Genomic DNA, 54,940 nt, shown 5'->3' on the forward strand with positions numbered 1-54,940 from the left:
TCTTCGCGATCTTCACGAGCCAGGCGTGGAACATGACCTTCAGCTTCTACCAGTCGCTGCGCACGGTGCCGCGCGATCTGGACGAAGTCTCGCGCGGCTTTCACCTCACCAACTGGCAGCGTTTCTGGAAGCTCGAAGTGCCATTCTCGATGCCCGGCCTCATCTGGAACATGATGATGTCGATGTCGGGGGGCTGGTTCTTCGTCGTGGCGTCCGAGGCAATCACGGTCGGCAACCGCACGATCGTGCTGCCTGGCATCGGCGCATATCTGGCGACCGCCATCGGCGAGCGCAACCTCTCCGCGATCGGCTGGGTGATTCTCGCGATGATCGTCGTCATCCTCGCCTACGATCAGCTGATGTTCCGGCCGCTCGTCGCGTGGGCAGACAAGTTCCGCATGGAGTTCACGAGCTCGGGCAACGAGCCGTCGTCATGGCTGCTCGACCTGATCCGCCGCACGCGCCTGATTCACAGGCTGCTCGTGCCGGCGGGATGGCTTCTCGCGAAGGCGGCGCGCGTGCCGATCAGGCTGCCTTCGCTGCAGGGCGCGCTGGAGAACGTCGGGCTGCCGCTGCGGGCGAAGGTGCCGTCCACGCGCGCGGGCGATATCGCGTGGGGCACGGTCGTGCTGCTGATCACGGTGTTCGTCGTATGGAAGGTCGTGTCGTTCGTCGCGACGGGCGTCACCTGGGGCGAGGTCGGTCACGTGTTCCTGCTCGGCTTCCTCACGCTGTTGCGCGTGGTCGTGCTGATCGCGATCGCATCGGTGGTCTGGGTGCCCATCGGCGTGATGATCGGCCTGCGCCCGGCGCTCGCCGAAAAGATCCAGCCGCTCGCGCAGTTCCTCGCCGCGTTCCCGGCGAACCTGTTGTTTCCGGTGTTCGTCGTCGTCATCGTGCGCTGGAACCTGAACCCGGACATCTGGCTGTCGCCGCTCATCGTGCTCGGCACGCAGTGGTATATCCTCTTCAACGTGATCGCGGGGGCGTCCTCCTATCCGAACGACTATCGCGAGGCCGCAACCAATTTCCAGATCCGCGGCTGGCAGTGGTGGAAGAGCTGCATGCTGCCGGGCATCTTCCCGTACTACATCACCGGCGCGATCACCGCCTCGGGCGGCGCGTGGAACGCGAGCATCGTCGCGGAGGCGGTGTCGTGGGGGAAGACGGAGGTCGTCGCGCACGGCCTCGGCGCCTACATCGCCCAGACGACCGCCGCGGGCGATTATCCGAAAATCATTCTCGGCATCGCCGTGATGTCCCTGTTCGTCACGCTGTTCAACCGACTGTTGTGGCGCCCGCTATACGCCTACGCCGAAGCAAGACTTCGGCTGGATTGAGGACGAGTTCCGATGCAGAACCTGAAAACTACGCAGACGTCCGCTGCACAAGGCTTCCAGCGCCCGCAGGGCACGCCTCCGCGGCTCGGCGCGGAAATCCTGCGCGTGCAGAACGTGAGCCGCGGCTTCAACAAGACGCAGGGCGAGCTGCTCGTGCTCGACGATGCGAACCTGTCGCTGCGCGAAGGGGAGATCGTCGGTTTGCTCGGGCGGTCCGGCTCGGGTAAATCGACGCTCTTGCGCATCATCGCCGGGCTGATCGAGCCGACGGCGGGCGAGGTCACCTACCTGAACGAGCCGTTGCGCGGCCCCGCGAAGGGCGTCGCGATGGTGTTCCAGACCTTCGCGCTGTTTCCGTGGCTGACCGTGCTGCAGAACGTGGAAGCCGGTCTGGAAGCGCAGGGCGTGGGCGCGCGCGAGCGGCGCGAACGTGCGCTTGCCGCGATCGACCTGATCGGTCTCGACGGCTTCGAGAACGCCTATCCGCGCGAGCTGTCGGGCGGCATGCGCCAGCGTGTGGGCTTCGCGCGGGCGCTGGTCGTCGATCCGACGCTCTTGCTGATGGACGAGCCGTTCTCCGCGCTCGACGTGCTGACCGCCGAAAACCTTCGTACCGATCTGCTCGATCTGTGGACGCAAGGGCGCATGCCGATCAAGTCGGTGCTCATCGTCACGCACAACATCGAAGAGGCGGTCTTCATGTGCGACCGCATTCTCGTGCTGTCGTCGAATCCGGGCCGCGTGATGGCCGAGATCAAGGTGCCGTTCAAGCATCCGCGCAACCGTCTGGATCCGGCGTTCCGGCGCCTCGTCGACGACATCTACGCGAAGATGACCGCGCGCCAGATGGATGAAGCGAAGAAGAAGGGGCTCGAGCTCGGGAGCTGGCTGCCGTCGGTGTCGACCAACCTGATGGCGGGTCTCATCGAAACGCTCGCCGCCGAGCCATATCACGGCCGCGCGGACATGCCGGAAATCGCGCGCACGCTGCATCTCGAGGTGGACGAGCTGTTCCCGATCGCGGAAGTGCTGCAGCACCTCGGTTTCGCCGATGTGCGCGAGGGCGACATCTTCCTCACGCCGCAGGCCCGCGTGTTCGCCGAGTTCGGCACGCAGGAGCGCAAGATGATGTTCGCGGAGCACCTGCTGCGGCACGTGCCGCTGGCCGCGCGGATCAAGAAGGTGCTCAACGAGCGGCCGGGGCATCGTGCGCCGCGGGTGCGCTTCGAGCAGGAGCTGGAGGATTTCCTCTCCGACAAGGCCGCGCAGGAGACGCTCGACGCGGTCATCGACTGGGGGCGCTACGGCGAAATCTTCTCGTATAACGATCAGACGGAGATGCTGAGTCTGGAGGATGTGGAGGCTTGACGGTTTCGTCCGAGTCGAGCGCGCAGCGCGGTTTTCCGGAGACGGGAACCGCGCTTTTTCATTTGGGACTGGCCGTTTGGCCGACTGTCGTCGGAACGCGACGTGCCGTAACTTTCTCGTCTTGAAGATCATTGCTCCGTGTGTAAAACTCCACACGGAGCATTCGGAGACGAGATGGACTCATCGCGCTTGATACGAATGCTTTTGGATGACGGCTGGGTGCTCGTACGCATCAAGGGCAGTCATCATCATTTCAGACATCGCAGCAAGAACAGTCGTGTAACGGTCACTCATCCCAAGAAGGACGTGCCTATCGGCACGGTCCGGGCGATCCTGAAAAGAGCGCCGGATGCTCAACCGACTGTACTCGTCGTAACGGAGCATCGGACATGGAATTTGCCATTGCCATTCATAAAGATCCTGAGAGCGTCTACGGTGTGATCGTGCCGGACGTACCCGGAGTATTTTCTGCGGGGGATACGGTCGATCAGGCGATCCGGAACGCCAGGGAAGCGATCCTCTTCCACGTCTCATCGATCCTTGAAGACGGAGAGGAAGTGACCATCAATTCGTCATCGATCGAGGATCTCATTGGCAACCCCGACTACGAGGGTGCCATCTGGGCATTCGTCGAAGTCGACCTGTCGAAGCTCGACTCGCGGCCGGAGCGCATCAACATCAGCCTTCCGCGTTTCGTCCTGCACAAGATCGACAGTTATGTCGAAGCACGCCACGAGACTCGCAGCGGATTTCTCGCGCGCGTCGCGCTGGAAGCGATCGCGAACGGTTGAAGCGATAAAAAAGCGCCCTGTCCGCGAGGGACACGGCGCTTTCCACGTTCGAGCCACGGGAGCCTACTGCAAGCTTCCCCACCGCTCGACCGCGGGCTCCGCCGACGCCCACTTCCACCCGCTCGACTGCTGGCAGGCCGTCGCGACGAACCAGTCCGCATGCGCCTTCGGATCGTCGCCGTCGACGACGGAGAATGCGAACTCCTTGCAATTCGCGAGCGCGTTGCTGAACTCGCGCAGCACGCGCACCTCGCCATGGCCGTTCTCGACCGGCAGCGTGTGCTTCACCTTCCAGGGCCGCGTCTCGCCGACCGTCATCGTGCCTGCCGTCACCGCGATCATGATCTGCTGATCCTGATGCAGCGATTTCATCGTGCGCTTCACGGCCTCGTCGGTGGCGGCCTGCACCGCGATGCCCACGCCGAAGCCGATCGCCGGATTTGTCGTGACCGCACCCGTCGCCACGCCCGCCACCGCACCGGTCGCGGCGCCGATCGACGCGCAGCCGCTCATCGTCACGCATGCCGCGGCGCCCGCCGCGATGAAGCCGAGACGCAGCGCCAGGGGTACGCCAAAAGGCGCCGTCATTGCAACGAGCCCCAACGCGGCGTCGCCGGTTCGGCCGACGCCCATTTCCACTTGTTGCCGTCGCGGCAGACGGAGGCCACGTAGAAGGCGCTGTCGGCGGCTCGGTCCTGGGTCGCGTCGCGGTCGACGGAAAACACGATCTCCTTGCAGTCGAGTACGCCGCTGCTGATCGTGCGGCTCACGGTCACGCGGCCTTTTTCGTCGTCCTCGATCGGCACCGAGTGCACGACTTTCCACGGGGCGACCGCGCCGACCGCGAGCGGACCGGCGACGGAGGCGATCTGGTCCTGCGTATCGGTATGGATGACGCGCTGCGTGTACTGCACGCCCGCCTTGGCCGCCGCGACCGCGCCGAGGCCGATGCCCGTCGCGACTGCCGCATTGCTGGTGACGCTGTTGGCTACCGCCGCGCCCGCGATACCGGCGCCGGCCGTCGCGCCTTCGCCATAGAGGGAGTTGCATCCCGTGAGGCTTGCGCAAGCGACGACGCCCGCGATGATCGCGGCGAGCGCCGCGGCGCGCGGGCCACGCCCTTGGACCCAGATCTGCATGTTGCTCGTTTCCTTCGTCTACCGGTTCCCGACGCTTGCCATCGGGTTCTCGAATCTTTTCAGGTGCTCGAATCTGCTTGAAGTTTCGCCGCCAGAACGCCGCCCGGCAACGCGAAGAGGCGCGCAAAACCAGGTGGCATTCAACCGTTTCGCGGCTTCGCGCATTTTGAAGCAAGCCTCTAATTACGGGGCTGTGAAAATTGCAAGAAATTGCAAGCGAAGGGAACGCGTTGCGCCTGGCGCATCGATCGCGGCCAAGAAAAAAGCGAACGCGGCCATGGGCGTTCGCTTCGCTATCGTGCAGACGGGCGGGCAGGCAGGCGCGTCAGCCTTCGTTGTTCTGCGACGTATCGCGTGCGTCCGTGTCCTCGTTTTCGTAGGCGCCGAGGCGGTTGTACAGGGTCTTCAGGCTTACGCCGAGCGCCTTCGCCGCGCGCCGCTTGTCGCCGCCGCAGTGCTTGAGCGTGCCGAGGATGATCTGCTTCTGCGCATCGGCGAGCGGCGTGCCGACCCAGACGTTCATCGCGTCGCCCTGCGTGACCGGCTTCTTCACGCGTGACGCGAGATGCGGATGCGCGATCTCCACCGTCTTCTCCGCGAGAATGAACGCGCGATAGACCGTGTTCTTCAGCTCGCGCACGTTGCCGGGCCACGAATAGGTGCGCAGCACGTCGAGCGCGCGCTTGCTGAACGCCTTGCTCGTGCCTTCCTGCGCGTTCATTTCCGCGAGGAAATGCTGCGCGAGCAGCTCGCGGTCCGAATCGCGCTCGCGCAGAGGCGGCGCGCGCAGCGGGAACACAGCCAGGCGATACATCAGATCCTCGCGCAAGCCGTTTTCCTTGACCGCCGCCACCGGATCCCGGTTGGTCGCCGCGATCACGCGCACGTCCGAGCTGATGAGGTCGTTGCCGCCGACGCGAAAGAACGTGCCCGTCTCGAGCGCCCGCAGGAGCTTGACCTGCCGCACGGGCGACATTTCGGTCACTTCGTCGAGGAAGAGCGTGCCGCCGTTGGCGTGCTCGAAGTAGCCGACGCGCCCCTGCACCGCGCCCGTGAAGCTGCCTTTCTCGTGGCCGAAGAGCTCGGCTTCGATGAGATTGTCGGGAATCGCGCCGCAGTTCACCGCGATGAACGGCGCATCCCGGCGCGCGCTTTGGTCGTGGATGGTCCGGGCGATGAGCTCCTTGCCGGTGCCCGACTCGCCGATGATGAGCGCGGTCGCGTCGGTCGCGGCGACGCGTTCGATTTGCGCGTACAACTCCTGCATCACGGGCGACGAGCCGTAGAGCAGTCCGTAAGACTTCAAGCCCGGCACTTCTCCCGCGTTGCGCTTTTTCTGCGCCGGGGCATCGCCGACCGCAACGGGCGGCGGATCCAGATCGGTTGACGCCATGTGTCCTGATGTGTCCTGAGTGCTTGCGAATGTGGTGGTCGGGCGGCGGTCTTCGGCGCGCGTCGGCGGATCCGGGTTGCGGCAGGTCGGCGCCGCGAGCGGCGCAGTGGCGAGTGACCGCGCGCATGGCATGTGACGCGCCGTGGCGCGCTGCCCGCCGTGCTCACGATGCACGTGAGCCGCTCTCCCTGATCGTGCGTCGGTTCAGGATCGTCTGCCCGGCGCGGCCGGATCGTTGCAAACGAGCCTATCTCATAAACGCTATTTAACCATTCGCAACGACCTTGCGGCAATGCGCGGCCCGGAAGCGGCGCAATTTGTCCGATCGGCGTGGAGCGCTGCGCGCGCATCCGGAAAGGTTCGCCGCGCACGCAGAGAATTTACAAGGCGACGGCGTAATTGTTACCCGTTCGACAGGTCCGCGATGCGGCAGCGCGGTGTTTCGACTCGCGCGAACATTTCCTGCACACGAGTCATCGGTTGTGGCATGAAAGCTGCGTGATGGTTGGCAGAGCTTATTCGAAAGTGCCGCCGGCAAGCCTGCATCAACGGCGCAGGCACGAGGACGGGCGAGAGAGGCAAAGGCATCATGGAAGATTTCTTCAATTTCGACGTCGCCGCGCACGAGCGCGCCAGGACCGCGCGACGGACTTGCGCGCCGTACGTGCACGGATCGCGCGGCGATCGGCAGGAACTCGCGGCGGGCGAACCGATCGACATTTATCATTGGGCCGCGGTCGCGTTGGTGACTGCGCTCATGTGCGCGGTGCTAGGCTATGCCGCAGGTACGGCCGCGCTCGCGCGCGCCGCGAACGTGACGAGCCTCGTGTTCGGCACGATGGGCGGCGCGCTGGTGGCGAGCGGCGTCGTGCGCAGCCTGCGCGCGCGCGTCGCGGCGGGCGCGCGTCTCGCCGTACCCGTCGGCAAGACGCACTGACGGCACAGACGCGTGCGTGCCGGTTCGCATCGGCCTCGTACGCATGGACCCCACTTAGGCGAGGACTTCCCTACATGAGTCAGACGACTGTCCAGCTTGCGTTGGGCAAGCAAAAGATCATCGAAGACATCAAGGTGCTGCTGAACGATTCGGAAGAGTTGCTGCGACTCTCGGCGTCGCTGCCCGGCGAAGGTGTCGACGCGCTTCGCTCGCGGCTGCGCGAGCATCTCGATTCGGCCCGCGTCGCGCTGGAAGACGCGCAGGCGAATGCGCAGAGCCGCTACCGCACGGGCATCGACTGCACCGAGAAGTACGTCAAGGAAAATCCCTGGCAATCGCTCGGCATCGCGGCGGGCATCGGCTTTCTGGTGGGTCTGCTGGTGTCCCGATGATTTTTTCGCCGCTTTCCTGCCGGTTTCTTGCCGGTTTTTGCCTGCGGCACGGCAAATCGCGGTGACCGCCGTTTTGCGGCGCCATCGAATTTTCATGACCATGGGAGAGAACACAAATGGCACGGTCTTCGATCGGAATCTTCGGCGCGTTGTTCGCAGTCGGCAGCGTGCTTGCCTGGAAATGGGTGCAATCGCAGGACGCCGCAGGGCGGCGCACGGCGCGTGACCTGAGCCGCTGGGAAGACGAGGGCGGCAAGGTGCTGACGCCCGCCGGTGGCGAGAGCACACACGCCGTCAATGGCCATGGCGCGGTGGGCGGCACCGCCGACGCGTGGCATTTCCCGCGCAGTTGAAACCGCAGGCGCAAATAGCCTGAAAGGCGAGGTGAATGCCTCGACCAGTTGGCGTATTTGATGATGCGGCCAATGAAACGCACGCTTTGCCAGCGTGCGTTTTTATCTTGATAAACGCTTATAATCAGTGCGAATCTGCCATAAGTTGTGTAAATGGAAAAACTTACGGCGGTTTCAGGCCAAGCGTGCAGAACATCGGAAATTATTTTGATTTTTCGCGGATTTTACGGCCCGTCGGCGAATTGAAGCGGACGCCGCCGTGAATCCCATCGGCCCGTGCGGCAGCGACCGGACGGAGACGACCACGCCAGTGTCAGGCGTGTGATCCTGAAACGCTTTGGAAGAATTCGAGACGCAATGCCACACGTATTGATTGTCGATGACGATCCCAGTACCCGCGAGGCGCTAGCCGCGATCATCGGCGAAGACGGACTGACGACGGCCACGGCCAGCGATTTGCGCGAGGCGCGCATCCAGCTCGTGCGGCAGACGCCGGACGTCGTGTTCACCGATCTGAAGCTGCCCGACGGCACGGGCGTCGACCTGTTCGAGGATCTCGACCCGCGCTCGGGCGTCGAGGTGATCGTCATCACCGGTCACGCGACGGTGGAATCCGCCGTCAGCGCGCTCAAAATGGGCGCCGCCGACTATCTGGTCAAGCCGATCAACATGCAGCGCGTGAAGGCGATTCTTTCGCGCCTGCCGCGCGCCGGCGACCTGAAGGCCGAGATCGGCACCTTGCGCGGCGAGCTGCGCCGCATGGGCCGCTTCGGCCTGATGCTCGGCAATTCGCCCGCCATGCAGATCGTCTACGACCAGATCGGGCGCGTCGCGCCGACCGCCGCGTCCGTGCTGCTGATCGGCGAATCCGGCACCGGCAAGGAAGTCGCCGCCCAGACGCTGCACGAGCTCAGCCTGCGCCGCAAGCATTCGTTCATCGCGGTGAACTGCGGCGCGATTTCGCCGAACCTGATCGAATCCGAGATGTTCGGGCACGAGCGCGGCTCGTTTACGGGCGCGGATCGCCAGCACAAAGGCTATTTCGAGCGCGCGAACGGCGGCACGCTGTTCCTCGACGAAATCACCGAGATGCCGATCGAGCTTCAGGTGAAGCTCCTGCGCGTGCTCGAGACGGGCATGTTCATGCGCGTCGGCACGACCAAGGAAATCGAGACGGACGTGCGCCTGATCGCCGCGACCAACCGCGATCCCGAGCAGGCGGTGCTCGAAGGCAAGCTGCGCCTCGATCTCTATCACCGCCTGAACGTGTTCCCGATCAACTTGCCGCCGCTGCGGGAGCGGGGCAAGGACGTCGAGCTGCTCGGGCAGGCGTTCCTCGACGAGCTCAACAACCGCTACGGCACGAAGAAGGTGTTTCCGTCCGCCGTGCGCGAGATGCTGGCCTCGTACAACTGGCCCGGCAACGTGCGCGAGCTGAAGAACTACGTGCAGCGCGCGTACATCATGTCGGCGTCCGATTCGGACAGCACGGCGACGGTGCCGCTGCAGATCTCGCTCTCGAAGCCTTCGGCGGGCACGGCCGTGACGATTCCGTTCGGCACCTCGCTCGCGCAGGCCGACCGGCAGCTCATTCTCGCGACGCTCGACCAGTGCGGCGGCGTGAAGACGCGCGCCGCCGAAATCCTCGGCATCAGCCTGAAAACGCTCTACAACCGGCTCGTCGAGTACGGCGAGGACGCGCACAAGGCGGCGGTCGGGGAGAGCGGAGAGGTGAGCGAGTCCGACAGCGAAAATCCCTGAACTTCGCTTATCTTTAGACGAAAACGACGCCTGCAGCTCGCAAAAGCGCAGGCGTTTTTCATTGGCAGGCGCGTTTTCTACGCCGATAATGTGACAGGAAGAAAACGAACGGAAGGATCCGAGGGGCATGCCCCTTGCTGCCTGTGAGTGACATCCCGAGATGACATCCGCGCGTAGCGCGAAGGCGCCGGTGCCAAGGTGAGGGAAAGTACGATCACAAGACCGCAAGGAGCCCGTCATGTCCGATTGCCGTATTGAAGCACAGACGCCGCAGCCGCCGGACCCGCCGGTGACGCCGCCCGATGAGCCGCCGCCCACGCCGATTCCGCCCGACACGAATCCGGATCCGACGCGCGAGCCGCCGGAGCCGCCGTCGCAGCCAATCGGCGATCCGCCGCCCGGGCCGGGCGATACGCCGCACGTGTATTGAGGCAGGACGCAGTGAAAGACGCTGGACTGCAGACGTTGGACAATGCCCAGAATTCGTGCAAGGTTTGAAGAAGTTTCCATCCCGGAAGTAGGGATTACAACGGATAACGCAATAATGACCGGCGACACGTATTGTCGCCGGTCGTTTTTTCTGAAACTGCGCTCACCGAAGCGCAACGGGTCCGACGCCGCCGACGTCACTATCGCGACGGCCTTCTTCTCTGGAGGCATCATGAGGCATCCCGCACTTCGACGCTCCGCGCGTCACTCTTCCAAGCGCGAAGCGCGCGCCGAGGCCGCCAAGGCAGCCGACGCGCAGACGGCGTCCGCGCCGCCCGCCGATCACGATCCCGCCGGTCAGAACCGCCCTGCGCCTGGCGCTCCGCCCGACGGGGAGCATAACCAGGGCGGCGTGCGTCGCGAGGGAATCGACTACCAGCGCGACCTCGGATCCGAGCAGGACGCGTGATTTCAGCCGGTCCGCAATCCGGCCAAAAAGAACAAAAATTTCTACGCGACGTGCGGTTGTCGCGTGTTTTCGTTCGTCCGTAACATCCACATACATATTTTTATTTACGAATAGCAACAAAACGGCACAACTTTTGCATACCCTTGAGCGCCAATTCGAGCATGCAACGACAACTGATGAGGTGATGCTGTAATGAGCAGATTGATCGTGGTATCGAATCGCGTCGCGCCGATCCAGGAAGGCAAGCCCAGTGCGGGCGGTCTCGCGATCGGCGTTCTGGACGCGCTCAAGGAGACGGGGGGCGTGTGGTTCGGTTGGAGCGGCGAGATCGTCGGCGAGTCGGGCGCGCCCGTCGTGGAGAAGGGCGGCAAGGTGACCTACGCGACCGTGGGGCTCACGCGCCGCGATTACGACCAGTACTACCGGGGTTTCTCGAACGCCACGCTGTGGCCGACCTTTCACTATCGCAACGACCTCTCGCGCTTCGACCGCGAGGAGTACGCGGGCTACATGCGCGTCAACGGGAGCCTGGCCGCGAAGCTGAAGACGCTTCTCAAGCCCGACGACATCATCTGGGTGCACGACTATCACATGCTGCCGTTCGCGCAAGAGCTGAGAAAGCTCGGCGTGGCAAATCCGATCGGTTTTTTCCTGCACATTCCGTTTCCGGTGCCGGAGATAATGCGCACGGTGCCGCCGCACGAGGAACTGATCGCGGCGATGTGCCAGTACGACGTCGTCGGCTTCCAGACGGAAAGCGACAAGCAGTCGTTCATCGATTACGTGGAGCGCACGAGCCGCGGCCATTTCAGCGACGACGGCATGCTGCAGGCGTTCGGCCGCATGCTCAAGGTCGGCGCGTACCCGATCGGCATCTATCCGGAGGCCATCGCCAAGTCGGCCGAGCAGTTCTCCGACCGCAAGCAGGTGAAGAGCCTGCGCGACAGCATGCGCGGGCGCAAGCTCATCATGAGCGTCGACCGTCTCGATTACTCGAAGGGACTCGTCGAGCGCTTCCAGGCGTTCGAGCGGCTGCTCCTCAACGCGCCGGGCTGGCATGGCCGCGTGTCGCTCGTGCAGATCGCGCCGCCGACGCGCGCGGACGTGCAGACCTACCAGCGCATCCGCCAGAACCTGGAGGGTGAAGCGGGGCGCATCAACGGGCGCTTCGCGCAGCTCGACTGGACGCCGATCCAGTATCTCAACCGCAAGTACGAGCGCAATCTGCTGATGGCGCTGTTCCGCCTCTCGCAGGTCGGCTATGTGACGCCGCTGCGCGACGGCATGAATCTGGTCGCGAAGGAATACGTCGCGTCGCAGGATCCGGCCGATCCGGGCGCGCTGGTGCTCTCGCAGTTCGCGGGCGCGGCCGATCAGCTGCCGGGCGCGCTCGTCGTGAATCCGTTCGATCTCTCGCAGATGTCCGAGGCGCTGGAGCGCGCGCTGTCGATGCCGCTCGCCGAGCGGCAGGCGCGTCACGCCGACATGATGGCGCCGCTGCGCGAGAACAATCTCTCGGTCTGGCGCGATTCGTTCCTGTCGGACTTGCGCAGCGTCGCGACGGCGACATCGGTCACGGAAATGACCGTCAAGACGGTGAAGGGCGCGACGGAAGCGAAGCGCCCGGCGGCGAAGGCCTGAAGCCGCGCTGAAACTCGTCGCACACATCGACCCGCGTTTCGGGAGAAGCGCGGGTTTTTTGCGCTCATCGGCCCGCGTCCGCGGAACGAGACTTGCGAACTCGTCATGGACACGAACGAAGGAGGTCATGATGAGCGGAAGCACACTGAACCCGCCGGAAGACGACGGCGCGGAATACGGCAAGGGACACGGAACGGGCGCGCTCGGCCCGAGCGACTCGTCGGACAGCGGCTCGGACGTGCAGGGCGAAAAGCGCTATCCGGGCGAGATCGAGGACGAACTCGATGCGCACGCCCTCGGCCAGTCCGAAGGCGAGCTCAATAGCGACACGGACCGCTTCGGCACGGGCGAAGCGGCATCGGCGGACGGCGACAATCATCTCGAACCGGACGCCGACATCCTGCCCGACGAAATCGCGGACGAAACGCGCGGCCTGGCCGACGAGGACGCCGAACCGGACGCGGACCAGCCCTGATTCGCTCTCAACGACGCAGTTCCGACGCGGCGCGCTCCGGACGGAGTGCGCCGTTTTTACACGCGCCTCGCAGCGCGGGCTAACATCGGCGATTGGCACTCTTCGCCGCGCTCACGCACTCGCCGATGAATCAGGACGTCCGCGCTACTCAATCCGCACCGGTCGCCTCGGGCCGAACCTCGCGTTTCGGCTGGCTCTCGTGGATCGTCGACCCCGTCACGCAATGGACGCAGGACCACTGCCTGATGTTCTCGGCGTCGATCGCGTTCTTCGCGGCGTTCTCGCTCGCGCCGACGCTCGTCATCGTGATCTCGGTGGCGAGCGTGTTCTTCGGCGCCGATGCCGTGCAGGGGCGGCTCTTCGACGAGATCAGAGGCGTCGTGGGCGTGGACGCGGCGCACGCGCTGGAGGCGATCGTGGCGAACGCGTGGCATGCGGACATCGCGCGCAGCACGGCGATCCTGTCGCTCGCGGGCGTGCTGATCGGCGCGTCGGCGACCTTTTCGTCGCTGCATAGCGCCCTCAACGTCATCTGGCCGACGCCCGCCGTGAGCACGCGCGAGAGCATCGTCACGCTGCTGCGCGTGCGGCTGATGTCGTTCGGCCTGGTGGTCGGCGCGGGACTGCTCGTCGCCGTGCTGCTCGTGCTCGATGCGCTCGTCGAGATACTCGGCCACTGGGTGCTCGGCGACGGCAGTCCGTTCATCGTGCTCTCGGACCTCACGCGGCGCGCGATCTCGCTCGCCGTGCTGACGATCGCGTTCACAGTGCTGCTCAAGTTCCTGCCGACGACGCGCATGCTCTGGCGCGACGCCGTGCTCGGCGCCGCCGCCGCCGCGCTGCTCTTCGAAGGCGGCAAGCGGCTCTTCGCGTTCTATCTCGCGCACGCGGGCACGGCGAACACGTTCGGCGCGGCGGGGTCGCTCGCGATCATCCTCATGTGGCTCTACTACTCGGCCGCCGTGTTCCTGCTCGGCGCGGAGCTTTCGGCGACGGCGGCCCGAAAGCGCACGCATCGCGCATCGGGCTGGCGCTGAGCGTCCGAAAAAAAAGGCCGTCCGTGAACGGACGGCCTGTCGGCTACGCTCCCTGTCGCTCAGACGCCTCGCTTGACCGGGTCGTCGCCGAGCGCTCGAAAGCGTAAAAGCGGTGTGCGCGCGCGCCTCATCACGCCTGTCGGCGCAGCTCGGCGGGTGGCACCTTCATCAGATGGCGATACTTCGCCACCGTGCGGCGCGCGACGATCACACCCTGATCGGCGAGCATCTTCGCGAGGCTCACGTCGGACAGCGGATCGCGCGTGTTCTCCTTCGCGATCATCTCCTTCAGCAGCGCGCGCACCGCGGCGGCCGAGCACGTGCCGCCGCTTTCCGTGCTGAGCTCGCGCGGGAAGAAGTGCTTGAACTCGAAGATGCCGCGCGGCGTGGCCATGTACTTGTTGCCCGTGGCGCGGGAGATGGTCGATTCGTGCAGGCCGAGCTCATCGGCAACATCGCGCAGCACGAGCGGCTTGAGCGCGATCTCGCCATAGTCGAAGAAAGCCTTCTGATGCGAGACGATGCATTCGGCGACCCGCTGAATCGTCGTGAAGCGCTGCTGCGCGTTGCGGATCAGCCAGCGCGCTTCCTGCAATTGCTGGGCGAGCGGCGAGCGGCTCGCGCCCGCGGATTGCGCGAAGAGCTCCGCATACATGCGATGGATGCGCGCACGTGGCAGCACGGCCGGATTGATCGTGACGACCCATTGCTTCTTCACCTGACGCACGATGACGTCCGGCACCACGTAGTTGTCCTCGCTCTGGCCGTAGTTCTCGCCCGGCTTCGGATCCAGGCGGCGCACGAGCGCGCAGGCGATCCGCAGTTCATCCGCGCTGCAGCCGATCTTCTTCTGCAGCTCGGCCTGCTCGCGCCGCGCGAGACGCTCCAGATGATGTTCGACGATCTCGAGCGCGACCTCGCGGCCCGGGGTCTCTTCATCCATTGCCTCGAGTTGCAGCGTCAGGCATTCGGAGAGATTGCGCGCCCCGACGCCCGGCTTGTCGAGCGACTGCACGAGCTTGAGGGCGATGTTGAGTTCGTCCTCGGTGAGCGCGGGTTCGATCTCGACCACGCTCGCGAGCTCGCTCAGCTCCTGGCGCAGATAACCGTCGTCGTCGAGCGCCTCGATGATGAGGTGCGCAACGGCGCGATCGCGCTCGTTCAGCTGATAGAGGCGCAACGCGTCGTGCAGCGTCTCGTGCAGCGACGGCTCGATGCGCACCCAGTCGGCGGGATCGGAGCCTTCGCCGTCGCCGTTGCTGCGCGCGCCGCCGCGGCCGAACGGATCCGACGAGAACTCGCTCACCGGATCCTCATGCGTGCCGGCATCGGCGCCCTGTTCGCCTTCCGCGCTGGATTCGGATGCGAGGGGCGCTTCCTTGGCGCCGTCGGCCATGCTGGAGAGCGAGGCCTCGCTCATCGAGTTGCCGTTGTCGGCGCCGAGCGCATTGTCCTCGGTCTGAGACTCGTCGTATTCGAGAAAAGGATTGGTGTCGAGTGCGTTTCGCAGTTCCTGCTGGAATTCCAGCGACGAGAGTTGCAGAAGACGAACCGATTGCTGAAGACGCGGTGTGAGCGCGAGGCTTTGCTTCGCGCGGAGTTCGAGTGTAGGCGGCATTGCTTGCTAATCCTCGATTGTTCTAGACGTAGTGGGCAGGCTTGCGGACTAACAAAGCAACAGCCGTGCCATGGTCCGTCAAGCTCGCGCCGCTCCTACGTTTTTTGCCCTCGTATGCCTTCTCATCGAGCGTTTGCCAGGCTCGTTTCGCGCAGTTTTTACACGTGCTCGGACAAAAGCGCCGCGCGTTTCGCTGGCGGGCGCGGAGACCCTCGCGACTGCTCGCATACACGCCGAACATTTGTTCGGTCTCGCGCGAAAGCCTCGGTCCGACAAGCGTTGCGCGGCCTTCGCCGCCCGGGCCGATGCGGCACTGGAGTGCGCCGGCACGCAAGTTGCGGAAGAGACCTTGCGTTTCGCGTGCTACGGCGCGGTACGTAATCGAAGAGCCGCCTCTCGCAGGTCACAAGTGAAAAGCGACCGGGGCGCGCCAGACCAGAATCGAAAAAATTGGAGTATTGCCATGAAGATGACTCAAATCGTGAAGGCAGCCGGCGGTATCGCGTGTGTGGTGTTCGCGCTGAACGTGGGCGCGCAAACCAATTCGGCATCGTCGAGCAGCAGTTCCGGCACGAGCGTCGGCCAGAAGGTCGATGACAGCGCGATCACCACCAAGGTCAAGGCCGAGCTCCTCGGCGCGAAGAACGTCAAGTCCACGCATATCCACGTGAAGACCCGTGCGGGCGTGGTGTCGCTGACGGGCACGGTGCCTTCGGCGGAGGACAAGACCGCCGCGGAGGAAGTCGTCTCGAACGTCTCGGGTGTTGCTTCCGTGAAGAACCATCTTAAAATTGCGGCCAAGTAATGGCATAGTTCGTATGCCCGGCTCGCCACGGCGGGCCGCGGTCGAGTGCCAGCAGTACGGAACCCGCGCGGGGTTCGACGATTCGCCGCGAAGCGGCGATGAATCGGACGAAGCGCGGGTTCTCGCATGAGGGGCGCTCGAGTCGCAGCTTTACGCATGACGCTTCACGCAGTGCGCATGACCTCGCAGCACTTCGAATCCTAAAAACGAAGTACGACCGTTCAGGACGGTACTTATACAGGTGGCTCGCGAACCCGCCGTCGCGCGACGTTCAGAGGCCCCGACAAAAGGAGCTCTTCATGAAGACGAAAAAGATGGCATTGATCGGCGCGCTCGCGCTGGCGTTCTCCACGGCTGCGTTCGCGCAAGCGGCGTCGGATGCGGCAGGGGCGATGAGCGCGGCGTCGGGCGCGCACGCGAAAAAGCAGAAGGGCACGTATCTGCATCAGCAGAACAAGGCGCACAAGCTGAAGGGCGCGTCGGCCGCGGCTGCGGCTTCGTCGCTCGGCACCAACGACAAGGGTGCCCCGCAGTAAGTCATCCGTGCGCAGGCATCCGGCCTGCAACGAACAAACGGCCGCGTGAGCGGCCGTTTGTCTTTTCGCGCGGCATTTTCATGAAGCCGCGTGATTCAGCGCATCATGACTTCGCCGCCGCGTACTGATCGCGCAGATCGCGGATGCGGTCGTGATTCTCCAGCACACCTTGATACTGCCGCTCCACGACGGCGCGGATATCCGCGGGCAGATCCTTGTCGAGCGCCTGGCGATAGTTCTTCTTCGCGGCATCCTCGCCGCGCTCGCATTCCGCGAGAATCGCGTGATCGCTGTGTCCGCTGACGGCCGACTTCACGTCGACCCAGCCGCGATGCAGCGCGCCCGCCATCGAGCCGCCGGTTTCCGGTTTTCCGCCCAGGCGCTGAACGATGTCCTGCAGCTCTCGCGCACCTTGAGCGCAGGCCTCCGCACGGTTCTGGAACAGCAGCTTGAGGCTTGGGTCACGTGTGTCCTCGGCTGCCTTCAGAAAGCCCTTCTCTCCGTCCTTCGAGGTTTCGACGAGATCGTTGAGTACGGATACGACGTTCGTGCTCATGTAACACCTCCTTTTGGTTTCCACATTGCCACCTCGCTGCCTCCCTGCGGGATGCGGCTCGCTGATTCTTCCCGCATGCGGCGTGCCCGCGTGGTTGTGCTGCATCGGCCGATCGGGCCGGCGTCGGACGTGCGGGGCATGTGACTTGCTAAGGATTCGGCACTATAAGCGCGCGTCCGGTCGAGATCGCGCGAACACGGCAACAGGAGAAAGCAGTGAAATACTTCAACCGTCTCGCGCATCGCGAGTTTCTGGTACTCGTGGCGATCGTCGCTTCGGCGCTCACCATGCATGTCCGCCAGCACGTCGCCGGCAATGACGCGCAGCCCGCGCAATCGGCGCGCGCGAGCGACGGCCGGCTCTGCGAGCCGCCCACATCGGATGCGAGGAAGATGCGCGTCCTGCCCGCCGATTGCGGCATCCGGGCGACGAACGTGCAATCCGCCGGCGCTCATGCGCTCTGGGTCTGATGCACGAGCGCTGCCGGAAGCGAAAACGCCCGCGTACGCGGGCGTTTCCTCATTGAGGCGCCGGAGGACGGCTACGCGCGCGGATGCGCGAACTCGCTGACAGGATGCGGCGGCTGCAGCGGATCGAAGTCGCTCCAGCGGCCTTGCTTCCAGCGGCCCGATGCGCGTTCGATATCCATGCCGCCCGCCTCGCGCAGCGCAGTCGCCGCCTGCTCCTGCGTCTCGGGCGAAACGTGCACCGCGACTACCACGCCCGCGTGCCGCGCTGGCTCTTCCGCACGCGACGCCGTCTTCGGCTTGTTCGTATGCGACATCGCGCCGACCAGCGATCCGACATACGCGCCGACACCGGCCGCGATCACCGAGACGAGCAGCGGCGCGTGAAAGACGGCGAAGACCGCCGCGCCCACCACGGCGCCGACGACCGCGCCGATCGTCACGCCCTTGCCGGCGCCCTTGGGCGCGCCGCTCGCGCCGGGATCGGTGCCGACATCGCCGCCGACCGGAAATCGCGCGTGCTGGCCGCTCGGATTGACGAAGAAGAGCGTCACGTCTTCTTCGACGAAGCCGCGCGCGAACAGACGCTGCGCTGCCGATTCGGCGGCAGGGAAAGTCTGAAATCGGCCTGCAATGATCAGTGACATGTTCCCTCCTTGTTGACTGTGGGTTCGTGGTTCGTCGCGATGCGTGGCAAGCCCGCTTACTCGGGCTCCAGGCCCGCGACGCGGAACAGTCCGCTTCTCAGCACGACGGGCTGGCCGCCGTTCTCGTCGAGCGCTTCGGCGCAAACCGCGCGGATGCGCGCCGCGCCGTTCGCGAAGGCGTCGAGCGTGTCTTCTTCGCGCGGCGACTTCGCGCCGAAGTGATCTTCGAGCGCCTCGGCGGTGATCGAGCACACGACCGGCTCGCCGTCGACGAGCGCGGCGAAGTGGACCGCGAGATCGTCGCCGTCATAAACGGGGGATTCGTCTGCGAACGTGATGTGCATGGTCGAGTCCTCATAAGCGGGACGGGAAGCAGGACGGGAAGCGGCGGCGCGCTCGGCGACGTTCGCGATGCTCATGACGCCGCCTTCGAGCCGGCGAGTTGCCGGGCCATCTCGTAGTGATGGCTGATGACCGGCAAGGCCTTGCTCGCCGCTGCTTTCAGGGCGGTGTCGTTGCCGCTCTCGCTTTCCTTCCTGAAGAGCTCGACGGCCTTCCGATGGCCGCCGACCGCCACCTTCTCAATATAGGCCTTGTCGAACTCCGCGCCCTGGAGATTTTGCAGGCTGCCGATCACGGCCGTATCCGCGGCGGGCGGCGCCGTGATGCCGTGGCGCTTGGCGAGCACGTCGAGATTGCGCGCGAGCTTCGTGTGATCGACGATCATTCGCTGTGCGAATTCCTTCACCTGACGGTCGCTCGCATGCGTGAGCGCGAGCTTGCTCGCCGCGATCTCGGTGGCGCCCGCCTGGCCGGCGTCCTGCAGGAACTGCTGGTCGATCGTCGAGAGCTTCTGTGATTGCGCGGATTGCGTGGATTGCGCCGCGCCGGCGCTGGCGGCGTCTTCGGTTTGCGCCTGCGCGAAGGGCGCGCAGGCGGTGAGCAGCACCGCGATCGCGCACATGCGTGAGCGCGGCAGGTTCAAAGGGAATCTCGGCATCGGCCTGGCTCCGGTTTCGCGCGGCATCATCGACAGCACGCGGCTCAGGCCGCGCGCACCTTGCCCAGCGCCTCGATCAGCGCCCGATTGAACGCCGGCAGATCGTCGGGCTTGCGGCTCGTGATGAGATTGCCGTCGATCTGCACTTCCTGGTCGACCCACGTTCCGCCGGCATTGCGCACGTCGTCCTGCAAGCTCGGCCAGCTCGTCATCGTGCGGCCCGCCACGATACCCGCCGAGATCGGCAGCCAGCCGCCATGGCAGATCACGGCGATGGGCTTCTTCGCCTTGTCGGCTTCCTTGACGAAGCTCTGCGCCTTCGCATCGAGCCGGATCGCGTCGCCGTTCACGACGCCGCCCGGCAGCACGAGCGCGTCGTAATCGGCGGCGTTGGCCGCGTCGAGCGTGACGTCGACGTTCACCTTGTCGCCCTTGTCGACATGCTTGAAACCCTGAATCTGGCCGGGTTTCTGCGAGACGACATCCACTTGCGCGCCGGCTTCCTCGAGCGCGCGCTGCGGCTCGACGAGCTCCGCCTGCTCGAAGCCGTCGACCGCGAGGATCGCGACCTTGCAGCCGTTGAGGGAAATGGCCATGAACACACTCCTTGTTGCTGGTTTCGAAGCTTCCGCGTCCGCGGAATCCATGCCCGAAGTTTCAGCAAGGGGTGTGCCCAGCGCATCGGCGGGGCGGCCAGGAGAAGGGAGGGGACGGCGTCAGGCCGGCTCGACGCTGCGCTTGCCGGTCAGACGCAGCATGCTGACGACGGCCGCCGCCGCCGCGAACACCGCCGCGACCGCGAGCGCGATCGTCGCACCGCTTTTCGGGGCGACGCCGAAGATCAGCGCGACGAGCGCCGCGCCCAGCGTCTGTCCCGTGAGACGCGCGGTGCCGAGCATGCCGCTCGCGCCGCCGCTGCGATGCCGCGGCGCCGAGGAGAGCATCTGACGATTGTTCGGCGATTGAAACAGGCCGAAACCGAGCCCGCACACGGCCATGCGCCATGCGATGTCGAACGCGCCCGGATGCGCGCCGACGGTCGCGAGCAGAATGAGCCCGACGGTCAGGATCGCGAGCCCGATGCCGCCCAGAAGACCGGCGGAATAACGGTCCGCGAGCACGCCCGATACCGGCGCGACGAACACGATGACGAGCGGCCACGGCGTCATCAGGAAGCCGGTCTGGACCTGGCTCATGCCGAAGCCGTCCTGCAGCAGGAACGGCAGCGAAACGAACGCGAGCATCTGGGCGCAGAACGAGCACACCGAGGTGCCGACCGACAGCGCGAACACGGGAATGCGCATCAGGTCGATCGGCAGGAGCGGCGCGCTTTGCGTCAGTTGCCGCCGCACGAAGAAGTAGCCGATGACCACGGTCGCGACGATCTCGCCGAACAGCCAGGGCCGATGCTCGCCATGCCCGATGCCGTCCACCGCGACGATCGCGATGCCGAAGAAGAGCGCGTTCATGATCGCGCTGATGTAGTCATACGGCTGCCGATGCCCCGGCGTGCGCGGCATCGACGTCCAGCCGATCGCGAAGGCGGCGAGGCCAATCGGCACGTTGATCGCGAAGAGCCACGGCCACGGCGCGACGGCGAGCACGCCGGAGGCGATGGTCGGCCCGATCACGGAGGAGATGGCGACCACCGTCGCGTTGATGGCGACGCCGCGCCCGAGCTGGTCTTGCGGATAGATGATGCGCACGAGCGCCGTGTTGACGCTCATGATGCCCGCCGCGCCGAAGCCCTGCACGACGCGCGCGACGGTGAGCGCGACGAGCGAGCCGGACAGCGCGCACGCGAACGACGACACCGTGAAGAGCGCGAGCCCCGCCATGTAGACGCGCCGGTAGCCGATGCGGTCGCCGAGCGAGGCGAGCGGCAGGAGCGAAATGGTGATGGCCAGTTGATACGCGTTGACGACCCAGATGGAGTCGGCGGGCGAGGCGTTCAGATTGCGCGCGATGGTGGGCAGTGCGACGTTGGCGATGGCGCCGTCGAGCACCGCGAGCGTGATGCCGAGCGCGACGACTGCAATGGCCCAGTATCGCTGGGGAAGCGGCAGACCTTGTTCGGAATCCATCGATGGGCGGGAAGTGGCGGCGGCGCATTGTATGACGCGCCGGTTTCAAATTGCTTGTACGCCGGTTGCCGGAAGGGGCGCGGCCGGTGCCGGGGCCGCGCCATGTGCTTGCGCTTACTTCAGCTCGTACAAGCCGGTGTAGGTCGCCGAATCGATCTCGTTCAGGTGTGTCATGAAGCGCGCCACCGCGTTGGTCGTGTTCACGTCGAGCGGCAGGTTCTCCGCGGAGAGCGCGTGGATGCGGAAGATGTAGCGATGCGTCTTGTCGCCGCGTGGCGGTGCCGCGCCGCCGAAACCGACCGTGCCGTAGTCGTTGCGAAGCTGCAGCGCGCCTTGCGGCAGGAGGCTGCCGTCCGCCTTGCCGGCGTTGCGCGGCAGCGAGCGCACGTCGGGCGGGATGTTGACGACGATCCAGTGCCAGAAGCCGCTGCCCGTGGGCGCGTCCGGATCGTACACGGTGAGCGCGAGACTGCGCGTTTCGGCGGGCGGATCTTCCCATTGCAGCGCCGGAGAAATGTTCTCGCCCGAGCCGCCGAAAGCCTGCTGGTCGAATTCCTGCGCGCGCGTCATGAAGCCGTTCGCCGGAAATTCGTCGGACCAGATGCGGAAATCAGCCATGAGAGTCATGCCTCCTTCTTATAGCGGTGTGGATGGATGCGGCCCGGCGCGCGGCATCGGAACAGCCCGCGGCGGCTCGCCCGGTCACGTGGGCGGGTGCAGCAAACGTGCCCGGCCGTTGCGTGCCGCTCATCGGGACGCGCCTCGCGCGGGGACCGCGAGCGCAGCGAGGGCGCAGCCAACCGAGTGTAGCATCTGCCCCCGATATGCGGCATGAGCGCGCACGCCGCGGCTGCGGCGCGCGCCACCGGCCCCGAACCCGCAGTGGGCGCTGAATATGGCGCGCTACAATATCGCGATGAATTCGGGGATCAATCAGGAATCAACTGCGAGCCGGCGCGAGCCGAAAGGATGACCATGCCAAACGACCCGCGCCGCGCCGCCGGTCAATTCATGCGGGCGAGCGTGCCGGAGGGCGATGCCGACATGTTCGACCTCGCGCCCGTCTCGCTCTGGCTCGAGGACTTCAGCGCCGTGCGCGAGCAGTTCGCGGACTGGCGCGCGGCGGGCGTCACCGACCTGCGCGCGTTTCTCGCCGAGCATCCCGGGCGCATCGCCGAATGTTCGTCGCGCATTCGCGTCGTGAAGGTCAATCAGCGCACGCTGTCGCTCTTCAACGCGAAGGACGTCGACCATCTCGTGCAGAACCTCGATCGCGTGTTCCGCGACGACATGCTCACGACTCACGTCGACGAACTCGATCAGTTGTGGTCCGGCAAGCTGCGATTCGTCAGCCAGACGGTCAACTACACGCTCGACGGCAAGCGGCTCGACGTGTTGCTCAAGGCTGTCGTCCTGCCGGGCCACGAGGACACGTGGAGCCGCGTGCTCGTCACCATCGAGGACATCACCGAACTCGAAGCCATGCGCCGCACGGCCGCCGCGAGCGAGCTCTATGCGCGCGGGCTGTTCGAGCATTCGCCGGTGTCGCTGTGGGTCGAGGACTTCAGTTCCGTGAAGGCGCTGCTCGATGACGTGCGCGAGCGCGGCATCGTCGACTTTCGCACCTTCACCAACGTGCACCCCGAATTCGTCGAGCGCTGCATGCAGGAGATTCACGTGCTCGACGTGAATCAGCACACGCTGCGCATGTTCGCCGCGCCCGACAAGACGACGCTGCTCTCGCGCCTGCCCGATATTTTCCGCGACGACATGCAGCAGCACTTTCAGGAGCAGCTGATCGACCTGTGGGAAGGCAAGCTCTTCCATCAGCGTGAAGTCCTCAACTATTCGCTGGAAGGCAACGAGGTGCACGTGCATCTGCAGTTCTCGGTGTTTCCGGGGCACGAGGCGCGCTGGGATCTCGTGCTCGTCGCGCTGACCGACATCAGCGCGCGCAAGAAGGCCGAGGCGTATCTGGAATTCCTCGGCAAGCACGACGTGCTCACGAAGCTCAAGAACCGCTCGTTCTACATCGACGAGATCAATCGCCTCGAGCGCAAGGGCCCGTTCCCGGTGACGGCGATCGCCGTCGACGTGAACGGCCTGAAGGCGGTGAACGATCAGCTGGGCCATGCCGCCGGCGACGCCCTCCTGCGCCGCGCGGGCGAAGTGCTCGCCAAGGCGGTGGAAAAGCCGTTCCAGGCGGCGCGCATCGGCGGAGACGAGTTCGTGGTGCTTCTGCCGGGCACGGACGAGCGCGGCGGCGAGGCGGTGATGGACGGCATTCGCCAGTTGCTCGAAGTGAACAACCAGTTCTATTCGGGCATGCCGCTTTCATTCGCGATGGGCGCGGCCACCGCGAGCGACGGCGAACGTCTCGAAGCGATGCTGCAACGCGCCGACGCCGTGATGTACACCGAGAAGCGCGCGCATTACGAGGCAAGCCAGCGCAAGGACGCGTGAGCGCGGCGGCTAGTTTTGCGGCCCGGTCACTTCGTCGATGCCGCGATTGAGCGCCGGGCACGCCTCGCCGATTTCCTTCCGATACTCCGCGGGATTGCTCGTCTTCAGCTTGTCGAAGCGTTCGACGGTCGGCTGCGCCTGCGCGAGACCGAGCTTCCATTCGCTGTCGAAATCGGGTGCGTCGGGAAAGTTCGCGCGGGCCGTGTCCTTGAAACGCGCGACCTTCGCGGCATCGATATGACACACGTCCGCCGCGCCGCGCGCGATGTTCGCGCTCGTCATCACGCCTTCGGCGGCCATCAGTTGCTGCGAGGAAGGATGACCCGGCGGCAGCGCGGTTTGCGCCGCTGCGGACAGGCACCACGCAGCCGTGGAGGCGGCGGCGAGAAGGTTCGAACGCTTCATGCGCATCGGTTTTGTATTTGTATGCGGGGAAGGAAAAATTATAGGTGAACCCGCATGAAATGAATGCCGCGCACGGCAAAGATGCGTATAACGCCCGTGCTAGAATCGATTTCCAATGCCGTTCTCAGACAGAAAAATGAAAAAAGGAAGCAAGGCCGCTAGTACTGCGCCCTCGTCGACCATAGCGGAAGGGCGGCGCAAGTACGATCCTGAGGAGACCAAGCGGAACATTCTGGACATCGCCACGCAGGAGTTTTCGGCGATGGGACTCGCGGGCGCGCGCGTCGATGCCATCGCGGAGCGCACCAGCACCACGAAGCGCATGCTGTACTACTACTTCGGCAGCAAGGAAGGTCTGTACGAGGCGGTGCTGGAGCAGGTCTACGGCGACATCCGCGCGCTCGAGCAGGAGCTGCAGCTCGCGGAGATGGAGCCTGAGGAAGCGCTGCGCGAGTTCGTCGGCTTCACGTTCGACTATCACGACAAGCATCGCGATTTCGTGCGCCTCGTGACGATCGAGAACATTCACGCCGCGAAGTACATCGAACAATCGAAGACCTTCAAGGCGCGCAATTCGACGGTCGTGAAAACCATCGAGGATCTCATCGCGCGCGGCGTCGCGGCCGGGAAGTTTCGCGACGACGTCGATCCGATCGATCTGCACCTGATGATCAGCTCATTGTGCTTCCATCGCGTGGCGAACCGTCATACGTGGGGCGCCGCGTTCGGACGCGACCCGTCGGGGCCGCGCTCGCGGGCGCGGCATCGCGAGATGATCGTCGATGCGGTGTTGCGCTTCATGCGGCGCGAAGGCTGAAGCCTCGCGCGCGCAAATAGCAGAACGGCGGCGCTTCCACGAGGCCGCCGTTCTTCTTTGCCGGCGCTGGATCAGCGTTCCAGCAGGGTCTGGAAGTGCGCGAACATGCGCTCGGCGTCCGGCTCGCGGCCGGTGAAAATGCGCAGCGCATCGACCGCCTGGCACACGGCCATGCCGCCGCCGCTGACCGTGCGGCAGCCGATCGCCTTCGCCGCCTTCAGCAGCTCCGTTTCGAGCGGGAAATAGACGATCTCCGCCACCCACAGCGCCTCGTGCAGATATTCCGCCGGCAGCGGCAGACCGGGCAGCTTCGCCATGCCGGTCGGCGTCGCGTGGATGAGGCCGCTCGCCGCCTGCAGCGTTTCGCGCAGGTCGCCGCCGCTTTTCACGATGCGGCCGGGGAAGCGCGCCGCGAGTTCGGCCGCGAGCGAGGCGGCGCGCGATTCATCGGAGTCGAAGAGCGTGAGCTCGCGTGCGCCCATCGTGAGCGCCGCATGCGCGACGGCCGCGCCCGCGCCGCCCGCGCCGAGTTGCACGACGCGCTCGAGCGGCGCGGCGGGCAGCCCGCGCTGGAACGCGCGCGCAAATCCCGACCAGTCCGTGTTATAGCCGATGCGCTTGCCGTCCTTCAGCACCACCGTGTTGACGGCGCCGAGCGCGCGGGCGTCGGGATCGAGCTCGTCGAGCAGCGGAATCACGCTCTGCTTGCACGGATAGGTGACGTTCAGGCCGTCGTAGCCCATGTGCTCTGCCGCGACGAGCAGCTCGGGCAGGGCGGACGGCTCGAGCCGCAGCGCCTGCAGATCGATGCGGCGATACACGTAATTGAGCCCGAGAATGCGGCCTTCCTGCTCGTGCATGGCGGGCGTGAGCGAGCCGCCGATGCCCGATCCGATCAGGCCGATGAGATACGAAGTCTTGCTGGTCATGCGAGCGCTCCGGCATGGGTGAGCACTGTTTCATGCGCCGGAAAAGGCCGCAGGGGGCCACGGAGCCGGCGCGATGCTGCAGTGCGAAATTAAGTACGTCGCAGTGTGAACGCACGGGCAAGCCTTGTCGTTCCGTGTTTTCACGTATTTGTACGGTCTAGTTAGTTTGTTATTATCACGCAGAATGAGACGGATTGCGCGCGTTCGCCATCCGTCCCCGGCGCGGACGTCCTACACTGACAGCAACCGCATCCGATCCATCCCGCATCACACCGAGTGCAACGAGGAGGCAGCGATGCTGCGTTCAATCCGGACATCCATCGCGACGGTATCCATCAGCGGCACGCTTCCCGAGAAGCTGCAGGCCATCAAGGCGGCCGGTTTCGACGGCGTCGAGATCTTCGAGAACGATCTTCTGTACTTCGACGGCACGCCCGGCGACGTGCGCCGCATGTGCGAGGACCTGGGGCTCGCCATTTACCTGTTCCAGCCGTTTCGCGATTTCGAGGGCGTGAGCGCGGAGCGGCTCGCGAAGAACGTCGAGCGCGCGAAGCGCAAGTTCGAGCTGATGCACGAGCTCGGCACGGACCGCATTCTCGCGTGCAGCAACGTGTCGCCGGACACGGTCCGCGACGATGCGCTCCTCGTCGATCAACTGGGCACACTCGCGCGCATCGCTGAGGAAGCGGGCGTGATCGTCGCGTATGAAGCGCTGGCGTGGGGCCGGTACGTGAACTCGTACAAGCACGCGTGGAAGCTCGTCGACGCGGTGAATCATCCGAGCCTGGGTCTTGCGCTCGACACCTTCCACACGCTGTCGATCCGCGATTCGGTGGACGAGATCGCGTCGATTCCGGGCGAGCGCATCGCGTTCGTGCAGATCGCCGACGCGCCCGTGCTCGCGATGGACGTGCTCGAATGGAGCCGCCACTATCGCTGCTTTCCGGGGCAGGGCGCGTTCGATGTCGCGGGCTTCACGGCGCGCGTGCTCGAAGCGGGGTACAAGGGGCCGTTGTCGCTGGAAATCTTCAACGACGGCTTCCGCGCCGCGCCCACCGCGATCACCGCGGCGGACGGTTACCGTTCGCTGCGCTTCCTCGAGGAGCAGACGCGCGAACTGATGGGTGACAAGGCGCCGCCGGAGCTCTTCAACCCGCCGGCGCCGCCCGAGCACATCGGCTTCCAGTTCCTCGAATTCGCCGTCGATGACACGACGCGCGAGCACGTCGCGCAATGGCTCGGCAGGCTCGGCTTCAGGCTCGCTGGCAAGCATCGTTCGAAGGATGTGCAGTTGTACCGGCACGGCGCGGGCTCGATCGTGCTCAACGCCGAAGCCGATTCGTTCGCGAGCGCGTTTTTTCAGCAGCACGGCTTGTCGCTGTGTGCATCGGCGTTTCATGTCGACGATGCGAAGCTCGCCTTCGAGCGCGCCGCCGCGTATGGTTCGAAGCCTTTCTCGGGAAGCGTCGGCCCGAACGAGCGCGTGGTGCCGGGCGTGCAGTCGCCCGACGGCAGCCTGGACTATTTCGTCGACGAAGCGCCCGGCGGCCCGACGCTGTGGGAATCCGACTTCGTCCTGACCGACATCGACGGGCCTTATGAAGTGGGGCCGCTTGCGCGCATCGATCACGTGTGCCTGTCGCTGCCCGCCGATGCGCTCGATACGTGGGTCCTGTTCTTCAGGAGCGCGTTCGGCTTCGAAACCGAGCCTGCGGTGCTCGTGCCGGACCCCTATGGCCTCGTGCGCAGCCGTGCGGTGCGCAGCCGCGACGGGTCGGTGCGCATCGCGCTGAACGCATCGGTGGACCGCTATACGGCGGTGTCGGAGTCGCTCTCGACGTACCGCGGCTCGGGCCTGAATCACGTCGCGTTCAGCACGCCGGATATCTTCGATGCCGTTCCCCGGCTGGAGACCGACGGCGTCAAGTTCCTGCGCATCCCGCGCAACTACTACGACGATCTGGTCGCGCGCTTCGGCCTGCCGGACGAGCAGATCGACAAGATGCGCGAGCACAACATCCTCTACGACCGCGACGAGCGCGGCGGCGAGTTCTTCCATGCGTACACGGAGCAGCTCGATCAGCGCTTCTTCCTGGAAGTGATCGAGCGGCGCGGCGGCTACGACGGCTACGGCGCGGCGAACGCGGCGGTGCGGCTCGCGGCGCACGCGCAACAGCAGCAGCGGGCGCGTCAGGCGGCGTGAGCCCGCGCGGGGCGTGAACTATCATTGAAGCATGGCGGCATCGTGAAGCGGGAGGGCGCCATGTTCGATATATCGAGCGTACTCGTCGGTCTTGCGGGGCTGGCGGCCATCAGCATCGTCTTGCTCGCGCACGACTGGCGCGACGAGCATCGCGCGCGCATGGCGGCACGCGAGCGCGCGCATCGGCATCCATTGCGCGCGTGGTGGTTGCGGCATCGTCATTGAGCGATGCGCTGAAACTTCGCGGCGGCTAGGCGCCCTGAGGCTTGGCCGTCTGACCGCCTGCGGCGACGGCAGGCGCATTCGCGGCGGCGATGCGCTCGCGCTCCTTTCTGATTTCTTCGTCGTGCGCGCGCGCGGCGGCCTCGAACGTGTCGATATGCAGGTACAGCCGATGCACCGTCTGAATCTGCGTGTGCGAGAGATGTGACTGGCGCATGATGGATGCGAGCCGCTCGCGCCAGTACGAGGGCGGCAGCAATGGACCGCCGAGATCGCACGACAACGAACGACGCAGCACCAGTTCGAGGTGCGTCAGGTCCTGGTCTGCCAGCAACGCCGAAAACGCGCCTTGGGGCTTGATATCGGGGAAATGGTCCATTACTCCGATGGCGGCGCGCCCGAGAGAAACTTGATAGGCATAAACCCTTATTTGTCGGATTTTTTCTCTGCGCCCTCGAGCTTTTCTTCTCGACGCACCCGATGCCGCCGGCCGCGTTTGCTATACTCTGCGCTCGCTCGCCGACGCATCGGCGAGCCGCGGTCCGCTCCCCGTAGTTCAATGGATAGAACGAGTGCCTCCTAAGCGCTAGATGCAGGTTCGATTCCTGCCGGGGGGACCACGATTCCCCGCGCCGCGCCTTGCGGCCCCTCACTTCCCGCCTCGTCAGCATTCCGGCCGCATTGAACCGTAAGCGGTTTCCCGCCGATAATGCGACCACTTCGGCAACACCATCACGGCTCGCGCTCATGACGGAAATCGAATCCGCGGTGCTCGTCTTCATTCTCCTGCTGGCCGCCACCGGTCTCGGCGCGATGGTGCGGCCCCTGTTGCCCGAGGAGCACAAGGCGCAGGAGACCGTGCAGCTGATCCAGTTGCTCGTCGGCATGCTGGTGACCTTCGCGGCGCTCGTGCTCGGCCTGCTGACCGCATCCGCGAAAACCATCTTCGACACCACCAATAACGACGTGCGCAGCTACGCGACCTCGATCATCGAGCTCGACCGCGCCATGCGCGACTACGGCAGCGACCTCGATCACGCGCGCGCCCTCCTGCGCTCGTACACGGCGGCGGCGATCGCGAGCACCTGGCCGCACGAGCCGCGTCCGCCGGGCAATGACTATCCGAACGTCGAGCCGTCGAAGAAGGACGAAGATCTGGCGAGCAGCACGCTCGGCGCGATGTTGAGCCGTGGCCAGCACGAAGTGCGCATGCTCCAGCCGCACGACGCCTATCACCACGCGCTCGCCGCCGAGAGCGCCGCGCGCTTCGAGCAACTGATCGCACTGCGCTGGAAGCTGATCGAGGAGGCGCACGGCTCCATCTCGTACCCGTTCGACCGGATTCTGGTCGGATGGCTGCTCATCATCTTCCTGTGCTTCGGGCTGATCGCGCCGCGCAACGCGCTCTCGCTCGTCACCATCATGCTCGGCGCGCTGTCAATCGCGTCCGCGGTGCTCGTGATCCTCGATCTCGACACGCCCTTCACCGGCCCGATCATGATCGGCAGCCAGCCGATGCGCGACGCGCTCGCCTATCAAAGCCGCTGATGCCTTATTCCGATCCGCGCCTCGTCGCGCTCTACGACACGCTCAATCCTTTCGCTCCCGATACTGCGTTCTATCTCGCCCTGGCCGAAACGGCGGGGCATGTCGTCGATCTCGGATGCGGCACGGGCCTGCTCGCCTGCGAACTGGCGAAGCGCGGTCAGCGCGTGACGGGCATCGATCCGTCGCCGGAGATGCTGCGCGTCGCGCGCTCGCGTCCCGGGGGCGACAAGGTGACCTGGATCGAAGGCGACGCGCTCGCGCTGCCGTTCGCCGGCGCAGCGGATCTGCTCGTGATGACGGGACACGTCGCGCAGGTGTTCCTCGACGATGCGGCGCTGCTCGCGGCGCTCACGGCCGCGCGTCGCGCCGTGCGGCCGGGCGGGCGTATCGCGTTCGAGAGCCGCAATCCGGCGGCGCGGGCGTGGGAGGACTGGACGCCGGACCGTTCGATGCGACGCATCGAGGCGCCCGATGGAAGCGTGGTCGAAGTGTGGCAGGAACGGCGCGAGGAGCCCGACCCGGCGGCGACCAGGCGCGTCGCGTTCACGACGCGCTATCGCTTCATGCCGAAGCCGGGGACGAGCGCCGTCGGGGAAACGCTGAGCGTCACGAGTGAACTGCGCTTTCGCACGCTCGACGAATGGACGCGCTTGCTAAACCGCGCGGGATTCGCGCGGATCGACTGGTATGGAGACTGGAGCCGCGCGCCGGTGGATGAGACGAGCCGCGAGCTGATCGCGGTGGCGCGCCGAGCCTGAACGGATGCCGCCGCGCGCGGGCGCGGCCGCGCAATTCAGAATTCGACGACGACGAAGTCCGCCTTGCCGACGTCGCACAGCGGGCAGCGCCAGTCGGCGGGGATGTCGTCGAAACGGGTGCCGGCGGCGATGCCTTCTTCCGGCAGGCCTTCTTCCTCGTTGTAGATCCAGCCGCAAATCAGGCAGACCCAGCTTTTGTACTCGATGACTTCGCTCACGACAGACTCTTGATTCGAAAGGATAAACGGACCGCACGCGCGACCTGGAGCCGCGCGGCGACCCGGCATCTTACAGGAATCGGCGATGAGCTTCCCTGGTCGCGCCCCAATCGCGACGCCGTGCCGCGGCGCACCGCCCGCAGGATGGCCCCGATACGTGTATCCGAATGCGCGGTGTATGCTTTTCGGGTCGCCCGGCTCCGATCTCGCGCCATCGACCGGTTTCCGTCACTGCTGGGCATAGCGTCGGGGAAGGCGCGGAAGCGCCAACTCTGATCGATACATGGAGAAAACGATGCTGAACAAAACGCTGTTGGGTGCCATGCTGTCGGGCGCGCTTGCGCTGTCATACGTCGGCGCGGCGCATGCGCAGGCCCGCGTCTATTTCGTCGAGCCCAAGGACGGCGCAACCGTCACGAGCCCCGTCCATGTGAAATTCGGCGTCGACGGGATGTCGGTGGCGCCGGCCGGAACGATGACCGAAGGCACGGGCCATCATCATCTGCTGATCGACGGCAAGCCGCTTCCGAAGGGCACGGTCATTCCCGCGAACGACACGTCGCTGCACTTCGGCAAGGGCCAGACCGAGGCCGATGTGAAGCTGCCGCCCGGCGATCACACGCTGACGATGCAGTTCGGCGACGGTGCGCATCGCTCCTACGGGCCGGAAATGAGCCAGACGATCAAGGTGCACGTCCAGTAACGGCGCTTTCGCATGCATCGGAAGGCCGCCACGGACGCGCTTCGAGCGGCCTTTTTGCATACATGGGGCTGGACGGGAGACGCCGGCGCGCCTCGTCCGTTCGGCCGATGCGAGCCGCGCCCCGTGCCGCGCCCGGTACAATGACCGCTTCCCTCGGTTGTCAGGTTTCTCGCCGACTGTTCGCTATTCATCCGGTTTTCCCATGTCGCTTTATTCCATTACGGACGCGCAACTCGCGTTCGGCCACGTCGCATTGCTCGACCATGCCGATTTCTCGCTCGAAGCGGGCGAGCGCGTCGGGCTGATCGGCCGCAACGGCGCGGGCAAGTCGTCGCTTCTGAAGATCGTGGCCGGTCTCGCCGCGCCCGATGACGGCCTCGTCACGCGTCAGAGCGAGCTCACCACCGTCTACGTGCCGCAGGAGCCCGAGTTCGATCTCGACGCCTCCGTGTTCGATGTCGTCGCCTCGGGGCTCACCGAAGCACGCGCGCTGCTGGCCGAGTACGACGCCGTGGCGCACGCGCTCGCGGACACGCCCGAAGGCGCGCAGCACGACGCGTTGCTTGCGCGCATGAACGCGCTGCAATCGGCGCTCGATACGCGCGATGCGTGGAACTGGCGCACGCGCGTCTCGACGACGCTCGCGCAGATCGGCCTCGACGGCGACGCGCGCACCGGCGCGTTGTCCGGCGGCATGCGCAAGCGCGTGGCGCTGGCGCGCGCGCTCGTCGTGCAGCCCGAGGTGCTCCTGCTCGACGAGCCGACCAACCATCTCGACTTCGAAGGCATTCGCTGGCTGGAAGAGCTGCTCGTCACCTTGCGCACCGGCCTGCTGTTCATCACGCACGACCGCGCGTTTCTCGATCGCGTGGCGACGCGCATCGTCGAACTGGATCGCGGGCGCCTGCTGTCGTATCCCGGCAACTTCAGCGCGTATCAGACGCGCAAGGCGCAGCAGCTCGAAGTCGAAAAAGTCGAGCAGGAGAAGTTCGACAAGCTGCTCGCGCAAGAGGAAGTGTGGATTCGCAAGGGCGTCGAGGCGCGGCGCACGCGCAGCGTCGGACGCATCGCGCGGCTGGTCGAGATGCGCCGCGAGCGCGCCGAGCGCCGCAACGTGCAGGGCAACGTGAAGCTCGATGTCGGTCAGGGCGAGAAGTCCGGCAAGATCGTCGCCGAGCTCACCGACGTGACGAAGCGCTACGGCGAACGCACCATCGTCGACCGCTTCACGGCCACGGTGATGCGCGGCGACAAGATCGGTCTCGTCGGGCCGAACGGCGCGGGCAAGACGACGCTCCTGAAGCTCATCCTCGGCGAGCTGCAGCCCGACGAAGGCCGCGTGCGCACCGGCACCAACATTCAGGCCGCGTACTTCGACCAGATGCGCGCGCAACTCGATCTCGACAAGTCGCTCGCCGACACCATCAGCCCCGGCAGCGAATGGGTCGAAGTAAACGGCGTGAAGAAGCACGTGATGAGCTATCTCGGCGACTTCCTCTTTGCGCCGGAGCGCGCGCGCTCGCCGGTGCGCTCGCTGTCGGGCGGCGAGCGCAATCGCCTGCTGCTCGCGCGGCTCTTCGCGCGGCCCGCGAACATCCTCGTGCTGGACGAGCCGACCAACGACCTCGACATTCCCACGCTCGAACTGCTCGAAGAGCTGCTGGCGGATTACGAAGGGACCGTGTTGCTCGTGAGCCACGACCGCGCGTTCCTGGACAACGTCGTGACTTCGGTGTTCGCGGCGGAAGGCGGCGGCAAGTGGCGCGAGTATGTCGGCGGCTTCTCCGACTGGCAGGTTCAGCGCGAACGTTCGGAGCGTATCGCGGAGGAGGCGGCGCGCCAGAGCGCGAAGGAAGCCCCCAGGGACGACGCGCCCAAGGAAAGCGCGGCGGGCCGCAATGCGCAGCGCACCGTGAAGCTCTCGTTCAAGGAGCAGCGCGAACTGGAGGCGCTGCCGGCGCGCATCGCCGAGCTCGAGGAGGAGCAGAAGGCGATCGGCGCGCAGCTCGAGGACGGCTCGATCTTCGCGAAGGACGCGAAGGAAGGCGCGCGGCTTTCGGAGCGGCACGCGGCGATCGAAGAGGAATTGCTCTTCGCGCTCGAGCGCTGGGAAGAGCTGGAAGCGAAGCGCGGCTAAGCGCTCGGGCCAGGCGCGCGCCACGATCGTTTTATGCTCCCGAGGTGGGCGCGGCGAGCGAAAACCGCTATTCTCTCAGCGCGGCCGGGGGCGACGGACAGGGCCAGAGCCTTGCCCGACGCGCCTTCAGCCAGGCAAATCGTTAAGCAGGATCCAGGCATTCGACGGCAGTTCGGGCGTTCCGCCGTGACATTTCCCGCAAGGACGCCCGACGCCGGATCAACGTTCAACTATGTCCACGAAAAAATCCAGCCCAATGGCCACAGGCACGGACCGCGGCAAACGCACGGTCATGAGCGCCAAGGCGGCCGGCTACAGCGAAGCGTCGATCAAGGTGCTGAAGGGCCTCGAGCCCGTCAAGCAGCGCCCCGGCATGTACACGCGCACGGAGAATCCGCTGCACATCATTCAGGAAGTCATCGACAACGCTTCGGACGAAGCGCTCGGCGGCTTCGGCAAGCAGATCATCGTGACGCTGCATGCGGACAACTCCGTCTCCGTCGAGGACGACGGGCGCGGCATTCCCTTCGGCATGCATCCAGAGGAAGGCGTGCCGGTCGTCGAGATCGTGTTCACGCGGCTGCACGCGGGCGGCAAGTTCGATAAAGCCGCCGGCGGCGCCTATACGTTCTCGGGCGGCTTGCACGGCGTCGGCGTCTCGGTGACGAACGCGCTCGCCACGCGCCTCGAAGTGACGGTCTGGCGCGACAACAAGGTCGCGCAGCTCGCGTTCTCCAACGGCGATGTCGTCGAAGCACTCACGACGCGCGCAGCCGAACGCGGCGCAAAGAAGAGCGGCACGCGCGTGCGCGCCTGGCCGAATCCGAAATACTTCGATTCCGCCAATCTGCCGCTTGGCGAACTGCAGCGCCTCCTGCGCTCGAAGGCGGTGCTGCTGCCGGGCGTCGAAGTGGCGCTCGTGATCGAAAAGACCGGCGAGCGTCAGAGCTGGAAATACGAAGACGGCCTGCGCGGCTATCTGCTCGAAGGCATGGGCGGCAGCGAACTGCTGATTCCGCTTTTCGAAGGCGAGCGCTACGCGGAAAGCTCGCGTTCGAGCGAGGAAACCTTCGCGGAAGGCGAGGGTGCGTCGTGGGTCGTCGCGTGGAGCGAGGAAGGCCCGCTGCTGCGCGAATCGTATGTGAACCTCATTCCGACGCCCGCGGGCGGCACGCACGAATCCGGCCTGCGCGACGGTCTGTTCCAGGCGGTCAAGAACTTCGTCGAGATTCACAATCTGCAGCCGAAGGGCGTGAAGCTGCTCGCGGAAGACGTGTTCGCGCGCGTGTCGTTCGTGCTGTCGGCGAAGGTGCTCGATCCGCAGTTCCAGGGGCAGATCAAGGAGCGTCTCAATAGCCGCGACGCCGTGAAGCTCGTGTCGTCGTTCTCACGGCCGGCGCTGGAGTTGTGGCTGAACCAGCACGTCGAGTATGGCAAGAAGCTCGCGGAGCTCGTGATCCGTCAGGCGCAGGCGCGCACGCGCGCAGGCCAGAAGGTCGAGAAAAAGAAGAGCTCGGGCGTGGCCGTCCTGCCCGGCAAGCTGACCGATTGCGAATCGACCGACATCGCGCGCAACGAGCTCTTTCTCGTCGAGGGCGATTCGGCCGGCGGCTCCGCGAAGATGGGCCGCGACAAGGAGTTCCAGGCCATTCTGCCGCTGCGCGGCAAGGTGCTGAACACGTGGGAGACGGAACGCGACCGGCTCTTCGCCAACAACGAAGTGCATGACATTGCTGTTGCAATCGGCGTCGACCCGCATGGTCCGGACGAGCGGATCGACATCTCGAACCTGCGCTACGGCAAGATCTGCATCCTGTCGGACGCGGACGTCGACGGCGCGCACATTCAGGTGCTCCTGCTCACGCTCTTCTTCAAGCACTTCCCGCAACTGATCGAGCGCGGCCATGTCTGCGTCGCGCGCCCGCCGCTCTTTCGCGTCGATGCGCCCGCGCGCGGCAAGAAGCCCGCGCAGAAGCTCTACGCGCTCGACGAGGGCGAGCTCGAGGCGATCCTCGACAAGCTGCGCAAGGACGGCGTGCGCGAATCGCAATGGACGATCAGCCGTTTCAAGGGTCTCGGCGAAATGAGCGCTGAACAGCTCTGGGACACGACGATGAACCCTGACACGCGCCGTCTGCTGCCGGTCGGTCTGGGCGATCTCGGCTTCGACCTCACCGTCTCGCGCATGACGATGCTGATGGGCAAGGGCGAAGCGGCGTCGCGCCGCAGCTGGCTCGAAGAGAAGGGCAACGAGGTCGAAGCGGACATCTGACGCTGATCGATCTCGCTGACCGCAAGCAACGCACAACGGATATTCGATGGGAATCACAGACGATCTCTTCGCCGATCAGGAAGCGGCACCCGATGGCGAACAACTGACGCTCGGCGATTACGCCGAGCGCGCTTATCTCGACTACGCGGTGAGCGTGGTCAAGGGCCGCGCGCTGCCCGATGTCTGCGACGGGCAGAAGCCCGTGCAGCGCCGCATTCTCTACGCGATGAGCGAGATGGGGCTGGCCGCCAACGCGAAGCCGGTGAAGTCGGCGCGCGTGGTCGGCGATGTTCTGGGCAAGTATCACCCGCACGGCGATCAATCCGCCTACGACGCGCTCGTGCGTCTCGCGCAGGACTTCTCGATGCGCTATCCGCTCATCGACGGTCAGGGCAACTTCGGCTCGCGCGACGGCGACGGCGCGGCGGCCATGCGTTACACAGAAGCGCGTCTGACGCCGATCGCCCGTCTCCTGCTCGATGAAATCGATCAGGGCACGGTCGATTTCATGCCGAACTACGACGGCTCGTTCGAGGAGCCGAAGCTGTTGCCCGCCCGTTTGCCGTTCCTGCTGCTGAACGGTGCATCGGGCATCGCGGTCGGTCTGGCGACCGAGATTCCGTCGCACAACCTGCGCGAAGTCGCGCAAGCGGCGGTCGCGATGATCCGCGATCCGAAGATCGGTCACGCTGGCCTGATGGAGAAACTGCCCGGGCCGGATTTCCCCGGCGGCGGGCAGATCATCTCGTCGCAGGCGGAAATCTCCGCCGCGTATGAAACGGGCCGCGGCAGCCTGAAGGTGCGCGCGCGCTGGAAGATCGAGGATCTCGCGCGCGGTCAGTGGCAGCTCGTCATCACCGAGCTGCCGCCGAGCACGTCGGGCCAGAAGGTGCTCGAGGAAATCGAGGAACTCACCAACCCGAAGATCAAGCTCGGCAAGAAGACGCTCACGCCCGAGCAGATCCAGACCAAGCAATCGATGCTCGCGCTGCTCGACGCCGTGCGCGACGAGTCCGGCAAGGACGCGCCCGTGCGTCTCGTGTTCGAGCCGAAGTCGAGCCGCATCGATCAGACGGAATTCGTCAACTCGCTGCTCGCGCATACGAGCCTCGAATCGAATGCGGCGATCAACCTCGTGATGATCGGCGCGGATGGACGTCCGCGGCAGAAGGGCATCGTCGAGATCCTGCACGAGTGGGTCGGCTTCCGCTTCGTCACCGTGACGCGGCGCACGCAGCATCGTCTCTCCAAGGTCAACGACCGCATCCATATTCTCGAAGGGCGGATGATCGTCTTCCTGAATATCGATGAAGTCATTCGCATCATCCGCGAAGCCGAGGAGCCGAAGCAGGCGCTGATCGCGCGCTTCAATCTGTCGGACCGGCAGGCGGAAGACATCCTCGAAATCCGTCTGCGTCAGTTGGCGCGGCTCGAGGCGATCAAGATCGAGCAGGAGCTGTCCGAGTTGCGCGACGAGAAAACGAAGCTCGAGGAACTGCTCAACAGCGATGCCGCGATGAAGCGCCTGCTCATCAAGGAGATCGAAGCGGACGCGAAGCAATTCGGCGACGATCGCCGCACCCTGATCCAGCAGGAGAAGCGCGCGACATTCGAGGCGCGCGTCGTCGACGAGCCGGTGACGGTGGTCGTGTCGCAGAAGGGCTGGGTGCGCGCGCTGAAGGGCCACGGGCTCGATCCGGCGGGCTTCACCTTCAAGCAGGGCGACGGTCTCTATGCGGCGTTCCAGGCGCGCACGCCGGATTCGCTCATCGCGTGGGGCAGCAAGGGGCGCGTGTATTCGGTGCCGGTGGCGTCGCTGCCGGGCGGGCGTGGCGACGGCGTGCCGGTGACGTCGCTCATCGAGCTCGAATCGGGCACGCATCTGCTGCATTACTTCGCGGCGAACGCGGAGCAGCAGCTTCTGCTGGCGTCGAGCAACGGCTTCGGCTTCATCGCCCGGCTCGGCGACATGGTGAGCCGTCAGAAGGCGGGCAAGGCGTTCATGACGATCGACGAAGGCGCCGTGCCGCTCGCGCCGATGCCCGTGGTGCCGGGCGCGACCTATGTCGCGTGCCTGTCGAGCGGGGGGCGCCTGCTCGTCTTCGGCATGGACGAGATGAAGACGCTCTCGGGCGGCGGCCGCGGCGTCACGCTGATGGCGCTCGACGCGAAGGAGACGCTGCGCCAGGCGCTCGCGATCGATGCGCGCGGCGTCGTGATGATCGGCACCGGACGCGGCGGCAAGGTGAGGGACGAGAAGCTCACGGGCTCGCAGTTGCAACTGCATCTCGGCAAGCGCGCGAGGAAAGGGCGCGCGCCGGATTCTTCGTTGAGGGTGACGGACCTGCGGCCGGTTTTCGAGGGGTGAAAACGTGATGGACCGTCACTAACGTTCATTTGCGCGACGTCAGGGAAGCGCAGGTCTCGACCATCGAGGAAAAATCCTCGACGCCGGTTTGCTACCCGAGAAGCCCGCCTCGTGCGGGCTTCTTTGCATCTTGCGTCAAGTGTCTCGACATTCGGAAAATTAATCATTTGAACGCTCGCGCGGAGCGGACAGACTCCTGCCCTAGAAGTCACGAAGCTTCGGGGCAGCCATCATTGCCTTGGCGCTTGCCCGAACGACGCGGGGTGACGATATTCCCAAATGGGTATAATCTGCGGTCAAGCGATGGAAGAGCGCGAAGTCAAGCCACTATATTGGGTCGCTTCCTCGAAGCGGGACCTTAAAACGATGCCGACGCACGTGCAGGACACTTTCGGCTTCGCATTGCATCAGGCACAGGCAGGCAGGAAGCACGATCAGGCGAAACCATTGAAGGGCTTCGGGTCTGCGGGCGTGCTGGAGGTGGTCGAAACGTCGCAGGACGGTACCTACCGTGCTGTTTATACGGTGAAGTTCGTGCACGCGATCTACGTGCTGCACTGTTTCCAGAAGAAGTTGACGCGTGGCATCGCCACACCGAAACCGGACATCGATATCGTTCGAGCGCGGCTGAAAGCGGCGCAAGCCCATGCTGCAGGAGAAGGCGATGGTCGAGATTGAAAAAGGCAGCGGCAACGTCTACGCCGACCTGGGCATGGCCGACGCCGACGAAATGCGGGTCAAGGCGCAACTCGCTGGCAAGATAGGCGAAATAATCAAGGCACGGCGCTGGACGCAACAGCGAGCGTCCGAGGTGCTAGGCATCAGTCAGCCCAAGCTTTCACAACTGCTGCGCGGCCAGTTCCGCGGCATCAGCGAGGCGAAGATGCTGGAGTTGCTGGCACTTCTGGGCCGCAACGTCCAGATTGTCGTAGGTCCGGCGCGACGTTCCACCAAAGCGGGACGGGTGGAAGTCGTGTTTGCCGCGTAACGGCGCTTTACGGCAGATGCGGTCTGTTTCCTCCGTGGATCGAAACCCGCCTTGCGGACGTCCTGGTTCTTGAGTGCAGACCTCGCCGCGGGGCTGTTCTTAGGTTCTCGAATCATCCGGTGTTGACCGTGAGTGTCGTCACGGCTGCTCGCCAGATCATAAATATCCGCAATGAAGGGAACTCCCTTCGCAACGCGCATTCCTAGTCTTTGGCGTCCGAGCGACCGACTACGCGCCGCTCCGACTCAATCTCGGATCGAAGTGCATGTGCCGGTGCGTGCCCGCGACTTTCACGGCATTCGCCGATCAACTCAAAAAGACTTAAAGCATTCCCGGAATCCTCAATGAACAAAGCCATCGAAGCGGCGCTCTTTCTGCACTTGCTCGGCGTAGCCGTATGGATCGGCGGGATGGTCTTCGCGCATTTCTGCCTGCGTCCCGCGCTTGGCGATCTCGCGCCGCAGTTGCGCCTGCCGCTTTGGGAGTCGGTCTTCGCGCGCTTCTTCAAGTGGGTCGCGGGCGCGGTGCTGGTGATTCTGCTCACGGGCGGTTTCCTGCTCATGCAGTTCGGCGGCGCTCATGCGGGGTGGCCGCTGCATGCGATGGCCGGACTCGGCATCGTGATGATGCTGATCTTCGGGCACATCCGCTTCGCCGTGTTCCCGCGCATTCGCCGTGCGGTGCAGGCGCAGAACTGGCCCGACGGAGCGAGGGCGGTCGGAACGGTGAGACGGCTTGTCGTGATCAATCTCGTGCTCGGCGTCGTGACCATCGGCACGGCTGTGTTGTCGCGCGGGTTCTGATCCTGGCCTTTTAGCCCGGGGAGTTCGCCGAGGCGGGCATCATCGCTTTGATCACACGCCGCGTTCGTCACTGAGCGCGGTGCTGGACTCGTGTCCCGCATCCTTGCGCGCACGCGGCGATTGCCCGCGCGGCCGGCCGCACGTGCCGAAGCGATCGAGCAGCGTCTGCACGCCATCCGCCGGCACGGGCCGCGAGAACAGGAAGCCTTGCGCTTCCACCGGCCCCAATGCCGCGAGCCACGCTATCTGTTCCTCCCGCTCCGTGCCTTCCACGACAACCGTCAATCCCAGCGAGCGCGCCAGGTTGACGATGGCCGAGACCATCACGCAGACGCTGCGATCCTCGGGAATGGCCTGAATGAACGAGCGATCCACCTTCAGCGTGTCGACCGAGAAGCGGTTCAGATACGACAGCGAGGAATACCCCGTGCCGAAGTCGTCCAGCGCGATGCGCACGCCCAGGCGCTTCAGCGCCACGATCTTCTCCTGCACGAGCTCGGGATATTCCACCATTACTGTCTCGGTGATTTCGAGCTCGAGCTTGTCGGGCGGAATGCCGCTCTCTTCGATCGCGCGCGCGACCGTCTCCAGCAGATCGCCACGCCAGAACTGCACGGCCGAGATGTTCACGGCAAGCGACAGGCCCGTGTAGCCGTCGCGCTGCCATTGGGCGAGCTGCTTGCAGGCGGTGTGAATCACGAAGTCGCCGACCGCGACGATGAGCCCCGTCGATTCCGCCACCGGAATGAACTCGTTCGCCGGAATGAGCCCGTGCTGCGGATGGTTCCAGCGCGCGAGCGCCTCGAAGCCGGTGATGCAGCGGCGCGCCAGATCGATCTTCGGCTGATAGACGAGAAAGAGCTGCGCTTCCGTCAGCGCGACGCGCAGTTGCTGTTCCCACTTCATCAGATGATCCGCGCGATGTGACAGCTGCGGCGAATAGAACTGATAGCAGTTCCTGCCCGCGTCCTTCGCGCTGTACATCGCGAGGTCGGCCTTCTTCAGGAGATCGATCTCGCTCTCGTTCGACACCGAGAAGAGCGCGATGCCGATGCTCGCATGCAGCACGAACGCGCTGCCGCGCACGTCGAACGGCGTGGCGAACATCGTCGAGATGTCGTCGGCGAGCGTGACCGCGCGCTGCTCGACGTCGTCGCCCTTCACGACGACGACGAACTCGTCGCCGCCGATGCGCGAGAGCGTGCCGCTCTGGCCGACCGTTTCCGCGAGGCGCGAAGCTGTCATTTGCAGCACGATGTCGCCGGCGTTGTGACCGAGCGTGTCGTTCACGGTCTTGAAGTTGTCGAGATCGATGAAGAGCAGCGCGAGCCGCCCGATGTTCTCCGGCTGAGCCACTTCCTGCCGCAGCGCGCGCAGCGTCGAGTAGCGGTTGCGCAAGCCGGTGAGCAGATCGTATTCGACGAGATGCGTCATCTCGCGCTCGCGTCCGAGCAGCTTGCCGATCAAACCCGTCGCCACCGCGAAGAAGCCGAGCATCGCGAGCGAGATGAAGCTCGCCATCAACAGATAGACGTTGCGCGTGTGGTTGTAGTCGGTCAACTCCTCGCGCTCGGAGAGGCCGACGAGCACGCCGAGCGGATAACCGTCGATATGCCGGTACGAGACGATGCGCTTCACGTGATCGATCGGATCGACATAGATGCCCGATGCGTGCTCGGAAGTCGGATAGACGCCGCTCGCGCTGAACGCCGCGTGGGTGCGTTCGTTCGCGGCGTTGCGCGCGCCGCGAGCGACCGCGTTGGCCGCCGCGCTTTCTGCCAGTCCGCCGCCCGTGCTGCGCGCGAGCACGGAGCCGTTGTCCGACACGACAGCGATCACGCCCTCGCGGCCGATCGACGCGACGTTGTAGAAGTCGTTCGTGAAGTACGCCGGATCTTCCGATACGACCACGACGCCCGCAAACGAGCCGTCCGGATGATTGAGCCGGCGCGTGATCTGCAATGTCCATAGTCCGGAGACGCGCCCGCGCACCGGGCGGCTGATGTAGAGCAGATCGTCGTTGGAATGCGCGTGCACCCTGAAGTGCTCGCGATCGGACAGATCGATGGGTTTCGGATGCGGGTCCGCGGTCGTGGCGGTGAGCGTGCCGTACTCGTCGATCAGCGATACCTGCACGAGGGTGTCGCTCTGCACGACGCCTTTCTCGACCGTCGAGATCAGATCGAAGTTGTCAGGCGACTTCTCGTACTCGTATTTGACGAAGCGCGTGATCTGGTCGACCTGGTGAATCGCCTTGATGGTGTGCTGCTCGAGCGCCGACGAAAGGATGGCGGCGGAGGCCATCGACTCGTGCGTCGTCGCCTCGCGCTCGACCGACAGCCGCGCGAAGATCACCGCCCACAGCAGCGCCAGCACGAAAGTGCCGAGCACCGGAATCGCCAGCAGCGCGCGCCGCCGCCGCGCCGATGGCGCGCCGAGCAGGGTGTCGGTGGCGGCGTACGAGCGCATGCGCTTCATGGCGCGTCCTGCAACGCAGAATCGCGTAGCGCCCGGCATGCTGCGAACTGCGCGAGGTGTATAAAGCGATGCATGTTCTGAGGCGTTCGGCCGAAACGAATGACTATACCGCGCGCGGCGCGCAATGGACGATCGGCGGATATGTGGTCCATAGCCCGATCCACGGCGCGCTCCACGTCGATACGCGCCGCAACGGCCGTTCGGCGATCTCTCTTGCGCAGCGGCGCACGAACCCGCCATGAGCGTGACGGCGACCGTTCGGTCTCTTCAGAAGCATACGTTTGCGCTGCGGCGCAAGCGGCTCACTTCCACGACGCACACCGTCGATGTGAACCGCGACTGATTTCCGATCCCCGATTGTTCAGATATTAGCGAAGGCTCCGGGTTTAAGAAAGGGGCGGGTGTTGGGGGTATACGCGCGGCCCGGACCGCGCGCAGATCACTGTTTCAAATACCGAATGTGCCGTCGATGATCGTTACCGAGCGGCCGCCGATCCACACCGGCGCGCCGCTCGCGTCATCGTCATAAGTGATGCTCACGCGTCCGTCGCGGCCGAGCGCGGTGCCCTGGCGCACGGTGAACGAAGCGCCGGGCCGCCTGCCCTGCGCGCTCAGGAGCGTCGCGAGCGCCGCGTTCGCGCTGCCCGTGACCGGATCCTCGATGTTCTCCGCGCCGAGCAGGATCACGCGCAGCTCGAACGTCGCCGGGCCGCCGGGCGCGTGCGGCCCGTACACCGCGATGCCGTGCGTGCCCGCTTCGGCGATCAGCGCCGCGAGCGATTCGCGTGCATGGCCGTGCAGGGACATCGCAAGACATTGCGCCGCGTCCCGCATGCGCACGACGAGCCAGGGCGCGCCGTTGTTCACGGCCGCGGGCGGCGCGCTGAAATCGATTACGGCGGCGCCAAGCGCGGCGGCGAGGCGTTCGTTCTGCGCGTCGGTCAGCGGCACGATGCTTGCCGGCGGCGCGGCGAAAGCCCACTCGCCGTCGGCGCGCTCGCTAAGCGCGACGAGCCCGACGCCGCATTCCTGCACGAGCCGGCCGGGCGTCTTCGGCGTGTAGCCGCTGTCGATGAGCGCATGCGCGCTGCCGAGCGTCGGATGGCCCGCGAACGGCAGCTCGACCGCGGTCGTGAAGATGCGCACGCGATAGTCGGCGCGCGGATCGGTCGGCGGCAGGAGGAACGCGGTCTCCGACAGATTGGTCCAGCGCGCGATTTCCTGCATGCGCTCGGTGGACAGACCTTCGGCGTCGAAGATCACGGCGAGCGGATTGCCCTTGAACGGAACGGGCGTGAAGACGTCGACCTGCTTGAACTGGACGGTGCGTGAGGACATGGGCTGTTGCCTGGTTTCGTTGAAGGCACAAAAAAACCCGACGCGCGGACGCGTCGGGTTTCGCTTGCAAGCGATAAAGACGCGCTTACGCGACTTCCGCGATCAGCTCGATCTCTACGCACGCGCCGAGCGGAATCTGCGCGACGCCGAACGCGGAGCGCGCATGCTTGCCCGCATCGCCGAAGACTTCCGCGATCAGCTCGGACGCGCCGTTCGTCACGATGTGCTGCTCGGTGAAATCGGGCGTCGAGTTCACGAGGCTCATCACCTTGACGATGCGCTTCACCTTGTTGAGGTCGCCGACGTGCGCATGCAGCGTCGCGATCAGATCGATGGCCACGCTGCGCGCGGCGGCCTTGCCTTCTTCCGTGGCGATGCTGGCGCCGAGCTTGCCGACGTGCACCTTGCCGTCCTTCTTCGCGATATGTCCCGACAGATACACAGTGTTGCCGCTTTGCGCGCTCATCACGTAAGCGGCAGCGGGCGCGCCCGCCGCAGGCAGGTCGATGCCGAGTTCCTTCAGCTTGTCATACACGTTGGATGCCATCGGTTGCTCCTGTAACTGGATGAAAGGGCGCAGGTGCGCCCCGAGGAATCAGATGCTCGCGCGAATCAGTGCGCCGAGCCGGGCCACGCCTTCGTCGATCGTCGCGGGCGGCACCGTCACGAACGACAGGCGCATCGTATTGTGTTCCGGCTCGTTCGCGAAGAACGGACCGCCCGGCACGAAGGCCACATTCTGCGCGATGGACTGCTCGAGGAGCTTCATCGAGTCGATGTGCTTCGGCAGCTTCACCCACACGAACATGCCGCCTTCCGGCCGGTTCCATTCGACTCCGGCGGGCATGTGGCGTTCCAGCGCGTCGAGCATCGCCTGGCACTGGTCGCGATAGAGCGCGCGGATGGTCGGCACGTGCCGGTCGAGGAAGCCGTCCTTCACCACCTCGTACACGATGCGCTGCGTGAGGCTCGGCGTGTGCAGGTCGGTCGCCTGCTTGGCCTGCACGAGCTTGAAGTGCAATTCCTCGGGCGCGATGATGTAGCCCACGCGCAGGCCGGGCGCCAGCACCTTCGAGAACGAGCCGAGATGCACGATGTGATCCGGCGCCATCGAGAGCAATGTCGGCAGCGGCGCGCCGGCGTAGTCGAGCGCACCGTAGGGATCATCCTCGATCACCGGGAACGCTGCCTTCTGCGCGAACGCGGCGAGCGCACGGCGGCGCTCGAGCGGCAGGCGGCGGCCGGTCGGGTTCTGGAAGTTGGGTTGCGCGTAGAGCAGGCGCGCGTTCGCCGTGAGCGCGGCATCGAGGCTTTCGGGAATGAGGCCGGATTCGTCCGTCGGCACCTGCGCGTACTCCGGCTCGAAGAGCGAGAACGACTGCAGCGCGCCGAGGTACGTCGGCGTCTCGACGAGCACGCGGCTGCCCGGATCGACGAGCGTCTTGCCCAGCAGATCGAGCGCCTGTTGCGATCCGGTCGTGATGAGCACCTGAGTCGGACGGATATGCGCGCCGTTCACCGAATAGCGCGCCGCGACCCATTCGCGCAGCGGCATGAAGCCTTCGGTCGCACTGTACTGGAGCGCCGCCGAGGGCTGGTCGCGCAGGATGCGCTCCGAGGCGTGGCGCATCTCCTCGACGGGAAACGTCGCGGGCGAGGGCAGGCCGCCCGCGAAGGAAATGACCTCCGGCCGCTCCGTGACCTTCAGGATTTCGCGAATCGCCGAACTGGTGAGCTTGCGTGCGCGTTCGGAAAGTTGCCACGGCGTGGCGCGGAGATCGGCTTGATTCATGAAATGCCTCGGTTGTCTCTGGGGTTATGTCTCGCGCGGCGCGGGCCGCGTGTTTTTCGATTCTGGGCTGACGAGGAACTGCAAACCGCAATTATCGCGCGAGCGCGTCATCTTGCGTGCGTCGCTCGGGCCGAGCCGGGCGCGACCATCGCTTGCGGCGGCGCGGGACGCACGGCGGCCTTGCGGCCCAGCACGACGGTCACGATGACGGCGGCCGCATAGAGCCACGTCGATGCGCTCACATGCTCGCCGAAGAAGAGCGCGGAAAGCGCCATCGTGAAGAAGATCTGCAGCAATTGCACCTGCCCGACCCGCGCGATGCCGCCCATCGCGAGCCCGGCGTACCACGCGAAAAAGCCGATGAACTGGGAGAACAGCGTCACGTAGCCGAAGGCGAGCCAGGTCTTGAGCGCGAGCGGCTCGGGGTGCGCCGCGTGATGCGCCCACGCGAGCCAGCCGACCGGCAGCAGGAGAAACGGCGCGGAGAGCACGAGCGCCCAGCAGATCACCTGCCAGCCGCCCATCTGACGCGCGAGCCGCGCGCCTTCCGCGTAGCCGAGCGCGCCGATGCCGACCGCGACCAGCATCAGCAGATCGCCCGCCTGCAGGCCGCCGCCGCCCGCCTGCAGCGCGAACGCGACGACGATCGCACTGCCCGCCACCGCGCTCGCCCAGAACGCCTTCGACGGCCGTTCGTGCGAGAGCCACGCGGCATAGACGGCGACGCACAGCGGCTGCAAACCGTTGACGACCGCGCCGTGCGACGCGGGCACGGTCTTCATGGCCCACGCCGAAAACACCGGAAACGCGATGATGACGCCCAGCGCCACGACCGCGAGGCTCTTGACCTGCGGCCACGTCGGCAGCTTCTCGCGCCGCCAGACGAGCAGGGCGGCGGCGGGAATCGCCGCGACGAGCGCGCGCCCGAGGCCGTTCAGGAGCGGATGCACCTCCGCGACGACGATGCGCGTCATCGGCAGCGTCAGGCTGAAAATGACGACGCCGATCAGGCCCAGCAACATGCCTTCGGTTTCGCGGGTCTTCATCGTGAGGCGGCTCCTTGTTTTCCGGCGCGCGGGGCGTCAGTCAGGGGTGTCGGGTGAATCGGGTTGCGTTGCTTCGGGTTCTTCCGGCGTTTCTGTCTTCTTCACGCGTCGGCGTTTCGCCGCCTGTTGCGCCTCTTCCTCGCGCGCCCGAGCCTGTTCCGCCGATTCGCCGAGCGTGAGCACGGTGCCGTCCGGCAGATCGAACTGCGCGACGAGCACCGGCGCGCCCGACGTCGCCTGCACGCGCATCAGATGCGACGCGCCGAGCCACGCGAGTTGCCCGGAAATCGCCGCCGCGTCCGGATGGAATCCCGCCAGCGAACGCAGCGCGATGCCCGTCTCCGGCAGCGCGCCGCTCGGATGGCGCGGCGTGTCCCACTGGATCAGCGACGGCAGCACGCCCTCGCCGGCGCCTTGCCAAGCGGGGAACGCGCCGTCGTCGGGCACGGTCAGGCCCCACGTATTGCCGCCGCGCGACATCGCCGCAACCGGCGGGATGCGCTCGGGATACTGCTCGCGCCAGCGGACGAGCGACTTCGGCCGTTCCACGCGCGCGACCCAGTGCACGAGCTGCGGGCCGTGCTCTTCGAGACGGCGCTGCATTGCCGGATCGTCGAGCGCGAAAAGGCGCGGCGGGGGCGAGTTGACGGACGCTGCTTCCGGGTCGATCGCGATCACTTCCAGATACGCGCCGCCCCACAGGTTCAGGAGCCGGTTGTGCGTGCGCATCAGCGGATGCGCGCCGCCCGGCGCCGTCTCCACGCCGAATTTCCCGGCGACGAATTGCGCGCCTTCTTCCAGTGTTCGGGCGGCGATCACGAGGTGATCGAGTTTGAGTCGATGTTCGGTCATGACTGGCGCGGCGCAACGATTAAGGGGCCGATAGCATAACGCTTCCTGCCCGCGCGTCGAGCAGCCCGAAAGCAGAATGTAGCTGCTATCACCGTAACAGTAACGGTACAATCAGCCCAATACTATTCGGTACAGTTCCCCGCAGCGCTGGAATGCGCTCGCCGAACATCGGAGGTCCGCATGTCCGTACCGCTCGACCAGATTCCCGCCCCGCACGACGCCGCGCAACTCACGCTCGTCGATCAACTGGTGCAATGGGGCCGCCGCCGCATCGACGAGCGCGTGTTCCGTCCCGGCATGCGCATGCCCTCGATCCGCAAGCTCGCGCTCGACAAGGGCGTGTCGCGCTTCACGGTCGTCGAGGCGTACGAGCGGCTCGTCGCCCACGGCTATCTCGATTCGCGGCGCGGCTCCGGGTTCTACGTGCGCGAGCGCATCGGGCCCGCGCTGGTCGCAAAGGGCGAGGCGCCCGCCGTGGCCGCGGAGCGCGAGCCGGTGCAGAACGCCATCGACGTGGTCTGGCTGCTGCGCAACATGCTGCATACGTCCAGTCCGGAAAAAGGTCCGGGTCTCGGCTATCTGCCGGGCCGCTGGCTCGACGGCGAGCTCATCACGAACGCGCTGCGCTCGCTGTCGCGTCAGAGCGGCGCCCAGATGCTCGGCTTCGGCACGCCGCAAGGCTTTCTCCCGTTGCGCCAGCAGTTGCAGACGCGGCTGGAGGAGCTGGAGATCGGCGCATCGGCGGCGCGGCAGATCGTGCTCGTGTCGGGTATCACCCAGGCGATCGACCTGATCGCGCGCCTCTACGTGAAGCCGGGCGACGCGGTGATCGTCGGCGATCCCGCGTGGTTCCAGATGTTCGGCCGTTTCGCGTCGCAGGGCGCGCGGCTCGTCGGCATGCCGTACACGCCGGACGGCCCCGATCTGGACGCGCTGGAGACGCTCGTCGCGACCTGGCGTCCGAAGATGCTGATCATCAACTCCGTTTTGCAGAACCCGACCGGCACGTCGCTCACCGCCGCGCAGGCGTATCGCATCCTGCAGCTCGCGCAGGAGTACGACTTCATCGTCGTCGAGGACGATGTCTACGGCGATCTCTGCCCGGCGGGCTTCCCCGCGACGCGGCTCGCATCGCTCGATCAGCTGAAGCGCGTGATCTTCCTCGGCAGCTTTTCGAAGACGCTCGCGGCAAATCTGCGCGTGGGCTATATCGCGGCGTCCGCCGACGTAGCGAAGGCGCTCGCCGACGAGAAGATGCTCGCCAGCATGACGAGCCCGGAGCTCAACGAGCGCGTCGTCTACAAGGTCCTGACCGAAGGTCATTACCGCCGGCACGTCGAGCGGCTGCGCGCGCGCCTCGACGGCGTGCGCGAGAAGACCGCCCGCATGCTCGAGAAGACCGGCCTCAGGCTGTTCGCGACGCCGTCGGCGGGCATGTTCCTGTGGGCCGATGCGGGCGTCGATTCCGACGGTCTCGCGGCGGCCGGACACGAAGCGGGTTTTCTGCTGACGCCCGGCAGCCTGTTCTCGCCGCATCAGTCGCCGACGACCTGGATGCGCTTCAACGTCGCCAATTGCGGCGATCCGGCCCTGCCCGAACTGCTGTCGAACTGCCTGGAAAGAGCTTCGCGGCGCAGCGCCTAGCGTGCGCGTCCGGGCAGGTTGCGCCGCTCGGACGGCGCGCGAGTGAAGTCCGCGAGCACGGTCTCGAAGAGCGCGAGCGCCCCCGGCATGTGCCGGTAGCGATGCTCGCAGAGGCGGTTTTGCCCGTCGCAGAACCGGAGCGCGAAATAGTCCGCCAGCAGGTTGCCCTGCGCTTCCATGTTGTAGTCCGAGAGGCGCTTGTCCTCGGCGAGCGTGTAGGCATACGGCAGGCCGACGCGGATTGCACCGCGCAGCCTGACCGGGTAGCCGAGCTGGAATTGCCAGACGTGCGTCATCTCGTGAATGAACCACATGCGCCCGGCGAGGTCGCAGACGGAGAAGTCGTCCTGAAAACAGCCGCGCGGAAAATACAGGTTGCCGTTCGGCGCCATCGCCGTGCGCGACGGCTGCAGGCCGAACGGGAGATATCCGCAGGCGTAGACCGAGACCTTCGAATAGTCGATCGCGTCCCCGAACACGAGCCGGGCCATCGCGGTTTCGCCACGCGTGAGGGGCCGGGCATGACGGTCGCGTCTGGACAGGAAGGGCATCGTCGATCCGGAGCTGGTTTGTCGTTCGGGAGACGCATGTTAGCCGAGCGCGGCCGCCGGCTCTTGAAAAACGCCTGGCGGCCCTTATATCCGGCGAATCGGCCGCACGGGCGATGCGCGCGGCGGACTGAATCGCACCAACGAAATCAACACAAGAGGACCCGACCATGGCGCAAGAAACCATGAGCTTTCAGGCAGAAGTGAAGCAGCTTCTGCACCTGATGATCCATTCGCTCTACAGCAACAAGGAAATTTTTCTTCGCGAGCTGATTTCCAATGCATCGGATGCCGCCGACAAGCTGCGCTTCGAGGCCATCGAGAACAGCGCACTTTACGAGAACGATCCGGATCTGCGCATCCGCGTGTCGTTCGACAAGGCGGCGCGCACCGTCACCATCGACGACAACGGCATCGGCATGAGCCGCGACGAGACCATTTCGCATCTCGGCACCATCGCGCGTTCGGGCACCAAGGAATTCTTCTCGAAGCTCTCCGGTGACCAGCAGAAGGACGCCGCGCTCATCGGGCAGTTCGGCGTCGGGTTCTATTCGGGCTTCATCGTCGCGGACAAGATCACCGTCGAAACGCGCCGCGCCGGCTTGCCGGCGAGCCAGGGCGTGCGCTGGACGAGCGCGGGCGAGGGCGATTTCGAAGTCGAGGACATCGAGCGCGCGCAACGCGGCACGACCATCACGCTGCATCTGCGTCCGGACGAGGACGAACTGCTCTCCACGTACAAGCTCAAGTCGATCATCCAGAAGTATTCGGATCACGTCGCGCTGCCCATCCTGATGAAGAAGGAAGAGTGGGACGCCGAGAAGAGCGAAATGGTCACGAAGGACGAGGACGAGACCGTCAACCAGGCGAGCGCGCTGTGGACGCGTCCGAAGAGCGACATCAGCGACGAGCAGTACAAGCAGTTCTATCAGCACATTTCGCACGATCACGACGATCCGCTCGCGTGGACGCACAATCGCGTCGAGGGCCGCAGCGAGTACACGCAACTGCTGTACGTGCCGAAGCATGCGCCGTTCGACCTGTGGAACCGCGAGCATCGCGGCGGCCTCAAGCTGTATGTGAAGCGCGTGTTCATCATGGACGACGCCGAGCAGTTGCTGCCCGCGTATCTGCGCTTCGTGAAGGGCGTGGTCGATTCCGCCGATCTGCCGCTCAACGTGTCGCGCGAAATCCTGCAGGAAAGCCGCGACGTGAAGGCGATCCGCGAAGGCGTGACCAAGCGCGTGCTGTCGATGCTCGAGGATATCGCGACGTCCTCGGCCGAAGCCACGGATGACGCCGACAAGCAGAAGTACGCAACCTTCTGGAATGAGTTCGGCCAGGTGCTGAAGGAAGGCATCGGCGAGGACTTCAGCAATCGCGAACGCATCGCGAAGCTCGTGCGTTTCGCATCGACGCGCAACGACAGCGACGAGCAGAACGTGTCGCTCGCGGATTACGTCGCGCGCATGAAGCCCGAGCAGACGAAGATCTACTACGTCACCGCCGACAGCTGGCAGGCCGCGAAGAACAGCCCGCATCTGGAAGTGTTCCGCAAGAAGGGCGTCGAGGTGCTGCTGCTGACGGATCGCGTCGACGAGTGGATGCTGTCGTTCCTGAACGAGTTCGATGGCAAGCCGCTGCAGAGCGTGGCGCGCGGCGACCTCGATCTCGGCGCGCTCAATGACGAGGAAAAGCAGCAGCAGGAGAAGGTCGGCGAAGAGATGAAGCCGCTTGTCGAGAAGATGAAGGAAGCGCTCGAAGGCAAGGCGAAGGACGTGCGCCTGACCTTCCGATTGACGGATTCGCCGAGCTGTCTCGTCGCCGATGAGGGCGACATGAGCGGCTATCTGCAACGCATGCTGAAGGCGGCGGGCCAGAAGGCGCCGGAGATGCAGCCGATTCTGGAAGTCAATCCGGAGCATCCGCTGGTGAAGGCGCTGAATGCCGACAATGCCAATTTCGCGGACTGGTGCCATCTGCTCTTCGATCAGGCCATGCTGGCCGAGGGCGGGGCACTGGACGATCCGGCGAGCTTCGTCAAGCGGACGAACGCGCTGTTGCTGGCGCGCTAAGCTTCCGCTCGAGGTTTTCTGACGCACGCGCTGCCGGGGTTCACCCGGCAGCGCGTTTTTATTTGACCTTCCGCTCCTTGTTGGCCTGCGCAAGGACCGATGCGGCGAGCGTCTTGGTTTCCTTCGAGTACTTAGGACTGTGCAGCACTTCGCTCGCCTTGTGCTCCATTTCGGCGCTGGTCTGCTTGCTGGTATGTGACTGCGATAGCGCGGAGGCCGCGAGACTCTTGGCGATTCCGGACGCTTTGGGATCGTGCAGCGTTTCCGCCGCCAGATGCGCAACCTTTTTTGATGTCTGTTTCTTGTTTTCCGACATTCGATAGCCTCTCAGTGATTTGCCAGTGTTCTCGCCTGGCACGCGCGCGGCCGAGAGCAACAAGCATGGCCGACACGACAGTCTGTGCCGATCAAGACGCCGGTTCCATACGAATGATCCTAACCGCCGACATCAAAGTGCCCTGAGCGCACGACACAACGAGTCGACGACCGGCGACCAGTCGCCTGCTGTGTGCTGCCTGAAGAGGCGCGCGGTCGGATACCAGGGATTGTCGGAGCGCCCGGTCATCCAGCGCCAGTCGGCTTGCGCCGGCAACATGACCCATACCGGCTTGCCGAGCGCGCCCGCGAGATGGCACACGGATGTATCGACCGTGACGACCAGATCCAGCGATTCGATCGCGGCCGCGGTCGCGTCGAAGCTGTCCAGTTGCGCGTCGAGGCGGTTGATCGGCCAACGGCCGGCGCAATTGTCCAGTTGCGCCATGGCCGCGCCTTTCTGGAGCGAGAACCACGCGATGCCGGGAATGTCCGCAAGCGGGAGAAGGGCGTCGAGGGGAATCGATCTGAAGCGGTCGAGGTGATGAGCGGGATTGCCGGCCCACACGAGGCCGACCCTACGACGATCTCCCGCTGCCTCGCCGAGCCGGTCGCGCCATTCTCCGGCGAGGCTCGCATCGGCCGATAGATAAGGCGCGGTTGCGGGAATCGCGTCATCCTTCAGGCGATGAGGCACGCTCATCACGGGGCAGTAGTAATCGTATCCGTTCCGCGGTGTCTCGGTGATCGCGCGGTCGATGCCATCGGCGCGTGCGAGAAGCGGCGCGAGCGCTTCGCTTGCCCATACGTCGACGGTCGCGCCCATCGCGCGCAGCACGCTTGCATATCGAATGAACTGAAACTGGTCGCCCGCGCCTTGTTCGCGGGTCAGGACAATTCGCTTGCCGGAGAGCGGCTCGCCCTGCCATTCCGGTATGTCGAGCGAAGGATAGCCGCCAGCTTCGCCGCCCGACTTGCGAAATTCGTACATCGCCCAGCCAGCGCGGTAGTTGCCGCGCCGCAGTTCCGACATGCCCAGGAGCTTGTTCGCATCGGCGACGTCCGGCTTGAGTCGTATGGCGCGGCGCAGATGTTCGTCCGCTTCGTCGTAACGGCCGAGGCAGGTCAGCATGAAACCGAGGTTGTTGTGCACGGCGTAGCTATTCGGCGCGAGTTCGAGCGCGCGTCGATAGAAGGGCAGCGCATCTTCGAACCGCAGTTGCGATCCGATCGTGACGGCGAGCCCGAACACTGCGCGAAGATTGTCCGGCTCCCGCTTGACTGCCTCCCGGAAGATTGCTTCTGCGTCGGTGTGACGCTTGATCGCGTTCAGCATTTGACCCTGGCCGAGCAACGCGCGCATATCGTTCGGCGCGATACGTTGCGCCCGCTGAAACGCTGAAAGCGCCTCTTGCGGCTGGCCCAGTGCCTCCAGCAATTCGGCGCTCGCGATTGCGGCTTCGAGTAGCTGCGGATTCAGTTCAAGCGCGCGCGCAAAATGCGGCATCGCGTCTTCGCCTCGGCCTGCCTCGCGGATTGCGTTGCCGAGATTGCAATGCAGCCGCGGATTATCCGGCGCGCATCGAACCGCTTTGCGGAACCAGTGTGTTGCGCCTTCATAGTCGCGCAGCATGAGCGCGGCGATGGCGCGATCGTTCAGGCAGTCCGGGTTGTCCGGCGCGAGCGCGAGCGCGGCTTCGAAACGTTCGATGGCGCGCTTCGGGTTCTTCTGCTGAACGTGCAGGCGTCCTAGTGAATGGAGCAGCTGGGCGTCGGGTGGAAGCCCGCCAAGGGTGGCGAGGTAGGCGAGTTCGCTCGGATCGAACTCCTGGTGGGGCGCAGGCGCGGATTCGGCGGAGGGAATGAAGAGCGTTTCTGCAGTCACGACGGCGAAGGAGGAAGTGTGCGTGGCTGCGGAGGCATCAGGACGGATGGTCGGATACGCGGAGCCACTTTTTAGGGGTTCGTTCAGAATAGGAAGAGGAGTCTGATCGGTCCATGCGACCTTTCCTATTTGGGCATGCGGCATCGACACGCCTTTATAATCGGCGCCATGCCGACGCCCAACGATCCGACCGACGCCCACTGGCGCGTCATCCCGCTTCCATCGCTTCCCGACGCTCAAAAAGACTGGCTCACGCGAGGCGGCTCGCTGACCGCGCACTTGCGCACGCTCGGCGCGGTGACGGTCGATGTCACGCGCGAGGCCGTCGACGTCTCCTGGCAAGACGAGGCGCGCGCGCTCGGTGTCACGCCGCGCGCGCCCGTGTGGGTGCGCGAAGTCGCGCTGAAAGTGGATGGCGTGCCGTTCGTCGTCGCGCACAGCATCGTCGCGCTCGAGTACAGCACGGGCGTCTGGCAGTCGATGCGGCGTCTGCGCACGCGTCCGCTGGCGGAGCTGCTTTATAGCGACAGCAGCGTATCGCGTTCGGCGCTCGCGAGCCGCAGGCTCACGGCGCGGCATCCGCTTTATCGGCTCGCGGCGGAACAGGCGAAGGACACTGGGCATGCGCTCGTCGCGCGCCGCTCGGTGTTCGAGCGGCACGGCGCGCCGCTCATGGTCACGGAATGCATGCTCGATGCGTTGTGGGACAAGCTTGCCGCGATGCACGGTCCGCGTCGGCGCGAACATGCGCGCTCATACGCGCACTTGAGCTCGCACGCGAAGCGCGTCGCGCGCGGCGAAGCCAAATGAAGCTCGCCGGACTCGCGCCGGTTGGCAACGAGGCGGCGCACACGCTCATCCTCGGCAGCTTTCCGGGCGTCGCATCGCTCGCGGC

The 54,940-nt window shown here is 65.3% G+C and carries 55 protein-coding genes, 1 tRNA gene and 2 pseudogenes (2 of these 58 only partly in view); 34 read left to right on the plus strand and 24 right to left on the minus strand.

Annotated features, from left to right (window positions below; all coding sequences use genetic code 11):
- The 4 genes and pseudogenes from AWB83_RS10775 to AWB83_RS10790 form a co-directional block, all read left to right on the plus strand.
- On the plus strand, window positions 1-1,340 hold the 3' portion of the coding sequence (locus AWB83_RS10775; RefSeq protein ID WP_087045062.1) for an ABC transporter permease. 424 nt of this gene lie to the left of the window's left edge; only the last 1,340 of its 1,764 coding nucleotides appear in the window; its start codon lies beyond the left edge, outside the window; its stop codon occupies window positions 1,338-1,340.
- A gap of 12 nt (window positions 1,341-1,352) precedes the next feature.
- Complete coding sequence (locus AWB83_RS10780) at window positions 1,353-2,708, plus strand: ABC transporter ATP-binding protein (protein WP_167389098.1); 1,356 nt, start codon at window positions 1,353-1,355, stop codon at window positions 2,706-2,708.
- A gap of 174 nt (window positions 2,709-2,882) precedes the next feature.
- A pseudogene (locus AWB83_RS37155) lies at window positions 2,883-3,053 on the plus strand (type II toxin-antitoxin system HicA family toxin); the annotation flags it as partial.
- Between the two features lie 44 nt (window positions 3,054-3,097).
- Window positions 3,098-3,499, plus strand: a complete 402-nt coding sequence (locus tag AWB83_RS10790) for a type II toxin-antitoxin system HicB family antitoxin (protein WP_087045066.1) — start codon at window positions 3,098-3,100, stop codon at window positions 3,497-3,499.
- Window positions 3,500-3,562: 63 nt separating this feature from the next.
- On the opposite strand, the gene AWB83_RS10795 is transcribed toward AWB83_RS10790, so the two are convergent.
- The 3 genes from AWB83_RS10795 to AWB83_RS10805 form a co-directional block, all read right to left on the minus strand.
- Window positions 3,563-4,087 (minus strand): hypothetical protein, encoded by a 525-nt coding sequence (locus tag AWB83_RS10795; RefSeq protein WP_087045068.1) that lies wholly within the window; start codon window positions 4,085-4,087, stop codon window positions 3,563-3,565.
- Complete coding sequence (locus AWB83_RS10800; RefSeq protein ID WP_087045070.1) at window positions 4,084-4,638, minus strand: hypothetical protein; 555 nt, start codon at window positions 4,636-4,638, stop codon at window positions 4,084-4,086. Before AWB83_RS10800 ends, AWB83_RS10795 begins: the two co-directional genes overlap by 4 nt.
- A 325-nt stretch (window positions 4,639-4,963) precedes the next feature.
- Entirely contained in the window at window positions 4,964-6,031 is a 1,068-nt protein-coding gene (locus AWB83_RS10805; RefSeq protein ID WP_087045072.1) for a sigma-54 interaction domain-containing protein, read from the minus strand.
- Window positions 6,032-6,620: 589 nt separating this feature from the next.
- On the opposite strand from AWB83_RS10805, the gene AWB83_RS10810 reads away from it, so the two are divergent.
- The 9 genes from AWB83_RS10810 (at window position 6,621) to AWB83_RS10850 (ending at window position 13,525) form a co-directional block, all read left to right on the plus strand.
- Window positions 6,621-6,968 (plus strand): hypothetical protein, encoded by a 348-nt coding sequence (locus AWB83_RS10810; RefSeq protein ID WP_087045074.1) that lies wholly within the window; start codon window positions 6,621-6,623, stop codon window positions 6,966-6,968.
- A 74-nt stretch (window positions 6,969-7,042) separates the two neighbouring features.
- On the plus strand, window positions 7,043-7,360 hold the full coding sequence (locus AWB83_RS10815; protein ID WP_087045076.1) for an ElaB/YgaM/YqjD family protein: 318 nt from the start codon (window positions 7,043-7,045) through the stop codon (window positions 7,358-7,360).
- Window positions 7,361-7,476: 116 nt separating this feature from the next.
- Window positions 7,477-7,713 carry a hypothetical protein gene (locus AWB83_RS10820; protein ID WP_087045078.1) on the plus strand — a complete coding sequence of 79 codons (237 nt, stop codon included), beginning with the start codon at window positions 7,477-7,479 and terminating at the stop codon, window positions 7,711-7,713.
- Between the two features lie 357 nt (window positions 7,714-8,070).
- The gene (locus AWB83_RS10825; protein ID WP_087045080.1) at window positions 8,071-9,474 is read left to right on the plus strand and encodes a sigma-54-dependent transcriptional regulator; all 1,404 of its coding nucleotides are present in this window, start codon (window positions 8,071-8,073) and stop codon (window positions 9,472-9,474) included.
- Between the two features lie 238 nt (window positions 9,475-9,712).
- On the plus strand, window positions 9,713-9,904 hold the full coding sequence (locus AWB83_RS10830) for a hypothetical protein (RefSeq protein ID WP_087045082.1): 192 nt from the start codon (window positions 9,713-9,715) through the stop codon (window positions 9,902-9,904).
- Window positions 9,905-10,135: 231 nt separating this feature from the next.
- Window positions 10,136-10,372 (plus strand): hypothetical protein, encoded by a 237-nt coding sequence (locus tag AWB83_RS10835; protein WP_087045195.1) that lies wholly within the window; start codon window positions 10,136-10,138, stop codon window positions 10,370-10,372.
- A 192-nt stretch (window positions 10,373-10,564) separates the two neighbouring features.
- Window positions 10,565-12,013 (plus strand): alpha,alpha-trehalose-phosphate synthase (UDP-forming), encoded by a 1,449-nt coding sequence (gene otsA, locus AWB83_RS10840; RefSeq protein ID WP_087045083.1) that lies wholly within the window; start codon window positions 10,565-10,567, stop codon window positions 12,011-12,013.
- A gap of 127 nt (window positions 12,014-12,140) precedes the next feature.
- Window positions 12,141-12,488 carry a chemotaxis protein gene (locus AWB83_RS10845; protein WP_087045085.1) on the plus strand — a complete coding sequence of 116 codons (348 nt, stop codon included), beginning with the start codon at window positions 12,141-12,143 and terminating at the stop codon, window positions 12,486-12,488.
- Window positions 12,489-12,613: 125 nt separating this feature from the next.
- On the plus strand, window positions 12,614-13,525 hold the full coding sequence (locus AWB83_RS10850) for a YihY/virulence factor BrkB family protein (RefSeq protein ID WP_087045198.1): 912 nt from the start codon (window positions 12,614-12,616) through the stop codon (window positions 13,523-13,525).
- 130 nt (window positions 13,526-13,655) lie between these two features.
- Here the strand turns inward: AWB83_RS10850 and AWB83_RS10855 are convergent, their stop codons facing one another.
- Window positions 13,656-15,143 (minus strand): RNA polymerase factor sigma-54, encoded by a 1,488-nt coding sequence (locus AWB83_RS10855; protein WP_087045087.1) that lies wholly within the window; start codon window positions 15,141-15,143, stop codon window positions 13,656-13,658.
- A 463-nt stretch (window positions 15,144-15,606) separates the two neighbouring features.
- Between AWB83_RS10855 and AWB83_RS10860 the strand changes: the two genes are divergently transcribed.
- Together AWB83_RS10860 and AWB83_RS10865 are read left to right on the plus strand one after the other, a co-directional pair.
- Window positions 15,607-15,948, plus strand: a complete 342-nt coding sequence (locus AWB83_RS10860; RefSeq protein WP_087045089.1) for a BON domain-containing protein — start codon at window positions 15,607-15,609, stop codon at window positions 15,946-15,948.
- Window positions 15,949-16,247: 299 nt separating this feature from the next.
- Window positions 16,248-16,484: a hypothetical protein gene (locus tag AWB83_RS10865; RefSeq protein ID WP_087045091.1), complete on the plus strand. Its 237-nt coding sequence runs from the start codon at window positions 16,248-16,250 to the stop codon at window positions 16,482-16,484.
- A 103-nt stretch (window positions 16,485-16,587) separates the two neighbouring features.
- On the opposite strand, the gene AWB83_RS10870 is transcribed toward AWB83_RS10865, so the two are convergent.
- Entirely contained in the window at window positions 16,588-17,040 is a 453-nt protein-coding gene (locus AWB83_RS10870) for a PA2169 family four-helix-bundle protein (RefSeq protein ID WP_087045093.1), read from the minus strand.
- 215 nt (window positions 17,041-17,255) lie between these two features.
- Between AWB83_RS10870 and AWB83_RS10875 the strand changes: the two genes are divergently transcribed.
- On the plus strand, window positions 17,256-17,510 hold the full coding sequence (locus tag AWB83_RS10875) for a hypothetical protein (RefSeq protein WP_087045095.1): 255 nt from the start codon (window positions 17,256-17,258) through the stop codon (window positions 17,508-17,510).
- 71 nt (window positions 17,511-17,581) lie between these two features.
- Here the strand turns inward: AWB83_RS10875 and AWB83_RS10880 are convergent, their stop codons facing one another.
- From AWB83_RS10880 to AWB83_RS10905, 6 genes are all read right to left on the minus strand, one after another.
- Window positions 17,582-18,154, minus strand: coding sequence for a glycine zipper domain-containing protein (locus tag AWB83_RS10880; protein WP_087045097.1), 573 nt, complete (start codon window positions 18,152-18,154; stop codon window positions 17,582-17,584).
- Between the two features lie 56 nt (window positions 18,155-18,210).
- Window positions 18,211-18,573, minus strand: coding sequence for a DUF1488 family protein (locus AWB83_RS10885; protein WP_167389099.1), 363 nt, complete (start codon window positions 18,571-18,573; stop codon window positions 18,211-18,213).
- Entirely contained in the window at window positions 18,570-19,154 is a 585-nt protein-coding gene (locus tag AWB83_RS10890; RefSeq protein ID WP_087045202.1) for a DUF4142 domain-containing protein, read from the minus strand. The genes AWB83_RS10885 and AWB83_RS10890 overlap by 4 nt, the downstream gene beginning before the upstream one ends.
- 44 nt (window positions 19,155-19,198) lie before the next feature.
- A complete protein-coding gene (locus tag AWB83_RS10895) occupies window positions 19,199-19,750 on the minus strand; it encodes a type 1 glutamine amidotransferase domain-containing protein (RefSeq protein WP_087045099.1) in 552 nt (183 codons plus the stop codon).
- Window positions 19,751-19,870: 120 nt separating this feature from the next.
- The gene (locus AWB83_RS10900; protein WP_087045101.1) at window positions 19,871-21,238 is read right to left on the minus strand and encodes an MFS transporter; all 1,368 of its coding nucleotides are present in this window, start codon (window positions 21,236-21,238) and stop codon (window positions 19,871-19,873) included.
- Between the two features lie 114 nt (window positions 21,239-21,352).
- The gene (locus AWB83_RS10905) at window positions 21,353-21,856 is read right to left on the minus strand and encodes a YbhB/YbcL family Raf kinase inhibitor-like protein (RefSeq protein ID WP_087045103.1); all 504 of its coding nucleotides are present in this window, start codon (window positions 21,854-21,856) and stop codon (window positions 21,353-21,355) included.
- A 357-nt stretch (window positions 21,857-22,213) separates the two neighbouring features.
- Between AWB83_RS10905 and AWB83_RS10910 the strand changes: the two genes are divergently transcribed.
- Complete coding sequence (locus AWB83_RS10910) at window positions 22,214-23,701, plus strand: sensor domain-containing diguanylate cyclase (protein WP_087045204.1); 1,488 nt, start codon at window positions 22,214-22,216, stop codon at window positions 23,699-23,701.
- Window positions 23,702-23,710: 9 nt separating this feature from the next.
- Here AWB83_RS10910 and AWB83_RS10915 read toward each other — a convergent pair whose 3' ends face one another.
- A complete protein-coding gene (locus AWB83_RS10915; RefSeq protein WP_244197661.1) occupies window positions 23,711-24,106 on the minus strand; it encodes a hypothetical protein in 396 nt (131 codons plus the stop codon).
- A gap of 136 nt (window positions 24,107-24,242) precedes the next feature.
- Here AWB83_RS10915 and AWB83_RS10920 point away from each other — a divergent pair, with 136 nt between their 5' ends.
- A complete protein-coding gene (locus AWB83_RS10920) occupies window positions 24,243-24,923 on the plus strand; it encodes a TetR/AcrR family transcriptional regulator (RefSeq protein WP_087045105.1) in 681 nt (226 codons plus the stop codon).
- A gap of 71 nt (window positions 24,924-24,994) precedes the next feature.
- Here the strand turns inward: AWB83_RS10920 and AWB83_RS10925 are convergent, their stop codons facing one another.
- The gene (locus tag AWB83_RS10925; protein WP_087045107.1) at window positions 24,995-25,852 is read right to left on the minus strand and encodes a shikimate dehydrogenase; all 858 of its coding nucleotides are present in this window, start codon (window positions 25,850-25,852) and stop codon (window positions 24,995-24,997) included.
- 307 nt (window positions 25,853-26,159) lie between these two features.
- Here AWB83_RS10925 and AWB83_RS10930 point away from each other — a divergent pair, with 307 nt between their 5' ends.
- Together AWB83_RS10930 and AWB83_RS36445 are read left to right on the plus strand one after the other, a co-directional pair.
- Window positions 26,160-28,055, plus strand: coding sequence for a bifunctional sugar phosphate isomerase/epimerase/4-hydroxyphenylpyruvate dioxygenase family protein (locus tag AWB83_RS10930; RefSeq protein WP_087045208.1), 1,896 nt, complete (start codon window positions 26,160-26,162; stop codon window positions 28,053-28,055).
- A gap of 60 nt (window positions 28,056-28,115) precedes the next feature.
- Complete coding sequence (locus AWB83_RS36445; protein ID WP_159463032.1) at window positions 28,116-28,280, plus strand: hypothetical protein; 165 nt, start codon at window positions 28,116-28,118, stop codon at window positions 28,278-28,280.
- Between the two features lie 25 nt (window positions 28,281-28,305).
- Here AWB83_RS36445 and AWB83_RS10935 read toward each other — a convergent pair whose 3' ends face one another.
- Window positions 28,306-28,656: a hypothetical protein gene (locus AWB83_RS10935; protein WP_087045110.1), complete on the minus strand. Its 351-nt coding sequence runs from the start codon at window positions 28,654-28,656 to the stop codon at window positions 28,306-28,308.
- A 166-nt stretch (window positions 28,657-28,822) separates the two neighbouring features.
- On the opposite strand from AWB83_RS10935, the gene AWB83_RS10940 reads away from it, so the two are divergent.
- The 3 genes from AWB83_RS10940 (at window position 28,823) to AWB83_RS10950 (ending at window position 30,583) form a co-directional block, all read left to right on the plus strand.
- Window positions 28,823-28,897: transfer RNA gene (locus tag AWB83_RS10940), tRNA-Arg, on the plus strand.
- A gap of 127 nt (window positions 28,898-29,024) precedes the next feature.
- A complete protein-coding gene (locus AWB83_RS10945; RefSeq protein WP_087045112.1) occupies window positions 29,025-29,825 on the plus strand; it encodes a bestrophin-like domain in 801 nt (266 codons plus the stop codon).
- On the plus strand, window positions 29,825-30,583 hold the full coding sequence (locus tag AWB83_RS10950) for a class I SAM-dependent methyltransferase (protein WP_087045114.1): 759 nt from the start codon (window positions 29,825-29,827) through the stop codon (window positions 30,581-30,583). Before AWB83_RS10945 ends, AWB83_RS10950 begins: the two co-directional genes overlap by 1 nt.
- Before the next feature lie 35 nt (window positions 30,584-30,618).
- On the opposite strand, the gene AWB83_RS10955 is transcribed toward AWB83_RS10950, so the two are convergent.
- Window positions 30,619-30,801 carry a rubredoxin gene (locus AWB83_RS10955; protein ID WP_087045116.1) on the minus strand — a complete coding sequence of 61 codons (183 nt, stop codon included), beginning with the start codon at window positions 30,799-30,801 and terminating at the stop codon, window positions 30,619-30,621.
- Window positions 30,802-31,096: 295 nt separating this feature from the next.
- On the opposite strand from AWB83_RS10955, the gene AWB83_RS10960 reads away from it, so the two are divergent.
- The 7 genes from AWB83_RS10960 to AWB83_RS10990 all read left to right on the plus strand — a co-directional run bounded on the left by AWB83_RS10960 (window position 31,097) and on the right by AWB83_RS10990 (window position 40,072).
- Entirely contained in the window at window positions 31,097-31,504 is a 408-nt protein-coding gene (locus tag AWB83_RS10960; RefSeq protein WP_087045210.1) for a DUF4399 domain-containing protein, read from the plus strand.
- A 202-nt stretch (window positions 31,505-31,706) separates the two neighbouring features.
- On the plus strand, window positions 31,707-33,641 hold the full coding sequence (locus tag AWB83_RS10965) for an ATP-binding cassette domain-containing protein (RefSeq protein ID WP_087045118.1): 1,935 nt from the start codon (window positions 31,707-31,709) through the stop codon (window positions 33,639-33,641).
- 292 nt (window positions 33,642-33,933) lie between these two features.
- Entirely contained in the window at window positions 33,934-35,913 is a 1,980-nt protein-coding gene (locus AWB83_RS10970) for a DNA topoisomerase IV subunit B (protein ID WP_087045212.1), read from the plus strand.
- Between the two features lie 46 nt (window positions 35,914-35,959).
- On the plus strand, window positions 35,960-38,281 hold the full coding sequence (gene parC, locus AWB83_RS10975) for a DNA topoisomerase IV subunit A (RefSeq protein ID WP_087045120.1): 2,322 nt from the start codon (window positions 35,960-35,962) through the stop codon (window positions 38,279-38,281).
- Between the two features lie 366 nt (window positions 38,282-38,647).
- Entirely contained in the window at window positions 38,648-38,959 is a 312-nt protein-coding gene (locus AWB83_RS10980) for a type II toxin-antitoxin system RelE/ParE family toxin (RefSeq protein WP_374729099.1), read from the plus strand.
- Window positions 38,946-39,269, plus strand: a complete 324-nt coding sequence (locus AWB83_RS10985; protein ID WP_087045214.1) for a helix-turn-helix domain-containing protein — start codon at window positions 38,946-38,948, stop codon at window positions 39,267-39,269. The genes AWB83_RS10980 and AWB83_RS10985 overlap by 14 nt, the downstream gene beginning before the upstream one ends.
- Before the next feature lie 344 nt (window positions 39,270-39,613).
- Window positions 39,614-40,072, plus strand: a complete 459-nt coding sequence (locus tag AWB83_RS10990) for a CopD family protein (RefSeq protein ID WP_087045122.1) — start codon at window positions 39,614-39,616, stop codon at window positions 40,070-40,072.
- Window positions 40,073-40,123: 51 nt separating this feature from the next.
- Here AWB83_RS10990 and AWB83_RS10995 read toward each other — a convergent pair whose 3' ends face one another.
- From AWB83_RS10995 to AWB83_RS11025, 6 genes and pseudogenes are all read right to left on the minus strand, one after another.
- On the minus strand, window positions 40,124-42,550 hold the full coding sequence (locus AWB83_RS10995) for a putative bifunctional diguanylate cyclase/phosphodiesterase (RefSeq protein WP_087045124.1): 2,427 nt from the start codon (window positions 42,548-42,550) through the stop codon (window positions 40,124-40,126).
- Between the two features lie 447 nt (window positions 42,551-42,997).
- The gene (locus tag AWB83_RS11005; protein WP_087045128.1) at window positions 42,998-43,888 is read right to left on the minus strand and encodes a PhzF family protein; all 891 of its coding nucleotides are present in this window, start codon (window positions 43,886-43,888) and stop codon (window positions 42,998-43,000) included.
- A gap of 85 nt (window positions 43,889-43,973) precedes the next feature.
- The gene (locus AWB83_RS11010; RefSeq protein WP_087045130.1) at window positions 43,974-44,435 is read right to left on the minus strand and encodes a RidA family protein; all 462 of its coding nucleotides are present in this window, start codon (window positions 44,433-44,435) and stop codon (window positions 43,974-43,976) included.
- Between the two features lie 48 nt (window positions 44,436-44,483).
- Entirely contained in the window at window positions 44,484-45,680 is a 1,197-nt protein-coding gene (locus AWB83_RS11015; RefSeq protein WP_087045132.1) for an aminotransferase-like domain-containing protein, read from the minus strand.
- Between the two features lie 107 nt (window positions 45,681-45,787).
- Window positions 45,788-46,726: a DMT family transporter gene (locus AWB83_RS11020; protein WP_087045134.1), complete on the minus strand. Its 939-nt coding sequence runs from the start codon at window positions 46,724-46,726 to the stop codon at window positions 45,788-45,790.
- Window positions 46,727-46,912: 186 nt separating this feature from the next.
- Window positions 46,913-47,578 (minus strand): annotated as a pseudogene (locus tag AWB83_RS11025) (VOC family protein); the annotation flags it as partial.
- 180 nt (window positions 47,579-47,758) lie between these two features.
- On the opposite strand from AWB83_RS11025, the gene AWB83_RS11030 reads away from it, so the two are divergent.
- On the plus strand, window positions 47,759-49,222 hold the full coding sequence (locus tag AWB83_RS11030) for an aminotransferase-like domain-containing protein (protein WP_087045137.1): 1,464 nt from the start codon (window positions 47,759-47,761) through the stop codon (window positions 49,220-49,222).
- On the opposite strand, the gene AWB83_RS11035 is transcribed toward AWB83_RS11030, so the two are convergent.
- Entirely contained in the window at window positions 49,219-49,773 is a 555-nt protein-coding gene (locus AWB83_RS11035) for a Rhs element Vgr protein (RefSeq protein ID WP_087045139.1), read from the minus strand. The two genes, AWB83_RS11030 and AWB83_RS11035, sit on opposite strands and share 4 nt — an antisense overlap.
- A 167-nt stretch (window positions 49,774-49,940) precedes the next feature.
- On the opposite strand from AWB83_RS11035, the gene htpG reads away from it, so the two are divergent.
- Window positions 49,941-51,845, plus strand: a complete 1,905-nt coding sequence (gene htpG / locus AWB83_RS11040) for a molecular chaperone HtpG (RefSeq protein WP_087045141.1) — start codon at window positions 49,941-49,943, stop codon at window positions 51,843-51,845.
- A 58-nt stretch (window positions 51,846-51,903) separates the two neighbouring features.
- Here htpG and AWB83_RS11045 read toward each other — a convergent pair whose 3' ends face one another.
- Both AWB83_RS11045 and AWB83_RS11050 read right to left on the minus strand, forming a co-directional pair.
- Window positions 51,904-52,161, minus strand: a complete 258-nt coding sequence (locus tag AWB83_RS11045; RefSeq protein ID WP_087045144.1) for a hypothetical protein — start codon at window positions 52,159-52,161, stop codon at window positions 51,904-51,906.
- Window positions 52,162-52,293: 132 nt separating this feature from the next.
- Window positions 52,294-54,045, minus strand: a complete 1,752-nt coding sequence (locus AWB83_RS11050; protein WP_244197662.1) for a tetratricopeptide repeat protein — start codon at window positions 54,043-54,045, stop codon at window positions 52,294-52,296.
- A gap of 168 nt (window positions 54,046-54,213) precedes the next feature.
- On the opposite strand from AWB83_RS11050, the gene AWB83_RS11055 reads away from it, so the two are divergent.
- Both AWB83_RS11055 and AWB83_RS11060 read left to right on the plus strand, forming a co-directional pair.
- Window positions 54,214-54,855, plus strand: coding sequence for a chorismate--pyruvate lyase family protein (locus AWB83_RS11055; protein WP_087045146.1), 642 nt, complete (start codon window positions 54,214-54,216; stop codon window positions 54,853-54,855).
- On the plus strand, window positions 54,852-54,940 hold the 5' end (the start) of the coding sequence (locus tag AWB83_RS11060) for a DNA-deoxyinosine glycosylase (protein WP_087045148.1). 418 nt of this gene lie beyond the right edge of the window; only the first 89 of its 507 coding nucleotides appear in the window; it begins with the start codon at window positions 54,852-54,854; its stop codon lies beyond the right edge, outside the window. The genes AWB83_RS11055 and AWB83_RS11060 overlap by 4 nt, the downstream gene beginning before the upstream one ends.

The sequence above is a fragment of the Caballeronia ptereochthonis genome (genome assembly GCF_001545075.1).
GTDB lineage: Bacteria > Pseudomonadota > Gammaproteobacteria > Burkholderiales > Burkholderiaceae > Caballeronia > Caballeronia ptereochthonis.

Bases quoted from the DNA above. Each gene is read 5' to 3' on its own strand.
- AWB83_RS11055 (WP_087045146.1), top strand. From the start codon at position 54,214: ATGCCGACGCCCAACGATCCGACCGACGCCCACTGGCGCGTCATCCCG.
- AWB83_RS11020 (WP_087045134.1), bottom strand. From the start codon at position 46,726: ATGAAGACCCGCGAAACCGAAGGCATGTTGCTGGGCCTGATCGGCGTC.
- AWB83_RS10905 (WP_087045103.1), bottom strand. From the start codon at position 21,856: ATGGCTGATTTCCGCATCTGGTCCGACGAATTTCCGGCGAACGGCTTC.
- parC (WP_087045120.1), top strand. From the start codon at position 35,960: ATGGGAATCACAGACGATCTCTTCGCCGATCAGGAAGCGGCACCCGAT.
- AWB83_RS10855 (WP_087045087.1), bottom strand. From the start codon at position 15,143: ATGCCGCCTACACTCGAACTCCGCGCGAAGCAAAGCCTCGCGCTCACA.
- AWB83_RS10990 (WP_087045122.1), top strand. From the start codon at position 39,614: ATGAACAAAGCCATCGAAGCGGCGCTCTTTCTGCACTTGCTCGGCGTA.
- AWB83_RS10885 (WP_167389099.1), bottom strand. From the start codon at position 18,573: ATGAGCATCGCGAACGTCGCCGAGCGCGCCGCCGCTTCCCGTCCTGCT.
- AWB83_RS10970 (WP_087045212.1), top strand. From the start codon at position 33,934: ATGAGCGCCAAGGCGGCCGGCTACAGCGAAGCGTCGATCAAGGTGCTG.
- AWB83_RS36445 (WP_159463032.1), top strand. From the start codon at position 28,116: ATGTTCGATATATCGAGCGTACTCGTCGGTCTTGCGGGGCTGGCGGCC.
- AWB83_RS10995 (WP_087045124.1), bottom strand. From the start codon at position 42,550: ATGAAGCGCATGCGCTCGTACGCCGCCACCGACACCCTGCTCGGCGCG.
- AWB83_RS10950 (WP_087045114.1), top strand. From the start codon at position 29,825: ATGCCTTATTCCGATCCGCGCCTCGTCGCGCTCTACGACACGCTCAAT.
- AWB83_RS10915 (WP_244197661.1), bottom strand. From the start codon at position 24,106: ATGAAGCGTTCGAACCTTCTCGCCGCCGCCTCCACGGCTGCGTGGTGC.
- AWB83_RS10805 (WP_087045072.1), bottom strand. From the start codon at position 6,031: ATGGCGTCAACCGATCTGGATCCGCCGCCCGTTGCGGTCGGCGATGCC.
- AWB83_RS10910 (WP_087045204.1), top strand. From the start codon at position 22,214: ATGCCAAACGACCCGCGCCGCGCCGCCGGTCAATTCATGCGGGCGAGC.
- AWB83_RS10815 (WP_087045076.1), top strand. From the start codon at position 7,043: ATGAGTCAGACGACTGTCCAGCTTGCGTTGGGCAAGCAAAAGATCATC.
- AWB83_RS10935 (WP_087045110.1), bottom strand. From the start codon at position 28,656: ATGGACCATTTCCCCGATATCAAGCCCCAAGGCGCGTTTTCGGCGTTG.
- AWB83_RS10850 (WP_087045198.1), top strand. From the start codon at position 12,614: ATGAATCAGGACGTCCGCGCTACTCAATCCGCACCGGTCGCCTCGGGC.
- AWB83_RS10925 (WP_087045107.1), bottom strand. From the start codon at position 25,852: ATGACCAGCAAGACTTCGTATCTCATCGGCCTGATCGGATCGGGCATC.
- AWB83_RS10895 (WP_087045099.1), bottom strand. From the start codon at position 19,750: ATGGCCATTTCCCTCAACGGCTGCAAGGTCGCGATCCTCGCGGTCGAC.
- AWB83_RS10790 (WP_087045066.1), top strand. From the start codon at position 3,098: ATGGAATTTGCCATTGCCATTCATAAAGATCCTGAGAGCGTCTACGGT.
- AWB83_RS10865 (WP_087045091.1), top strand. From the start codon at position 16,248: ATGAAGACGAAAAAGATGGCATTGATCGGCGCGCTCGCGCTGGCGTTC.
- AWB83_RS10845 (WP_087045085.1), top strand. From the start codon at position 12,141: ATGATGAGCGGAAGCACACTGAACCCGCCGGAAGACGACGGCGCGGAA.
- AWB83_RS11010 (WP_087045130.1), bottom strand. From the start codon at position 44,435: ATGGCATCCAACGTGTATGACAAGCTGAAGGAACTCGGCATCGACCTG.
- AWB83_RS10890 (WP_087045202.1), bottom strand. From the start codon at position 19,154: ATGCCGAGATTCCCTTTGAACCTGCCGCGCTCACGCATGTGCGCGATC.
- AWB83_RS10800 (WP_087045070.1), bottom strand. From the start codon at position 4,638: ATGCAGATCTGGGTCCAAGGGCGTGGCCCGCGCGCCGCGGCGCTCGCC.
- AWB83_RS10830 (WP_087045082.1), top strand. From the start codon at position 9,713: ATGTCCGATTGCCGTATTGAAGCACAGACGCCGCAGCCGCCGGACCCG.
- otsA (WP_087045083.1), top strand. From the start codon at position 10,565: ATGAGCAGATTGATCGTGGTATCGAATCGCGTCGCGCCGATCCAGGAA.
- htpG (WP_087045141.1), top strand. From the start codon at position 49,941: ATGGCGCAAGAAACCATGAGCTTTCAGGCAGAAGTGAAGCAGCTTCTG.
- AWB83_RS11045 (WP_087045144.1), bottom strand. From the start codon at position 52,161: ATGTCGGAAAACAAGAAACAGACATCAAAAAAGGTTGCGCATCTGGCG.
- AWB83_RS10980 (WP_374729099.1), top strand. From the start codon at position 38,648: ATGCCGACGCACGTGCAGGACACTTTCGGCTTCGCATTGCATCAGGCA.
- AWB83_RS10870 (WP_087045093.1), bottom strand. From the start codon at position 17,040: ATGAGCACGAACGTCGTATCCGTACTCAACGATCTCGTCGAAACCTCG.
- AWB83_RS10825 (WP_087045080.1), top strand. From the start codon at position 8,071: ATGCCACACGTATTGATTGTCGATGACGATCCCAGTACCCGCGAGGCG.
- AWB83_RS10945 (WP_087045112.1), top strand. From the start codon at position 29,025: ATGACGGAAATCGAATCCGCGGTGCTCGTCTTCATTCTCCTGCTGGCC.
- AWB83_RS10985 (WP_087045214.1), top strand. From the start codon at position 38,946: ATGGTCGAGATTGAAAAAGGCAGCGGCAACGTCTACGCCGACCTGGGC.
- AWB83_RS11030 (WP_087045137.1), top strand. From the start codon at position 47,759: ATGTCCGTACCGCTCGACCAGATTCCCGCCCCGCACGACGCCGCGCAA.
- AWB83_RS10880 (WP_087045097.1), bottom strand. From the start codon at position 18,154: ATGTCACTGATCATTGCAGGCCGATTTCAGACTTTCCCTGCCGCCGAA.
- AWB83_RS10820 (WP_087045078.1), top strand. From the start codon at position 7,477: ATGGCACGGTCTTCGATCGGAATCTTCGGCGCGTTGTTCGCAGTCGGC.
- AWB83_RS11035 (WP_087045139.1), bottom strand. From the start codon at position 49,773: ATGCCCTTCCTGTCCAGACGCGACCGTCATGCCCGGCCCCTCACGCGT.
- AWB83_RS10965 (WP_087045118.1), top strand. From the start codon at position 31,707: ATGTCGCTTTATTCCATTACGGACGCGCAACTCGCGTTCGGCCACGTC.
- AWB83_RS10835 (WP_087045195.1), top strand. From the start codon at position 10,136: ATGAGGCATCCCGCACTTCGACGCTCCGCGCGTCACTCTTCCAAGCGC.
- AWB83_RS10860 (WP_087045089.1), top strand. From the start codon at position 15,607: ATGAAGATGACTCAAATCGTGAAGGCAGCCGGCGGTATCGCGTGTGTG.
- AWB83_RS10900 (WP_087045101.1), bottom strand. From the start codon at position 21,238: ATGGATTCCGAACAAGGTCTGCCGCTTCCCCAGCGATACTGGGCCATT.
- AWB83_RS10810 (WP_087045074.1), top strand. From the start codon at position 6,621: ATGGAAGATTTCTTCAATTTCGACGTCGCCGCGCACGAGCGCGCCAGG.
- AWB83_RS11005 (WP_087045128.1), bottom strand. From the start codon at position 43,888: ATGTCCTCACGCACCGTCCAGTTCAAGCAGGTCGACGTCTTCACGCCC.
- AWB83_RS10780 (WP_167389098.1), top strand. From the start codon at position 1,353: ATGCAGAACCTGAAAACTACGCAGACGTCCGCTGCACAAGGCTTCCAG.
- AWB83_RS10960 (WP_087045210.1), top strand. From the start codon at position 31,097: ATGCTGAACAAAACGCTGTTGGGTGCCATGCTGTCGGGCGCGCTTGCG.
- AWB83_RS10920 (WP_087045105.1), top strand. From the start codon at position 24,243: ATGAAAAAAGGAAGCAAGGCCGCTAGTACTGCGCCCTCGTCGACCATA.
- AWB83_RS10795 (WP_087045068.1), bottom strand. From the start codon at position 4,087: ATGACGGCGCCTTTTGGCGTACCCCTGGCGCTGCGTCTCGGCTTCATC.
- AWB83_RS11015 (WP_087045132.1), bottom strand. From the start codon at position 45,680: ATGAATCAAGCCGATCTCCGCGCCACGCCGTGGCAACTTTCCGAACGC.